Annotated in this window: 64 protein-coding genes and 1 other annotated feature (2 of these 65 cut by a window edge); of the genes, 14 read left to right on the top strand and 50 right to left on the bottom strand. The window is 41.1% G+C overall.

Translation table 11 applies throughout. From position 1 onward, the window contains the following. The 21 genes from BLV00_RS13840 to rpsU all read right to left on the bottom strand — a co-directional run. A protein-coding gene (locus tag BLV00_RS13840; RefSeq protein ID WP_093045566.1) for a hypothetical protein crosses the window boundary here: on the bottom strand, positions 1-38 show its 5' end (the start). The gene continues 499 nt to the left of window position 1, outside the view; 38 of the gene's 537 nt are visible here — the first part of the coding sequence; the start codon lies at positions 36-38; its stop codon lies off the left edge, out of view. A gap of 76 nt (positions 39-114) precedes the next feature. Next, positions 115-1,233 (bottom strand): RNA polymerase sigma factor RpoD, encoded by a 1,119-nt coding sequence (gene rpoD / locus BLV00_RS13835; protein WP_093045565.1) that lies wholly within the window; start codon positions 1,231-1,233, stop codon positions 115-117. Between the two features lie 33 nt (positions 1,234-1,266). Then, a complete protein-coding gene (dnaG, locus tag BLV00_RS13830) occupies positions 1,267-3,090 on the bottom strand; it encodes a DNA primase (RefSeq protein ID WP_093045564.1) in 1,824 nt (607 codons plus the stop codon). 35 nt (positions 3,091-3,125) lie between these two features. Next, a complete protein-coding gene (locus BLV00_RS13825; protein WP_245728975.1) occupies positions 3,126-3,590 on the bottom strand; it encodes a YaiI/YqxD family protein in 465 nt (154 codons plus the stop codon). A 241-nt stretch (positions 3,591-3,831) separates the two neighbouring features. Continuing rightward, complete coding sequence (locus BLV00_RS13820; protein WP_093045562.1) at positions 3,832-4,638, bottom strand: pyruvate, water dikinase regulatory protein; 807 nt, start codon at positions 4,636-4,638, stop codon at positions 3,832-3,834. Positions 4,639-4,670: 32 nt separating this feature from the next. Continuing rightward, a complete protein-coding gene (gene ccpN, locus BLV00_RS13815; RefSeq protein WP_028783245.1) occupies positions 4,671-5,300 on the bottom strand; it encodes a transcriptional regulator CcpN in 630 nt (209 codons plus the stop codon). A gap of 82 nt (positions 5,301-5,382) precedes the next feature. Further along, complete coding sequence (gene glyS, locus BLV00_RS13810; RefSeq protein WP_093045561.1) at positions 5,383-7,467, bottom strand: glycine--tRNA ligase subunit beta; 2,085 nt, start codon at positions 7,465-7,467, stop codon at positions 5,383-5,385. Beyond that, positions 7,460-8,350, bottom strand: a complete 891-nt coding sequence (glyQ, locus tag BLV00_RS13805) for a glycine--tRNA ligase subunit alpha (RefSeq protein ID WP_093045560.1) — start codon at positions 8,348-8,350, stop codon at positions 7,460-7,462. The genes glyS and glyQ overlap by 8 nt, the downstream gene beginning before the upstream one ends. A 74-nt stretch (positions 8,351-8,424) precedes the next feature. Continuing rightward, positions 8,425-8,595: a binding site (T-box leader), on the bottom strand. 41 nt (positions 8,596-8,636) lie between these two features. Continuing rightward, the gene (gene recO / locus BLV00_RS13800) at positions 8,637-9,389 is read right to left on the bottom strand and encodes a DNA repair protein RecO (protein WP_093045559.1); all 753 of its coding nucleotides are present in this window, start codon (positions 9,387-9,389) and stop codon (positions 8,637-8,639) included. Between the two features lie 20 nt (positions 9,390-9,409). Continuing rightward, complete coding sequence (locus tag BLV00_RS13795) at positions 9,410-9,553, bottom strand: YqzL family protein (RefSeq protein WP_093045558.1); 144 nt, start codon at positions 9,551-9,553, stop codon at positions 9,410-9,412. A 101-nt stretch (positions 9,554-9,654) separates the two neighbouring features. Beyond that, entirely contained in the window at positions 9,655-10,560 is a 906-nt protein-coding gene (gene era / locus BLV00_RS13790; RefSeq protein WP_093045557.1) for a GTPase Era, read from the bottom strand. Between the two features lie 138 nt (positions 10,561-10,698). Next, positions 10,699-11,076: a diacylglycerol kinase family protein gene (locus tag BLV00_RS13785; RefSeq protein ID WP_093045556.1), complete on the bottom strand. Its 378-nt coding sequence runs from the start codon at positions 11,074-11,076 to the stop codon at positions 10,699-10,701. Next, a complete protein-coding gene (gene ybeY, locus BLV00_RS13780) occupies positions 11,051-11,518 on the bottom strand; it encodes an rRNA maturation RNase YbeY (RefSeq protein WP_093045601.1) in 468 nt (155 codons plus the stop codon). Before ybeY ends, BLV00_RS13785 begins: the two co-directional genes overlap by 26 nt. Before the next feature lie 279 nt (positions 11,519-11,797). Beyond that, positions 11,798-12,769: a PhoH family protein gene (locus BLV00_RS13775; RefSeq protein ID WP_093045555.1), complete on the bottom strand. Its 972-nt coding sequence runs from the start codon at positions 12,767-12,769 to the stop codon at positions 11,798-11,800. Positions 12,770-12,771: 2 nt separating this feature from the next. Continuing rightward, complete coding sequence (gene yqfD / locus BLV00_RS13770; RefSeq protein ID WP_093045554.1) at positions 12,772-13,956, bottom strand: sporulation protein YqfD; 1,185 nt, start codon at positions 13,954-13,956, stop codon at positions 12,772-12,774. A gap of 26 nt (positions 13,957-13,982) precedes the next feature. Continuing rightward, on the bottom strand, positions 13,983-14,264 hold the full coding sequence (gene yqfC / locus BLV00_RS13765; RefSeq protein WP_093045553.1) for a sporulation protein YqfC: 282 nt from the start codon (positions 14,262-14,264) through the stop codon (positions 13,983-13,985). Between the two features lie 71 nt (positions 14,265-14,335). Then, positions 14,336-14,869: a hypothetical protein gene (locus tag BLV00_RS13760; protein ID WP_093045552.1), complete on the bottom strand. Its 534-nt coding sequence runs from the start codon at positions 14,867-14,869 to the stop codon at positions 14,336-14,338. Between the two features lie 30 nt (positions 14,870-14,899). Continuing rightward, positions 14,900-15,895 carry a flotillin-like protein FloA gene (gene floA, locus BLV00_RS13755; protein ID WP_093045551.1) on the bottom strand — a complete coding sequence of 332 codons (996 nt, stop codon included), beginning with the start codon at positions 15,893-15,895 and terminating at the stop codon, positions 14,900-14,902. A gap of 12 nt (positions 15,896-15,907) precedes the next feature. Further along, positions 15,908-17,248 (bottom strand): NfeD family protein, encoded by a 1,341-nt coding sequence (locus BLV00_RS13750; RefSeq protein WP_093045550.1) that lies wholly within the window; start codon positions 17,246-17,248, stop codon positions 15,908-15,910. 132 nt (positions 17,249-17,380) lie between these two features. Then, positions 17,381-17,827, bottom strand: coding sequence for a GatB/YqeY domain-containing protein (locus BLV00_RS13745; protein ID WP_093045549.1), 447 nt, complete (start codon positions 17,825-17,827; stop codon positions 17,381-17,383). An 18-nt stretch (positions 17,828-17,845) separates the two neighbouring features. Continuing rightward, complete coding sequence (gene rpsU, locus BLV00_RS13740; protein WP_028783259.1) at positions 17,846-18,022, bottom strand: 30S ribosomal protein S21; 177 nt, start codon at positions 18,020-18,022, stop codon at positions 17,846-17,848. Between the two features lie 211 nt (positions 18,023-18,233). Between rpsU and BLV00_RS13735 the strand changes: the two genes are divergently transcribed. Further along, entirely contained in the window at positions 18,234-19,160 is a 927-nt protein-coding gene (locus tag BLV00_RS13735; protein WP_176791553.1) for a Na/Pi symporter, read from the top strand. A gap of 41 nt (positions 19,161-19,201) precedes the next feature. Here BLV00_RS13735 and deoC read toward each other — a convergent pair whose 3' ends face one another. From deoC to gpr, 13 genes are all read right to left on the bottom strand, one after another. Then, positions 19,202-19,870: a deoxyribose-phosphate aldolase gene (gene deoC / locus BLV00_RS13730; protein ID WP_093045547.1), complete on the bottom strand. Its 669-nt coding sequence runs from the start codon at positions 19,868-19,870 to the stop codon at positions 19,202-19,204. A gap of 232 nt (positions 19,871-20,102) precedes the next feature. Then, positions 20,103-21,455, bottom strand: coding sequence for a tRNA (N(6)-L-threonylcarbamoyladenosine(37)-C(2))-methylthiotransferase MtaB (gene mtaB / locus BLV00_RS13725; protein ID WP_093045600.1), 1,353 nt, complete (start codon positions 21,453-21,455; stop codon positions 20,103-20,105). Positions 21,456-21,460: 5 nt separating this feature from the next. Further along, the gene (locus tag BLV00_RS13720; RefSeq protein ID WP_093045546.1) at positions 21,461-22,213 is read right to left on the bottom strand and encodes a 16S rRNA (uracil(1498)-N(3))-methyltransferase; all 753 of its coding nucleotides are present in this window, start codon (positions 22,211-22,213) and stop codon (positions 21,461-21,463) included. Between the two features lie 21 nt (positions 22,214-22,234). Further along, the gene (gene prmA, locus BLV00_RS13715) at positions 22,235-23,170 is read right to left on the bottom strand and encodes a 50S ribosomal protein L11 methyltransferase (protein WP_093045545.1); all 936 of its coding nucleotides are present in this window, start codon (positions 23,168-23,170) and stop codon (positions 22,235-22,237) included. A 102-nt stretch (positions 23,171-23,272) separates the two neighbouring features. Continuing rightward, positions 23,273-24,406 carry a molecular chaperone DnaJ gene (gene dnaJ / locus BLV00_RS13710; protein WP_093045544.1) on the bottom strand — a complete coding sequence of 378 codons (1,134 nt, stop codon included), beginning with the start codon at positions 24,404-24,406 and terminating at the stop codon, positions 23,273-23,275. A 146-nt stretch (positions 24,407-24,552) separates the two neighbouring features. Next, complete coding sequence (gene dnaK / locus BLV00_RS13705) at positions 24,553-26,385, bottom strand: molecular chaperone DnaK (protein WP_093045543.1); 1,833 nt, start codon at positions 26,383-26,385, stop codon at positions 24,553-24,555. Between the two features lie 95 nt (positions 26,386-26,480). Beyond that, a complete protein-coding gene (grpE, locus tag BLV00_RS13700; protein ID WP_093045542.1) occupies positions 26,481-27,035 on the bottom strand; it encodes a nucleotide exchange factor GrpE in 555 nt (184 codons plus the stop codon). A 127-nt stretch (positions 27,036-27,162) separates the two neighbouring features. Continuing rightward, positions 27,163-28,194 carry a heat-inducible transcriptional repressor HrcA gene (gene hrcA / locus BLV00_RS13695; RefSeq protein ID WP_093045541.1) on the bottom strand — a complete coding sequence of 344 codons (1,032 nt, stop codon included), beginning with the start codon at positions 28,192-28,194 and terminating at the stop codon, positions 27,163-27,165. 99 nt (positions 28,195-28,293) lie between these two features. Beyond that, entirely contained in the window at positions 28,294-29,442 is a 1,149-nt protein-coding gene (hemW, locus tag BLV00_RS13690) for a radical SAM family heme chaperone HemW (RefSeq protein ID WP_093045599.1), read from the bottom strand. 60 nt (positions 29,443-29,502) lie between these two features. Further along, positions 29,503-31,320, bottom strand: coding sequence for a translation elongation factor 4 (gene lepA / locus BLV00_RS13685; RefSeq protein ID WP_093045540.1), 1,818 nt, complete (start codon positions 31,318-31,320; stop codon positions 29,503-29,505). A 238-nt stretch (positions 31,321-31,558) separates the two neighbouring features. Further along, a complete protein-coding gene (locus BLV00_RS13680; protein ID WP_093045539.1) occupies positions 31,559-31,903 on the bottom strand; it encodes a DUF3679 domain-containing protein in 345 nt (114 codons plus the stop codon). 19 nt (positions 31,904-31,922) lie between these two features. Next, a complete protein-coding gene (spoIIP, locus tag BLV00_RS13675; RefSeq protein ID WP_093045538.1) occupies positions 31,923-33,080 on the bottom strand; it encodes a stage II sporulation protein P in 1,158 nt (385 codons plus the stop codon). A gap of 93 nt (positions 33,081-33,173) precedes the next feature. Then, positions 33,174-34,268: a GPR endopeptidase gene (gene gpr / locus BLV00_RS13670; RefSeq protein WP_093045537.1), complete on the bottom strand. Its 1,095-nt coding sequence runs from the start codon at positions 34,266-34,268 to the stop codon at positions 33,174-33,176. Between the two features lie 162 nt (positions 34,269-34,430). On the opposite strand from gpr, the gene rpsT reads away from it, so the two are divergent. Continuing rightward, on the top strand, positions 34,431-34,691 hold the full coding sequence (gene rpsT / locus BLV00_RS13665; RefSeq protein ID WP_093045536.1) for a 30S ribosomal protein S20: 261 nt from the start codon (positions 34,431-34,433) through the stop codon (positions 34,689-34,691). Between the two features lie 138 nt (positions 34,692-34,829). Here the strand turns inward: rpsT and holA are convergent, their stop codons facing one another. Beyond that, complete coding sequence (gene holA / locus BLV00_RS13660) at positions 34,830-35,858, bottom strand: DNA polymerase III subunit delta (protein WP_245728973.1); 1,029 nt, start codon at positions 35,856-35,858, stop codon at positions 34,830-34,832. Between the two features lie 373 nt (positions 35,859-36,231). Here holA and BLV00_RS13655 point away from each other — a divergent pair, with 373 nt between their 5' ends. Continuing rightward, complete coding sequence (locus BLV00_RS13655) at positions 36,232-36,366, top strand: YqzM family protein (RefSeq protein ID WP_028783276.1); 135 nt, start codon at positions 36,232-36,234, stop codon at positions 36,364-36,366. Between the two features lie 54 nt (positions 36,367-36,420). On the opposite strand, the gene BLV00_RS13650 is transcribed toward BLV00_RS13655, so the two are convergent. The 3 genes from BLV00_RS13650 to BLV00_RS13640 all read right to left on the bottom strand — a co-directional run bounded on the left by BLV00_RS13650 (position 36,421) and on the right by BLV00_RS13640 (position 39,873). Then, positions 36,421-38,715: a DNA internalization-related competence protein ComEC/Rec2 gene (locus tag BLV00_RS13650; protein ID WP_093045534.1), complete on the bottom strand. Its 2,295-nt coding sequence runs from the start codon at positions 38,713-38,715 to the stop codon at positions 36,421-36,423. A 2-nt stretch (positions 38,716-38,717) separates the two neighbouring features. Next, complete coding sequence (locus tag BLV00_RS13645; RefSeq protein WP_093045533.1) at positions 38,718-39,185, bottom strand: ComE operon protein 2; 468 nt, start codon at positions 39,183-39,185, stop codon at positions 38,718-38,720. A gap of 67 nt (positions 39,186-39,252) precedes the next feature. Continuing rightward, positions 39,253-39,873, bottom strand: a complete 621-nt coding sequence (locus BLV00_RS13640) for a ComEA family DNA-binding protein (RefSeq protein WP_093045532.1) — start codon at positions 39,871-39,873, stop codon at positions 39,253-39,255. Positions 39,874-39,910: 37 nt separating this feature from the next. Between BLV00_RS13640 and comER the strand changes: the two genes are divergently transcribed. Next, positions 39,911-40,723 carry a late competence protein ComER gene (gene comER / locus BLV00_RS13635; protein WP_093045531.1) on the top strand — a complete coding sequence of 271 codons (813 nt, stop codon included), beginning with the start codon at positions 39,911-39,913 and terminating at the stop codon, positions 40,721-40,723. A gap of 88 nt (positions 40,724-40,811) precedes the next feature. Here comER and BLV00_RS13630 read toward each other — a convergent pair whose 3' ends face one another. From BLV00_RS13630 to BLV00_RS13595, 8 genes are read right to left on the bottom strand one after another with little or no spacing between them, the layout of a single operon-like run. Next, positions 40,812-41,504, bottom strand: a complete 693-nt coding sequence (locus tag BLV00_RS13630) for a class I SAM-dependent DNA methyltransferase (RefSeq protein WP_281243041.1) — start codon at positions 41,502-41,504, stop codon at positions 40,812-40,814. Between the two features lie 45 nt (positions 41,505-41,549). After that, positions 41,550-41,897: a ribosome silencing factor gene (gene rsfS, locus BLV00_RS13625; protein ID WP_093045530.1), complete on the bottom strand. Its 348-nt coding sequence runs from the start codon at positions 41,895-41,897 to the stop codon at positions 41,550-41,552. A gap of 15 nt (positions 41,898-41,912) precedes the next feature. After that, entirely contained in the window at positions 41,913-42,491 is a 579-nt protein-coding gene (yqeK, locus tag BLV00_RS13620) for a bis(5'-nucleosyl)-tetraphosphatase (symmetrical) YqeK (protein ID WP_093045529.1), read from the bottom strand. Beyond that, a complete protein-coding gene (locus BLV00_RS13615) occupies positions 42,481-43,047 on the bottom strand; it encodes a nicotinate-nucleotide adenylyltransferase (RefSeq protein WP_093045528.1) in 567 nt (188 codons plus the stop codon). Before BLV00_RS13615 ends, yqeK begins: the two co-directional genes overlap by 11 nt. Positions 43,048-43,062: 15 nt before the next feature. Further along, complete coding sequence (gene yhbY, locus BLV00_RS13610; RefSeq protein ID WP_093045527.1) at positions 43,063-43,353, bottom strand: ribosome assembly RNA-binding protein YhbY; 291 nt, start codon at positions 43,351-43,353, stop codon at positions 43,063-43,065. Positions 43,354-43,357: 4 nt separating this feature from the next. After that, on the bottom strand, positions 43,358-44,191 hold the full coding sequence (gene aroE / locus BLV00_RS13605; protein ID WP_093045526.1) for a shikimate dehydrogenase: 834 nt from the start codon (positions 44,189-44,191) through the stop codon (positions 43,358-43,360). A gap of 16 nt (positions 44,192-44,207) precedes the next feature. Beyond that, positions 44,208-45,311, bottom strand: a complete 1,104-nt coding sequence (gene yqeH / locus BLV00_RS13600; protein WP_093045525.1) for a ribosome biogenesis GTPase YqeH — start codon at positions 45,309-45,311, stop codon at positions 44,208-44,210. A 3-nt stretch (positions 45,312-45,314) separates the two neighbouring features. Further along, positions 45,315-45,830: a YqeG family HAD IIIA-type phosphatase gene (locus BLV00_RS13595; protein ID WP_093045597.1), complete on the bottom strand. Its 516-nt coding sequence runs from the start codon at positions 45,828-45,830 to the stop codon at positions 45,315-45,317. 351 nt (positions 45,831-46,181) lie between these two features. Here BLV00_RS13595 and sda point away from each other — a divergent pair, with 351 nt between their 5' ends. From sda to BLV00_RS22025, 9 genes are all read left to right on the top strand, one after another. Further along, a complete protein-coding gene (gene sda / locus BLV00_RS13590; protein ID WP_093045524.1) occupies positions 46,182-46,322 on the top strand; it encodes a sporulation histidine kinase inhibitor Sda in 141 nt (46 codons plus the stop codon). A 241-nt stretch (positions 46,323-46,563) separates the two neighbouring features. After that, positions 46,564-48,900 carry a Na+/H+ antiporter subunit A gene (locus BLV00_RS13585; RefSeq protein WP_093045523.1) on the top strand — a complete coding sequence of 779 codons (2,337 nt, stop codon included), beginning with the start codon at positions 46,564-46,566 and terminating at the stop codon, positions 48,898-48,900. Next, positions 48,900-49,238, top strand: a complete 339-nt coding sequence (locus BLV00_RS13580; RefSeq protein WP_093045522.1) for a Na(+)/H(+) antiporter subunit C — start codon at positions 48,900-48,902, stop codon at positions 49,236-49,238. The genes BLV00_RS13585 and BLV00_RS13580 overlap by 1 nt, the downstream gene beginning before the upstream one ends. Beyond that, a complete protein-coding gene (locus tag BLV00_RS13575; protein WP_093045521.1) occupies positions 49,231-50,712 on the top strand; it encodes a Na+/H+ antiporter subunit D in 1,482 nt (493 codons plus the stop codon). The genes BLV00_RS13580 and BLV00_RS13575 overlap by 8 nt, the downstream gene beginning before the upstream one ends. Positions 50,713-50,718: 6 nt before the next feature. Continuing rightward, a complete protein-coding gene (locus tag BLV00_RS13570; protein WP_093045520.1) occupies positions 50,719-51,195 on the top strand; it encodes a Na+/H+ antiporter subunit E in 477 nt (158 codons plus the stop codon). Continuing rightward, a complete protein-coding gene (locus BLV00_RS13565) occupies positions 51,195-51,506 on the top strand; it encodes a Na(+)/H(+) antiporter subunit F1 (RefSeq protein WP_093045596.1) in 312 nt (103 codons plus the stop codon). The genes BLV00_RS13570 and BLV00_RS13565 overlap by 1 nt, the downstream gene beginning before the upstream one ends. Continuing rightward, positions 51,487-51,867, top strand: coding sequence for a monovalent cation/H(+) antiporter subunit G (gene mnhG / locus BLV00_RS13560; RefSeq protein WP_093045519.1), 381 nt, complete (start codon positions 51,487-51,489; stop codon positions 51,865-51,867). Before BLV00_RS13565 ends, mnhG begins: the two co-directional genes overlap by 20 nt. A gap of 152 nt (positions 51,868-52,019) precedes the next feature. Next, complete coding sequence (gene sigK, locus BLV00_RS13555; RefSeq protein ID WP_093045518.1) at positions 52,020-52,751, top strand: RNA polymerase sporulation sigma factor SigK; 732 nt, start codon at positions 52,020-52,022, stop codon at positions 52,749-52,751. Positions 52,752-52,799: 48 nt separating this feature from the next. Beyond that, on the top strand, positions 52,800-52,943 hold the full coding sequence (locus BLV00_RS22025; RefSeq protein ID WP_176791550.1) for a hypothetical protein: 144 nt from the start codon (positions 52,800-52,802) through the stop codon (positions 52,941-52,943). A gap of 326 nt (positions 52,944-53,269) precedes the next feature. Here BLV00_RS22025 and BLV00_RS13550 read toward each other — a convergent pair whose 3' ends face one another. From BLV00_RS13550 to BLV00_RS13540, 3 genes are all read right to left on the bottom strand, one after another. Beyond that, complete coding sequence (locus BLV00_RS13550) at positions 53,270-53,500, bottom strand: YrhC family protein (protein WP_093045517.1); 231 nt, start codon at positions 53,498-53,500, stop codon at positions 53,270-53,272. Positions 53,501-53,576: 76 nt separating this feature from the next. Next, positions 53,577-54,272, bottom strand: coding sequence for a 5'-methylthioadenosine/S-adenosylhomocysteine nucleosidase (gene mtnN, locus BLV00_RS13545; RefSeq protein ID WP_093045516.1), 696 nt, complete (start codon positions 54,270-54,272; stop codon positions 53,577-53,579). Between the two features lie 49 nt (positions 54,273-54,321). After that, positions 54,322-55,068, bottom strand: coding sequence for a YrrS family protein (locus BLV00_RS13540; RefSeq protein ID WP_093045515.1), 747 nt, complete (start codon positions 55,066-55,068; stop codon positions 54,322-54,324). Positions 55,069-55,250: 182 nt separating this feature from the next. Here BLV00_RS13540 and BLV00_RS13535 point away from each other — a divergent pair, with 182 nt between their 5' ends. Next, positions 55,251-55,502 carry a KTSC domain-containing protein gene (locus BLV00_RS13535; RefSeq protein WP_093045514.1) on the top strand — a complete coding sequence of 84 codons (252 nt, stop codon included), beginning with the start codon at positions 55,251-55,253 and terminating at the stop codon, positions 55,500-55,502. Positions 55,503-55,519: 17 nt separating this feature from the next. On the opposite strand, the gene BLV00_RS13530 is transcribed toward BLV00_RS13535, so the two are convergent. Further along, on the bottom strand, positions 55,520-56,852 hold the 3' portion of the coding sequence (locus BLV00_RS13530; RefSeq protein WP_342722763.1) for a peptidoglycan D,D-transpeptidase FtsI family protein. The gene runs 305 nt beyond the window's last position; only the last 1,333 of its 1,638 coding nucleotides appear in the window; its start codon lies beyond the right edge, outside the window; the stop codon is at positions 55,520-55,522.

The following is a 56,852-nucleotide window of genomic DNA, read 5'->3' as shown; positions in this document are numbered from 1 at the left end:
TCTTGAATGATGATTTCTGTGCGATTTTTGTTTATCATAACCACCCCAGCGTACCATTAACAGTAAAATAGACCAGGAACAAAATGGTTAGCTCCTGGTCATAAGAGTCACATTCTATTCTAAGAAATCTTTCAATCGTTTACTTCTACTAGGGTGACGCAGTTTTCTTAAAGCTTTAGCTTCAATCTGACGAATACGTTCGCGGGTGACGCCAAACACTTTCCCTACCTCTTCGAGGGTACGTGTACGTCCGTCATCTAAACCGAACCGGAGGCGAAGAACGTTTTCTTCCCGATCTGTCAACGTATCGAGTACATCTTCTAATTGTTCTTTCAATAGCTCATAAGCTGCATGATCAGAAGGAGAGGTTGCTTCCTGATCTTCAATGAAATCGCCAAGATGGGAATCATCCTCTTCCCCAATTGGTGTTTCTAATGAGACTGGCTCCTGCGCTATTTTCAATATCTCTCTTACTTTGTCAGGGGAGAGCTCCATTTCTTCTCCGATTTCTTCCGGAGTAGGTTCACGCCCAAAGTCTTGCAGCAGCTGACGCTGTACGCGTATCAATTTATTGATTGTTTCGACCATGTGTACGGGAATACGAATCGTACGAGCCTGGTCAGCAATCGCTCGTGTGATCGCCTGTCTGATCCACCATGTCGCATAGGTGCTGAATTTGTACCCTTTACGGTAATCAAATTTTTCAACGGCTTTGATTAGACCCATATTACCTTCCTGAATCAAGTCGAGGAACAACATACCTCTGCCGACATAACGTTTAGCGATACTTACCACTAGACGTAAGTTAGCTTCTGCCAGTTCACGTTTAGCCTCTTCGTCGCCTTCTTCAATACGTTGCGCAAGATCAATTTCATCTTTTGCTGCCAAAAGATTTACTCGCCCAATTTCTTTCAAATACATACGAACCGGGTCATTGATTTTGACACCAGGAGGTACGCTTAAATCGTTCAGGTCGAATTCTTCTTCTTTGTTTAACTGCTGCATGTTCGGATCCTCTTCGGAGTTCCCGATCACTTCAACACCCTGTTCATTCAGGTACTCATAAAATTCGTCCATTTGTTCAGACTCCAGTTCAAAACTGGATAGACGTTCTGCAACTTCTTCGTATGCTAAAACTCCACGCTTTTTCCCAATTTCGAGCAATTGTTCTTTTGCCTGGTCCAGCGTAAGTTCACTTTCAGCTTCTTTAGAACGTAATGGCTTATCTGCCATAAGTCCCCCTCCTTCCAACAAATCACAAATCTTTTACTGCGAACTTCTCAGCTGTCTTCTCATCTGTATTATTTTCATGGCAATTTCAGCTGCCTTGATCGGATCATTTTGCTGCTCTGCCTGTTTTTGTTCTTCTTCCAATGATTTGATATCCATTTTGTCACTTTGTTCCGCGCGTATCAAACGAATGTAATCATTGATTTCCCGTTCGGAAATTTCACTATGAACAGGCATCATCGCAAGCTTAATCACTAAATTTTTTAAATCGGGTTCAGATAATCTTTCAACAAAATGACTAACATCCGGTTCATTGCCTTCTTCAAAATATGCATAAAGATAGGTGACAATAACCTGATGTTCACTGATATTGAACCCACCCCCTAATTCAGCCTGTACTTTATCAGCGACCTGGGGGTTTTTTAACATATATGCAATCAGTGCCCTTTCTGCATTATGGAAAGCAGGCAACAGTCTGTTTTCCATGATGCGTTCAGAACGGACATTGGATTGTCTTGTTCTTTGTGCCTCTTTAGCAGGGATTCCGCTTCTTCTGCGGTGCTCTGATACTTCCTGTTTAAGCGTATCTAAGGACAATTCAAACTCATTGGCAAGTTCCTTCAGGTAGTGTTCCCTCTCAATTGCATGATCAAGCGTGGCAACTTCCTTAACTACTCTTTCTACATAAGCAATGCGATCCCCTTCTAAATTAAGATTATATTCTTTCCTGAGATGTCTCATGATAAAGGCTAAATAGGTATCGCTTGCTCCAAGAACTTCTCTTTGGAATTTTTCAGCCCCGTTAACTTTTATATAATCATCCGGATCCATTCCATCCGGAAGACGGGCAAGTTTAACGGTACAGCCGGCTTTTCTTAGTAATCGGGCAGCTTTCAGAGATGCCTCTATCCCCGGCCGATCACCATCGTAACAAATGATAGCTTGTTCCACATATCTTCGAATCAAGTTTGCCTGATGTTCAGTAATGGAAGTACCTAACGTACCCACCCCATTATGAACACCTGCCTGAAAAGCAGAGATAACGTCTACGTACCCTTCAAACAGTATGATGGCCCCTTGTTTGCGGATAGCGCTTCTTGCCAAGTCAAAGTTGTATAGCAGTCTTCCTTTATGAAAAAGCTCTGTTTCAGGGCTGTTAAGATACTTAGGTTCCTGGTCGTGAATAGCTCGACCGCCAAAAGCAACTGTCTTTCCTAAATGATTGCGTATTGGAAAAATAACACGACCTCTGAAACGATCACTGTAGTCACCTGATTCATTCGAACTTAATAAACCAGCTTTCACCATTAATTGAGGATGATACCCTTTTTTTTCAAGAAAACGAACGACAAAGTCTTTTGAATTCGGCGCATAACCCAAATGGAAATGATCAATCATCTCCTCTGTAAATCCTCTGTTCAGCAGGTACTCAAGTCCTTCTTTACCTTCTTTCGTATGTTTCAACAGGTGATGGTAAAGTTTACTCAACCATTGATGCGCTTCGAGAATTTTTTGAGCTTCCTCGTTTCTGGGTGAAGCCACTTCTTGATTAATTGTCACCTCGTCAGGAAGTTGATAACCAACCTTATCAGCGAGGTGTTTGACAGCTTGTAGAAATTCATAACCTTCAAGCTCCATCAAGAATGTGATAGCATTGCCGCCTTTCCCACATCCGAAACAGTGGAAAATTTGTTTATCTGGAGAAACAGAAAAAGATGGGGTGTTTTCCCCATGAAAGGGACATAGCCCAAAATAATTCCTTCCCTGCTTCTTCAGTTGTACATATTCACCAACGACATCAACGATATCATTGGATTTTCGTATTTCATCTATGGTTTCTTCTGGAATATGTCCAGCCATCACTATCACCGTATTTATGAATTATTCGATATTCATTAAAGAATACCTTCATGTTTCGACAAAAAATCATCCAGCTTATCCTGAAAGTTCAGGCGGTCCTGCTCAAGTAGAGGTGGTGGTCCTTTAATACGATTACCCCTCTTTTGAGTCTTCTGTCTTAAATGTTTCCGTAACATGATTTCATCTGCATCCGCCTCTTCAATCAGTTTACCTCGCGGGGTTATTGCATAAACACCTCTTGAGGTCAACAACACAGCAAATGACAAATCTTGAGTTATCACTATATCCCCTCTTTTCACCCTGTTAAGGATAAAAAGATCAACAGCCTGATCGGCGTCGTCGATGATCTTCCAGTCACCGTATTCCGAATTAGGACTATAATGGTTTATAGTAGCAACATATTGAGGAACGATAGCGTGTTTTAGGCAAACTCGATCTATCTCCTCTTTGACAGGACAGCTATCAGCATCAACATATAAAGCAGGTCTATTTTGCAACATTATCATAGATTCTACAGTGGCTCGCAAAATCCTCCCATTTCATCAATGTTTTATTTTTCAGAATTGTTTCTATAATAACGATAGTTTAGCTACCATACATTTTTACACAAAAACATATTATAATACATACTTTTGGTAATTGCTATAGTTTTTTTTCGTTTTTTTTACTTTTTTTATCTTTTCACGGAAAAATCGCGCCCTCTACATACTTGGCGCGATTATTCTTTGGTTATTACCACGATTACCGTTCATTCCTTAATTTGTTCATAATGACATTTGCAGTTTCTTCTACGGCTTTATGGGAAACATCAATCACATCACAGCCGATACGATCTACAACTTCATTAAAATGATTCAGCTCTTGTTTGATTCTTTCCATATTGGCATAACTCGCCTGGTCTCCTAACCCTAAAGCTTTCAAGCGTTCCTTGCGGATGTCGTTCAGTTTTTCAGGACTGATCTTCAATCCGATACACTTTTTCTTGTCTACGTGAAACAACTCTTCAGGAGGCTCGACTTCCGGAACAATCGGCACATTCGCCACCTTCAGCCTTTTATGAGCCAGATACTGTGACAATGGAGTTTTCGATGTGCGTGATACTCCAATGAGAACGATGTCCGCACGGGAAATGCCTCTTGGATCTCTGCCATCATCATACCGAACAGCAAATTCGATTGCTTCCACTCTTTTGAAATAATCCTCGTCAAGCTTATGAACCAGTCCGGGCTCCATCCGTGGTTTTGTTTTGAAGAAACGTTGCATGCTGTCCATCATCGGCCCCATGATATCGATACATTCTAATTCGTATTCTTTAGCTTTTTTCAAAAGGTGCTCTCTTAGTTCAGGAATCACCAGCGTAAAACCTATCATCGCATTCTTTCCTTTTGCTTGCAGTACCGCTTCATTTATTGTTCCTTCATCTTCAACATAAGGAATCCGCTGAATTTCATAAGGACCGTCATCAAACTGACTTAGTGCTGCTTTTACAACCAATTCTGCTGTTTCACCCACAGAATCAGAAATTACAAATATCAATGGCTTCTCCATCCCAATCCCTCCTATTAGTCAGAGCGGAATGCTTATAAATGTTCGTCACGCCCTAGTTCAACTAATGCTTTCGTCATATTTGTTTTTGTAATTCGTCCTGTCACTTCCAATCCTTCGTCAACATCTTTAACTATCGGCAATCCATCAATCTGCTTATCAATCAGCTTTTGTGCAGCGTCTAGTAATAAGTCATCTTTTCTGCACACCGTTATATTCGGCATCCGCGTCATGATGATATGGACAGGAATAGAGTTCAAATCCTGGTTTCCTATACTTGCTCGCAATAAATCTTTTCGAGATAAAACTCCTAATAGCAAGGATTTATTATCGACGACAAACAACGTGCCGACATCCTCAAGGAACATGGTACAGATAGCATCATAAACAGATACATCTTCTTCTACAACAATCGGAATGGACTGGTATTCCTGCACCTTAAATTTTTTCAGCTTCTCCGTCAATAATTCTGAACCGGTTTTTCCTGTGAAAAAATAACCTACTCTTGGACGTGCATCCAAAAATCCGGCCATTGTTAAAATAGCGAGATCCGGTCTTAGTGTAGCTCTCGTTAATTGCAATTGATCTGCTATATTTTCACCTGTTATCGGTCCATTCTCTTTCACGATTTCGATAATCTGTTCTTGTCTGCTGGAAAGTTCCATACTTTCACCACCCTGATCACTAACTGTGACATACTATTTAATTATTATAGCTCATTTTTATAATCGGGTAAAAGAAGGAGGCTTAATACTGCTGTTTCCATTGGACCGCATTCAAATCTGCAAAGGCATATACTTCTTTCGCTATCAGGTTCAATAAACCTAAGCGGTTTTCTTTCAATCGTTCATCCTCCACCATGACCATGGTATGGTCAAAAAAGGCGTGGATTGGCTCTGCAAGTGTACCCAACGTTTCCAAGGCCTTGACAGTATCGTGTTTACTCAACGCATCCTCATAAACTGGAGTAATTCTTTGGTACTTATCAAATAAGACTTGTTCCGTTTCATTTTCAAAGAGATTCTTGTCTACTTCTTCTGCATTTGTCTTTTTTGCCAAATTCAAGACACGACCTAAGGCTTCGTGAGTTGATTTGAAGTTTTCGTCATTACGTTTTGATGCCAACAGCTTTGCTTTTTCCTTTGTGAATGGCACATGCTGAATTCCGTTCGCCAACACCGCTTCGACTATATCAGGTGCTACGCCTTCTTCCCACAATAGATAACTTGTTCTAATATGGAAGAATTCTCTTAGATCCTCGGCCACTTCTTCTTCTGACCGGTTCGGCAAACCGAGACTGACATACATGCTAAGCGCTGTGTTTACTAAAGTTTCCAGACGGATATTCCACGCTTGTTTGTCGAGCATCTGAAGAATGCCGATTGCCGATCTTCTTAGTCCATAGGGATCTTGTGAGCCAGATGGAATGATCCCGATAGAAAAACAACCAACAATTGTATCCAGCTTATCTGCTATACTTACGATTGTCCCAGCAACTGTTTCAGGCAGGGTTCCGTTAGCTTGACGTGGCATATAATGTTCATTAATAGCCTGGGCGACAGCATCATCTTCTCCGAAGATCCTGGCATACTTCTCGCCCATGATTCCCTGGAGTTCTGGAAACTCATCCACCATATGGGTGACCAAATCAAATTTACATATTTCTGCTGTACGGGTTACTTGCTGCTTTGAAGCTTTATCCAGTTGTAAATGATCACTGACAGCATCTGCCAGTTTCACTGTACGCTTCACCTTATCTGCAATTGTACCTAAGTCTTCCTGGAAGACCATTCGCGATAACTTTTCCAGACTCTGCTCGATGGAAGTCTTCTGATCCTCGTCATAAAAGAAACGAGCATCGGCCAGCCTAGCATTCAATACCTTTTCATTACCTCGGGCAACATTATCCAAATGGTTTTCGTCCCCGTTTCTGACTGCTACAAAATAAGGAAGCAGCTCCCCTTCCTGGGAGCGGACAGGGAAATAACGCTGGTGTTCTTTCATGGAAGTGATTAATGCCTCTTCCGGAACAACGAGAAAGTCCTCACTGTAAGCCCCGTAAAAAACGGTCGGATATTCTACAAGGTGTGTAACCTCGTTCAATAACTCTTCATCCACAAGGATTTTCCATTCTTTATCTTGAGCTAACTTTTCAATTTGGGCCTCAATCATTTCTTTACGAAGTATGACGTCGGCTATGACATACTGATCTTTCATAATTTTTTCATAGTTCTCTGCATCATCAATGGCAACCTGCTTTCCTAAAAAGCGATGTCCGAACGTAGTATTGCCTGTTCGTAAACCTTCAATGGAAAACGGTATTATTTCGTCACCATAAAGGGCAACGAGCCAACGAATCGGGCGGGCATATCGAAGCTGCTTGTCTCCCCACCGCATGTTTTTAGGAAAGTTCAGGGACAGGATGACATCTTTGAATTGATCAATCAGATTTTTTGTCGCTTCCCCTTCAATGAACTTGTTGATATGAACATATTCCGTTCCCTTGATATCTTTGAAATAAATGTCTTCGACGTTTTTACCTTGCCCTTTTGTAAACCCGATAGCAGCCTTCGTCCAATTCCCCTCTTCGTCCAGGGCGATTTTTTTTGCTGGACCTTTTGCTACTTCTTCGATATCTGGCTGTTTTTCTTCCAGACCTTCAATTTTAACGGTCAAGCGGCGTGGTGTAGCCATTGTAGCAATGGTTTCGTAAGGAAGACGCAAATCATCCAGCCATTGTTTCGTTTTATCTTCTAACTGTACAAGGGCATCATCGATAAATCGTGCTGGAAGTTCTTCTAATCCGATTTCAAATAAAACTGTTTTACTCATTGGACGCTTCCTCCTTATCTTTCAGCATTGGGAACCCTAAACTTTCCCGTTCTTCTACGTAGGTTTTTGCAATTTTTCGGGCTAAATTTCTGACTCGGGATATATAGCCAGTCCGTTCTGTTACTGAAATTACACCCTTGGCATCAAGTAAATTGAAGGTGTGAGAACATTTCAATACATAATCATACGCAGGAAATACAAGTCCAAGCTCCATCGCACGGCCAGCTTCTTTTTCATAGATACTGAATAAATCAAACAGCATATCGGTGTCAGAGGATTCAAATGTATATTTAGAATGCTCATATTCAGGCTGAGAGAAGATATCTCCTACCGTGACACCATCGGTCCATTCCAGTTCAAAAACATTTTCTTTATCCTGGATATAAGAGGCTAAACGCTCCAGCCCGTAAGTGATTTCTGCAGACACCGGCTTCGCTTCAAGCCCACCAATCTGCTGGAAGTATGTGAATTGGGTAATCTCCATCCCGTCGAGCCATACTTCCCAGCCTAATCCCGCGGCACCCAGAGTAGGGTTCTCCCAGTTATCTTCCACAAACCGGATATCATGCTTCAATGGATCAATCCCTAATGCTTTCAATGATTCTAAGTATAATTCCTGAATATTGTCAGGCGACGGCTTCATAATCACCTGGAATTGATGGTGCTGATAGAGACGGTTAGGGTTTTCCCCATATCTTCCGTCTGCCGGCCTTCTTGAAGGTTCCACATAAGCTACATTCCAAGGCTCCGGTCCAAGACTGCGGAGCAACGTCATAGGTGACATGGTTCCGGCACCCTTCTCTACATCATAAGCTTGCATCAATAAACAGCCTTGATCCGACCAATGTTTTTGTAGTGTCAGTATCATATTTTGAATATTCATGTTATCTTCCCTCCACGATTGAAAGTATTGAATTTATTCCATAAAAAAACCTCGTCCCTATGCCACTTTCATGACATAGGGACGAGGTTTTCCCGCGGTTCCACCCTATTTGCTTTCTATTAAGAAAGCCGCTTTAAAAAAGCTGCTCCGGAATGCCTTCCCTATTTCTTCAACACCTGTCTCCCACTATCACAGGTTCGCTTCAGTCGAGGGGAATAGGTACTACTTTCCTTCTACGCACAAGTTTAATTGGTATTAGCATCATACTTGAAAGTTTGATGATTTGTCAATCTTCCGGTCTGAAAAGGTCCAGCTGTTTTAGAAACTTTTTTGATTTAATGAAATATCCACCGTAATAGTCATAGTAAGCGTCCATCAACTGCCTTAATTTCTTTTTGTTTTCTTCTTTTATTGATATATTTCCAAGGCGAGCGGCATCCATATGGAGAAATAACCGAAGCAACTTAGCCATATTTTCAGACAAACCATAAGCATCTGGATCCAAATGATTGCAACGGAAACATAAAAAGCCCCCTTCTTTTATAGAAAAGGAGAAGGGGCCATTTTCATTGCCGCAATTCACACAGGCATCCAGTTGAGGAGCGAACCCTGCTTTCTTATATAACTTCAGTTCATACATCAATGTTAGAATTTCCGGATCTTTGTCTTCGGTTAGCCAAATCAATGTTTGAAGGAATTGTTGAAATAAAAATGGATCTGGCTGTTTTTCTTCCAACATTTTATCTGTCATTTCTGCTACATAAGCAGCATAAGCTGTTTTGATAATATCTTCACGAACTCCTCTTAGCGAGGAAATTACTTCTCCCTGGCTAAGAGAACCAAGGTTTCGCCCTGTTTGTACCAAATAATGGCCGTGAATAAACGGTTGGGTGATGGAACTCATCCGGCTTTTTGGCTTTTTTGCGCCTTTGGCCATGACAGCGAATTTTCCTTTTTCCCGTGAAAAGATTGTTACAATTTTATGTGTTTCGCCATAGTCTTTTGTTCGGAGCACAATTCCTTCAATTTTTTCAAGCAAAGCTTTCACCTTTTCTGGTTCTACAAATTGGTCTCATGTCCAGAAACCGTCTCTTGTTCCTGTGATTCCTCTTCCTGAGGTGCTTGTTTTTCCATCTCTTTCATGAGTAAGTAGGTTTCTATGTTTCCTGTTTGACTGAAAACTTTCCATGGTAAGTCAAGCACAAGAAACACCGCCTTTCAAGTTAGTTATTCAAACAAAATAACATGACATTCTTAGGATGTTACAAGCAGCTGAAAGCATGAATATTAAAATTTACCATGAATTAATATTCATCGTCCCGATAGCCATACTCATTCAACTGAAGCTGACGATTTCGCCAATCTTTTTGAACCTTCACCCACAAATCAAGAAAAACTTTCGTGCCTAACAATGCCTCGATATCCTCTCTGGCGCGCTGCCCGATTTCTTTGAGCATCTTGCCTTGTTTACCAATTATGATTCCTTTTTGAGAGGGGCGTTCAATGATAATAGTAGCTTGGATATATACGGTTGCTGATTGCTCCCGATGTTCGATTCCATCAATGACTACCGCAATAGAATGAGGGATTTCTTCTCTCGTCAAATGTAGTGCTTTTTCCCGTATCATTTCACTGATGATGAATCTCTCAGGGTGGTCAGTGATTTGATCTTCCGGATAATATTGTGGTCCTTCTGGAAGCTGGGCTTTGAACACTTCTAATAAGTGGCTGACGTTATTCCCTTCTAAAGCTGAAATAGGGATAATTTCTTCAAAATCATACATTCCCCTATACTGGTCGATCAATGGAAGCAAATCATCAGGGTGGACCTTATCAATTTTATTGATGATGAGAAACACAGGTTTATCTACTTTTTCAAGTCGATCAATAATGAATTGATCACCGCGGCCGTAACCTTCTTCCGCATTGATCATAAACATGATAGCGTCCACTTCATTTAAGGATTGCTCGGCAACTTTCACCATGAAATCCCCTAGTTTATGTTTCGGCTTATGAATTCCAGGTGTATCAATAAACACAATTTGAGCGTCATCTTCTGTCCAGACACCTTGAATTTTATTTCTTGTCGTTTGAGGTTTATCGCTCATGATAGCAATCTTCTGTCCTATTACCCGGTTCATAAAAGTCGATTTCCCTACATTAGGGCGACCTATGATTGCAATAAACCCTGATTTGAATGTATTGTCCATGTGGTATCCTCCGTTTGTGAATGAGGTCTGTGTGTATTTACTATTCTACTATAGAAAAATTGCAATTTCATGTACTCGACAAAAGCTTTCAATCTTTTTACCCTGCTTTGAAGCAGTTCTAATAAAATGGCAACCTGTCTATAAAAAAGCCATCATTTTTGGAAGGAAAATAATCAAGCCAATAATGACAGATATAAATGCAGCCACCAGAACTGCACCAGCTGCGATGTCTTTAACGGCACCTACAGCTGGATGGACGTCAGGGGCTAAATGATCCATTGCTTTTTCGATACTTGTATTTACCATCTCCAGCGTCAAAACTAACGCTATAGTCAGCAATATAACTGTCCATTCTACTGGTGAAAGATGCAATAGCCATGATAATATCAACACAATTACGGCTGCTGTTATGTGGAACTTAATATTTCTTTCTGTCTTTGCAACTATCATTAACCCACGCCATGCATACCGAAACCCGATTCCTCGTTTTTTATTTCCGTTCCAATCCGAAGTCATTTAAAATATCCTCTTGTCTTTGGAACATTTTTTTCTCATCTACTTCCTCCAAATGATCATATCCTAATAAATGAAGAAAACCATGAAGAGCTAAAAAGCCTAATTCCCGTTCTAGTGAGTGCTGATATTCTTCCGCCTGCTCTTTTGCTCTATCAACAGAAATCACGATGTCCCCAAGTACTACCGGTATTTCTTCCCCGATAACCCGGACCTCTCCTTCGCCTTCTTCTTGCATAGCAAACGAAATGACATCAGTAGGTGTATCCTTCTGCCGGTAATTCCGGTTCAAAATTTGTATTTCTTTATCATCTACAAAATTGACAGATATTTCCGCTTCATTTTGTACCTCTTCTTTTTCAGCAGCAAACTTCAATAACCGCTGAATCATGTCGATATAACCTTCATCTACCGTATTTGTCTCGTCATGGAAATCGATTTGTATCACTGGGCCAGCCTCCTTGATGAGCTTTTTCATCTCTTACCGCATAGTTTGTCCGATTGATTTGTTCTTATCGGTTTGTTCCTTAATATGTTCCGCTTTGGTATGTGGATTAAACCTCTCTTGAAATGTTTGTAAGATGGAAACCATTCCCGTCTACCCTTGGTAAAAACACTTAAACATCGTCATTTCCCTAACCTGTTTTCTTTTAAAGGAATGCAGCCCAATAAAAGCGCTGGGATCTAGCCAATCATTTAAAAATAAGACCCTTTGAACCGGGTCTTATTTTTCTTCGCTTTTATCTTTTTCATATGCGTCTATTATCCGTTGCACTAATGGATGACGAATGACATCCGTTTGATCAAGATGGATGAACGACGAACCCTTAATATCCTTTAAGCGCAGCTCGGCCTCACGCAGACCGGATCTGACACCCTTCGGCAAGTCCACTTGAGTGATATCACCAGTAATGACCATTTTGGAGCCAAAACCAAGTCGGGTCAAGAACATTTTCATTTGCTCAGGAGTTGTATTTTGGGCTTCATCCAATATGGCAAAAGCATCATCCAATGTTCTTCCCCGCATATACGCGAGAGGAGCAATTTCGATGGTGCCCCGTTCGATCAGACGCGCGGTATGTTCGGCTCCTAACACATCATGAAGAGAATCATAAAGTGGACGAAGGTATGGATCAACCTTCTCTTTTAAATCACCTGGTAAAAAGCCAAGACTTTCTCCAGCTTCCACAGCAGGGCGAGTCAGGATGATCCGTTTCACTTGCCCGTTTTTCAAAGCATTTACGGCCATGACAACCGCCAAATAAGTTTTACCGGTACCTGCCGGGCCAATGCCAAACACTAAGTCATTATTACGGATAGCTGACACATATCCGCGTTGTCCCAAAGTTTTGACACGGATGGACTTACCTTTAGCGTTCCGGGTGATTTCATCTTCAAATAAAGCCTCGAACTGATTGATCTTACCTTTTTTGGCTAATTCGACAGCATATACGACATCTCGTTCTGTTATTGTCAGGCCTTTACGAATTAAAGCCAGCAAAGAAAGCAGTATTTCTTCTACAAGCCTGGCCTTATCTCCTTGACCAGAAGCGCTGACATGCTCTCCACGGGATATGATGGAAACTTGCAGCTGCTCTTCGATTTGTTTCAGGTTTCTATCTTCCGTACCAAATAAAGCTAATGCTTCAGATGGATTATCAAGTTGTATATCAATCGTTTTTAAGTCTTCCTGCATACTCAATCTCCTTGATTCACATTCTTTATCTCAGCAATATCTTCATGTACTTTCACAAATAGAATTAATTTTACTTTACCATTGTCAACACTTTGGTGCAAAATATTTTCTTCCAAAATTTTTGAACCCTCTGGTATTTTTTTTAATAGGTCCCTTTTCCCTTGCTCTATTGCTATCGCTGCAGCTTCTGCTTCTGAGCGCTTATGCTGTAATTGATTCAATTCAAAGAAGGTGGTTTTTTTCCAATAGAACGGAAGTGACTTCGAAAAAAGGCTTAGTTGGTGATAATCTTCTTCTTTCTTCTTGACCTTATAGTCTATTTTACCCCATCCCCATACAGGGAATTCAAAACCAGCTATGTTGATATGGTATTTGTTTTCAAAATCCCCTGTAGCAGTTTGTATCTTTTCTGTTTGACTCGCCGATACTTCGACTCGATACCAGGTTTCTGCGATTACTTCACCTTCCGCACGGATAAGCTTCTCATCGTTTTCATCCAGCTGGGCAGAAGCTAATAATTCACCTTTTTCCACGAAATCATTAACTTCTACCATCGGTTTTCCTTTAGCGATATATATATAATGGATCATCCCTTTCTTTGCGGCTACTAGATGAGCAGGCTGCATCGCATTTTCTTTTTCTACTAATGTTTTTTCGACACCCTGAAAGATATAGGCTGTCCCCTTCTTTTCCACACCGATCCATAACAACTCGGGAACATCATTCAGCAGTTTTTGCTGTATCGTACCATTATCTTCTAATCGAAACGATATCGCCCCAGGTTGGACACCATAATCCTGCAATTGTTTTTCAACTTTCTTCTCTAATTCTTTAGGCAGCCCTTCAATATGCACAGACCAAACCAAATTGGATACAAACACAAGCAGGAGCGCTGTCAATATCACAGCAAACCATAATGGTTTTTGAGCAAGAAAGCTTTGACATATATACGGGAGTCCTTGTCCACGTTTCAAGCGTACTTTATACCTTGTCCGCTTTCTGATTCGTTTGACCTCGGGTAAGTCAGCAAGGTAGATATTAGCTTGAAGCTGGTGGTCAGATAGCTTTTTTGCATTCCAAATGACCACCCCTTCCTTTGCACATAGATTTATGAATTGCTCAGGATATGTACCTTGGATAATCAATGTGACGTATCCTTTTATGAATTTTCCTTGTAAGGGCTTCATAAGAGGTCCTCCTTCGAACGGGCTGGTTACTGATCCATAAAGAGGATCGAATGCATTTTACCTTCGACTAGAATCTCTTCCGACAACATCATCTTTAATACAAACCCCTCACCAACCAGACGTATATAACCTTTTCTTGACTTTAGCCTGATTTCCTTCTCTGAAAAATGTACTAAACCCTGGTGGTTTTCAATATATACATGAAAGTCTCCTATTGTAGTGACCCTTGGCAAATCCAACATAACATCAGAAGGAAGTTCCAAGTAGTTGGCCATCCAGCCACGGATCTGTTGTTGCCACTTTTTCATGTAACGACCTCCCCCTCCTCTATATATACGAAAAACGCACGGATTGTATCACTACAATCCGTGCGTTCTTGTTAATAATTATTTCGTCTTGAGAATGTCCGGTGTGGCTTGTGAGCCCGAGGCGGGCCTAAAATCTCCGCCATCATCACACTTTCAGCAATTTTCTTTCGATTCAAGTTACTCTTTATAGAAAGGGAAGGAGCAGTTTCGTTCTTACCATACTGTCTTGGCTTAGTTCTTTCCATTTGATCGGGTAATGCATCATGTATGTTCTGATTTGGTGTTTCATACGTGAAGGAACCTGTTCCTTGCTTATCACCAATATTCCGATCTGAGATATCCTTGATATGCTTTTGTTTCTCTTGATAATATCGTTCCATCTTGCTTTCAACAGCAGCCTTACCTGGTCTTTGCTCGTCTCGTTCTACTTGCTCGGTTTTTGGCCGTACTGGCCCTGAAGGAGTACGGTTAGGCGGGGAGGGCTGCCGTTTAGGACGCTCCTCCTCTTGTTCTCCGTTCATGCGATTTAACCAGCTGATAATACCTCCAATAAAAACAGCTACAAGGAAGATATTATTCAGTATGAAATCAATGAAGTTTCCCATGGACTCATCCTCCTTATACCACGAAGATGATTATTTCTCTTCGTCTTCTCCATGGTCTTCTTTAGAAAGTTTGCCTAACGTATCACGCATGTCTGTATCCGCATTGATGTTACGGTAATTCATGTAGTCCATGACACCCATCTTCCCGGATCGCAATGCCTCAGCAAGCGCCTGAGGTACTTCAGCTTCTGCCTCAACAACTTTAGCCTGCATTTCTTGTACTCTGGCACGCATTTCCTGTTCTTGCGCAATAGCCATGGCGCGACGCTCTTCCGCTTTCGCCTGTGCGATATTCTTATCTGCTTCCGCCTGGTCTGTCTGAAGGATCGCTCCGATGTTTTTACCAATATCGATGTCAGCAATATCAATGGATAATATTTCAAATGCAGTACCGGCATCCAGACCTTTTGATAGCACATTTTGAGAAATACGATCCGGGTTTTCCAGGACTTTGTTATGATTTTCGGAGCTACCGATCGTTGATACGATTCCTTCGCCTACACGTGCGATGACCGTATCTTCACCGGCACCACCGACCAAACGGTCAATGTTGGCCCGGACGGTAATACGGGCCTTGGCTTTTACTTCGATACCATCCATTGCCACACCAGCAATGAATGGCGTTTCAATTACTTTCGGATTGACGCTCATTTGTACAGCTTCTAATACATCACGGCCTGCTAAATCAATAGCGGCACATCGTTCAAAGCTCAGTTCAATGTTAGCACGTTGTGCGGCAATCAAGGCATTGACCACACGGTCTACGTTTCCCCCAGCTAAATAGTGACTCTCTAATTGGTTTGTGTCTACATTCACACCTGCTTTATGAGCCTTGATCAATGGGTTAATTACACGAGATGGAATGACCCTTCTTAAACGCATTCCTACAAGTGTGAAAATGCTGATTCGAACGCCCGCCGCCAATGCACTGATCCAGAGCATAACTGGAATGAAAGTGAATAAGATAGCAAGCACAATGATGATGAGACCAATAATTATGATTGGCATTAATTCATTTAATGTCATCTTTTTTCCTCCTTAGTTATCCTTATTTAATTCACGCACCACAATGCGGGAACCTTCTGTTTTAATAATCTTTACTGGCTGCCCTGCCTGTAAAAACCTCCCTTCCGAAACGACATCCAACCTTTCATCGTCAAACACTGCAGTGCCGGAAGGACGAAGCGGTGTCAACGTTTCTCCTTCTAAACCGATTAATTCTAACCGGCTGACAGAGGAAACAAATCCTTTGTCCGAGGTCGTAGCTTCCTGAAGTATGATGTGCCGGAAAAAACCCCTCTCCAATCCAAGGTATTTGAATAGGATCACCGATGCGATTATCGCTACCAGGATTGCAATGCCGATACTCATAGCCATATGGCCTGTATCCGCCCCAGACAACATCAGTGAGGACACGATAGCTACTGCTCCTGCTATACCTGCTATACCTCCAGGTAAAAAGAATTCAGCAACCACTAGTATGATTCCCAGTACAAGCAGGATGATCGCCTCATATCCTGCAAGCCCGGCGATGATATGCCCATAGAAAAATAATACCAGAGAGAGCAGGCCCATTGTACCAGGTATTCCAAATCCAGGAGAGTATAATTCAACAATCAATCCCAGACTTGCAACCGAGAGGAGAATCGGAACAACCACCGGATTGGTCAAGAAGCTGGCGATGTTTTCGGCTAAAGAAGGTTCCGTTTCCACTATTTCCGCCTTTGAGACCCCTAGTTCGCTAAGCAGTTCTGTACGGTGGCTGACTACATCTTCCGCATAGCCTACCTCTACGGCTGCACGTGGTCCCAATGTAAGAAATTCCCCTTCTGGAGCGTTATACTCTGGGAGGTCTACTGATGGGTTCGCCATTGCTTCTGCGTAAATCGGGTCCCTGCCATTGGACTCGGCTGCTGCAGTCATTGCAGCAATCCAGGCAGATTGAGCTTTTTTATCCGCTGCCTTCCCATCTGAGGTAATCACTCCCGAAGCCCCCATCGTTGCGGAGGGCTTCATGTATATCTGATCCGAATTAAGGGCTATGTAGGAGCCAGCTGACAGGGCCTGAGTGGTAACGAAAGCAGTATTGGGGATTTTTAAATCCTGGAATAACTCTCCGATGGCATTAGCTGAATCAACCCTGCCGCCAGGAGTAGCGATTTCAAAGATAACATGGTCTGCTCCAGCTTCCTTAGCTTCAGTAATGGCTCGCTTTAAAAATGCTTCCATCCCTCTTTCAACCGTATTCTCAACAGGAATGATATAGACAAGCTTCCCTTTTCCGTCTTCTGCATTTATCTCATGTCCCGTCTTACCAATAACCGTCAATAGGGCCACCAGCAGTACCATCAAAATTAAATAGCGAGCAATTCGTATCATTTAGGTACTCCTTTCCTGACACAGTCATAGTATATATACGTTTTACCTCGAATTTAAGTTTCATTCAAATAAAAAAAATATATAAAAAAATCTCCCTGTTTAAAGGGAGATTTTTTTATCATGCACGTACGATCATGACAAATGTTTAAGTACGAGCTTGTTCACCTGTGAACCATCCGCCTTACCTTTAACTTTAGGCATGATAGCACTCATAACTTTCCCCATATCTTGTTTAGAGGAAGCTCCTACTTCAGTAATCGTATCTTGAACAACTTGTTCAAGTTCTTCATCTGAAAGCTGTTTCGGCATATATGCTTGTAAAATCTCTATTTCACGATTAAGTTTTTCTACAAGGTCTTCGCGTCCAGCTTCTTTAAATTCATGGAGGGAATCTTTCCTTTGTTTTACCTCTCGGGATAAAACAGTAAGTTCTTCTTCTTCAGATAATTCGCCTCTTCCAAGCTTGATGGCTTCATTTTGTAAGGAAGCCTTCACCATACGGATGACAGTCAATTTTTCTTTGTCCTTATTCCGCATTGCTTGTTTCATGTCTTCATTGAGACGTTCAACTAATGACATAGCTCTCTACACCCTCTTTTACCACTTACGCTTTCTAGCGGCCTCAGACTTTTTCTTACGGCGTACGCTAGGCTTTTCGTAATGTTCACGTTTACGATATTCAGATAGCGTTCCAGATTTGGATACACTCTTTTTGAAGCGACGAAGAGCATCTTCAAGAGACTCGTTTTTACGAACGCGAGTTGTTTTTGACATGCTATTTCCCTCCCTCCGAAGCATAAAGCAAGTATCTTCTCTGCATGCAACTCTACCTTGCATGCCTTTGATAATTATATTATAACCCCTAAGTTGGGTCAACTTATTTCGTTGAATTTATTCCATTCTTACCATTTTAAGCGATTAGGGCATTGGATTTTTGCACATTATTCTTTGTCCTTGTCCATATAGTGTTATGAGGTGTGGTCAAATGCTGATGGAATTGATTTCAAAACTAACCGTGTTATTATTAATGTTTTTATTTGGGCTTCAATGCTTGAAAATCGGCCTATTTCAACTTTCCTATCATCGGACCAAGCAATGGATTCAACAATTTTCAAGTAACCCTTTTACTGCCATTTTAACAGGATTTGCAGCAACAGGGCTGCTTCAAAGCAGTTCGGTAGTCATCGTGTTAGCAATGGGGCTTGTTACCACTAAGTATATGAAAGTGACACAGGCTATTGGTATCATGCTCGGGGCGAATCTCGGTACGACGATTACCGGAGAGATTCTCAGTTTATCCCTCCACCTTCCCTATGCTACCTTACTTATAGCCGGTGTTTTAATGATCATCATTCAGCACCAGAAGACATTCGCATGGGGTACTATTCTTTTTGGACTAGCAGTCATCTTTCTTGCATTGGAAAACTTGGGTGGCTCTATTTCTGATATGATGGTACTTCCTGGAGCGGAAGATTGGGTTTCTTCACTTAATGATTCTGCAATATCAGCACTTTTTTTTGGAATTATCGGATCAGGATTAATTCAATCGTCTTCTGCAATGTTCGGTGTAACACTTTCCTTACTTGATCAGGGTGCTATTTCTATGTCTTCTGCTATCGCTGTCATCCTTGGGACAAATATCGGCACATGCATTACTGCCTCGATTGCCGGCGTAGCTTTAGATAAACAGGCCAGAGTAGTAGCATCCAGTCACATTTGGTACAATCTGATCAGTGTCATGCTTTTTCTGCCGTTTCTCAGCTTTTTAGATACAGTGTCGCAATGGTTAACACCAGACCCGGGCAGACAATTAGCTCATTTGGCCGTTCTATTCAATACCTTGACCATTTTCTTTTTCTATCCATTTTTGAAACCGTTTGAGAAGTGGCTTACTCGTTTGCACAATAAATAAACCAGCCTGCTTTATGCATGGCTGGTTTAATTGTTTCAATTTTAGTAATCAGAAGTTCCTTGCTCGCCTTTGATAATTTGAATCCCAGAGCTCGCTCCAATACGTGTTGCACCAGCATCAATCATTGCTTTTGTAGATTCGAAATCACGTACTCCCCCAGAGGCTTTTACGCCAAGTTCCGGTCCTACAGTGGCACGCATTAATTTAATGTCTTCTACAGAAGCACCTCCCCCGGAAAAACCGGTAGAAGTCTTTACATAGTCAGCTCCAGCTTTAACAGCCAGCTCACAAGCTTGGACTTTTTCTTCTTTAGTAAGTAAAGAAGTTTCAATAATCACTTTCACTAGAGCTTTATCTTCTGCTTCTCTTACAACAGCTTCGATATCAGCTTTTACTGTGTCATAGTCTTTTGATTTTAGGGCACCGACATTGATGACCATATCCACTTCCGTAGCACCATTCTCGATAGCTTGCTTTGTTTCGAAAGCTTTTATTTCTTTTGTGTTTGCTCCGAGAGGGAAACCTATTACCGTACATACCTTGACAGAAGTTTCTTTTAACTGTTCATAACAGTAATTGACCCAGTATGGATTGACACAAACAGAAGCAAACTCATATTCTTTAGCTTCCTGACATACTTGGTTTATCTTCTCTTTTGATGTTTCAGGCTTTAATTGGGTATGATCAATATATTTGGATAAGTTTTCCATGACGTTCTCCCTTTCTTCGTTTCGATTAGTTGTCCGTACATCTTCATCATAGCACGAAGCAAATGTAAATTCTATGCTAGTCTTTTCCTGTTAAAAAAATTCAGCTTGTCGCCAAGTGCTTATGGCAAAAGCCTTAGTATTTTCTTATACTTTAATCCTTTAACAAAGTTAAACTTCCTTAAAGTATAAAAAAAAGCCATACGAATTTCTCGCATGGCTGCCTTCTTCCTATTTAAATCGCAGTGACATGACTATTCAAATCAGGTTCATCCATCACACGTACAAACTGTCCTTCATTATAAGGATAACCTGCTTTTGTGATTTTAACTTTCACTATTTCACCGATTAAATCTTTAGAACCTTCGAATTTTACTTTCAGGTAGTTATCGGTGTATCCGATTAATACACCTTTCTCACCTTCTTTGTCTTCCTCTTCCGGGATAATCTCCAACACTTCATTTTCGAACCGAGACGCATACTCCTTCGCCTGTTGGTTAGATAACTCGATAAGCCGGTGAACACGGTCGTTTTTCACTTCCTCATCGACTTGGTCGGTCATACGGGCAGCTGGAGTCCCTGTCCGTTTTGAAAAAGGAAAGACATGCAGTTCGGAGTAACCAATATCCTGAATGGCCTGGTAGGTTTCCATGAACTCTTCTTCGGTTTCCCCTGGAAAACCGACAATGACATCTGAAGTGATTGCCAAGTTAGGCAGCGCTTCTTTGATACGGTCGATACGCTCCTTATAAAATTCCATTGTATATTTCCTTCTCATCCGTTTTAGTACTGTATCCGAGCCGGATTGTAAGGGAATGTGTAGGTGTCGTACAATCTTATCGGAGTCATTCAACACTTCGATAACATCATCAGTGATTTGACTTGCTTCAATGGAGGAAATACGAATGCGTTTCAACCCTTTCACCTGCTCATCCAGTTCTCTAAGGAGCATAGCGAGGTTGTAATCTTTCATATCTTCCCCATAACCGCCTGTATGAATCCCTGTCAACACAATTTCCTTGTAGCCCGCATCGACAAGCTGCTGTGCTTGTTTAATGACATCCTCAGGCTTTCTTGATCGCATCAATCCACGAGCCCAGGGAATGATGCAGAAGGTACAAAAGTTGTTACAGCCCTCCTGGATTTTCAAAGAAGCGCGTGTACGGTCTGTAAAGTACGGTACGTCCAATTCTTCATAAACACGGTTCTTCATAATATTTGTTACGCCATTGATTGGCTGTCGTTCTTTTTTATATTGTTCAATATAATCAAGCATTTTCACCCGGTTCTGTGTCCCTACTACAATATCCACTCCAGGTATGTCCATGATTTCACCTGGAGAAGTCTGGGCATAACAGCCTGTAACACAGATGACCCCGTCCGGATTTTTTCTGATTGCCCTGCGGATGACCTGCCGGCTTTTCTTATCACCGGTATTCGTAACCGTACACGTATTAATGACATAGACATCAGATTCACGATCGAAATCGACACGATCATAGCCCTGGTCTTTAAACAATTGCCAGACTGCTTCTGTCTCATAATGATTTACTTTACACCCTAATGTATGAAATGCCACTGTAGGCATTTTCATCACCTCAATTCTTCAAGATGATACGAAATACTCGCTAGCAAATAAAGCGGCGCCGTTTCCATCCGCAAAATCCTCGGACCTAATCGTACCGAATGAAATCCGGCTTCAGAAAGCTTCAGCACTTCTGATGCGGAAAAACCACCTTCCGGACCAATGACCGCCAAAAGACTTTCACCAGGCTCCATCCTTCCGACCAGATTCGACAGTGACTTATATTCATCCCGCTTTGCTTCATCCTCATGAGCAAACAGTTTCCACGTGTACTGTTTACTGGTCTGAAGCAGTTTGTCCAAACCATGCAGGGCTTCAATTTCCGGCACCTTGTTACGGTGGCATTGTTCGCTAGCTTCTTTCGCAATTTTTTCCAGGCGTGAAATCTTTTTATCCGCCTTTTTTTTATCCCATTTTACTACAGATCGTTCTGCTTGATAAGGGATGAATCGGGAAGCACCTAATTCTGTCCCTTTTTGGACAACGGTTTCTAACTTATCTCCCTTGCCAAGTGATTGGACTAAGGTGATTTCAATAGGAAGTTCAACATTTTCTTCCAGCCATTCTACCACCCTGCAGTGTACAGCCTCTTTCTCCACACTGACAATTTGACAGCGTGCAGCATTGCCACTCGGATGATTGCAGATAATTTCATCATTCGGGAGCATACGCATAACCCGTCCGATATGATGAACATCTTCCCCCTGGATGAATACCTTATCGCCCTGCCAATTATCTGCTTCTACAAAATATCGCTGCATATCAAGCACCTGCTTTACCCGCTATTTCTTTGCGATTATAGAAATCCAATCTTCCATTTGGTTCACTTCGATTATTTCAAATCCAGCCTGATTCAAATTCTGCTTTACGTCTTCTTTCTTGCCTTGAATAATTCCCGAGGTAATAAAATATCCGCCTTTTTTCAATAGATGATGGGCATCTTCTGTGAAGCTGACAATAATCTCAGCGAGAATATTAGAGACAATCAAATCTGCAGTTTCATCGACTCCTCTTAATAAATCATTCTGGCGTGAGGTTATGCGATCGTCCACCCGATTCAACTTGGCGTTATTCTCTGTGCTTTTAACAGCGATGTCATCCAGGTCAAACGCAGACACGCTCGATGCGCCAAGCAATACCGAGGCTACACTTAGAATACCTGAACCCGCGCCAACATCCAATACATGATCACCCTTCTTAATAAAACGTTCGATTGCCTGGATACTTAGTACGGTCGTTGGATGTGTACCTGTACCAAACGCCATACCGGGATCCATTTCAATAATGACTTCGTCACTGGATACCGGTTGATAATCTTCCCAAGTAGGAATAATCGTAACTTTATCTGAAATTTTCACAGGCTTATAATATTTTTTCCATTCATTCGCCCAATCTTCTTCATCTACTTCAGAAAGCGTAACTTCATTATTACCTAGCTGGATATCGTAAGCAGCCAAATTATTGACGGACTGTTTAATTTCATCAATCGTTTCACTTAGAAAACTGTTAACGGGAAGATAAGCTTTTACATATACACCTTCGGTCGGATAATCCTCAGGGTCTAAATCATACAGCTCGCCAAACCCCGTACGGCGTTCTTTCTCCATATCCTGTGGATCTTCGATGACTACCCCGCTGGCTCCTGCCTCATGGAGAATATTGGACACTGGTTCCACCGCTTCATTTGTAGTATGGATACAGATTTCTGACCATTTCATACCAATCAACTCTTTTCCAGTCGTTTTAAATATATGGTACTTCAACACATATGTAGAGGCTGAATCAAAATAGATGTCTCTGATTTTGACCAGCCTCTCCTCTTACTCGCCCTTGAACGCTCGCTTCATTTTTTGAAAAAAGTTGCCATGTTGTTCTTCTGTTGCTTCATTACCGCTTATATCATTAAACTCCCTGAGCAGCTCTTTCTGTCTCTCGGTCAGCTTCTGCGGAGTCACAACACGGATTTTGACATGCTGATCTCCATGACCGTGTCCTCTAACATTAGGAGTACCTTTCCCTTTCAGGCGGAATGTCTTGCCTGTCTGTGTGCCTGCTGGTACTTTCAGTTTTACTTTACCATGCACAGTCGGCACTTCCAGTTCGTCCCCAAGAGCAGCTTGTGCGAAGGTAACAGGCATTTCACAGAATATATGGTCGCCATCACGTTCGAAAAACTCATGTGACTGGACACGTACAACAACAAAAAGGTCACCTGCAGGTCCTCCGTTGGCACCTGCTTCTCCTTGTCCTGCAATCCGGATTTGCATGCCTTCGTCAATGCCCGCTGGAATGCTGACATGGATTTTCTTACGTTTTGTCACTTTACCGGATCCGCCACAAGTATTACATTTATCTTTGACAATCTGGCCGCTCCCCTGGCAATAATGACATACCCGGCGGTTGACCACTCGACCGAATGGTGTATTCTGCTCTTCATTCAGCTGACCGCTTCCCTGACAATGAGGACAAGTCTCAGGCGTAGTCCCTGGCTTGGCTCCTGAACCATCACAGGTTTCACATTCTTCCTCTTTCGGGATTTCAATATCTGTTTCTTTACCGAAGATGGCTTCTTCAAATCCAAGCGTCATCGTATATTGTAGATCGGCACCTTTACGCGGCGCATTTGGATCACGTCTTCTGCCGCCTCCACCGCCGAAGAACATATCGAAAATATCGCCGAATCCACCGAAGTCTTCAGCGCCTCCACCGAAACCGCCAAAGCCTCCTTGACCTTGAGCACCGGCATGACCAAATTGGTCGTATTGTGCACGTTTTTGCTGATCACTTAATACCTCATAAGCTTCTTTTACTTCTTTGAACTTATCCGCAGCATCCGGTTCCTCACTTACGTCAGGATGGTACTTGCGGGCAAGTTTTCTGTAACTTTTCTTGATTTCGTCCTTGGTAGCCCCTTTGTCGACTCCAAGCACGTCATAGTAGTCTCGTTTACTCACTTGACGATCACTCTCCCGGCACTATTGCATAAAGTTAATAATAACATTGGTACAAAGCTATTTTCAAATCTTCTTACTTAACTTTCGTTTACGTGAAAAAAGTCAAAGCCAAGGGATTCCTGACTTTGACTTTTAACTTGACTTACTTACTTTTTGTCGTCTTCTTCATTGACTTCTTCATAGTCAGCATCGACTACATCGTCTTCGCTGCCTTCCCCTTGTGCTTCCTGCTGAGCTTGAGCTTGTTGTGCTGCTTGCTCATATACTTTTGCTGAAAGGTTTTGAACGTGTTCTTGAAGTGCTTCTTTCTTTTCTTTGATTTTATCAAGATCTTCGCCTTCGAGCGCTTCTTTCAATTCATCTTTAGCAGTTTCTGCTTGTTGTTTTTCATCTTCAGAAACTTGTTCGCCTAAATCTTTCAAGGTCTTTTCAGTAGTGAAGATCATCTGATCCGCTTCATTGCGAAGCTCTACTTCTTCACGGCGTTTCTTATCTGCTTCCGCATTTTCTTCTGCTTCCTGGACCATTTTTTCTACTTCTTCGTCAGAAAGGCCAGAAGAAGATTTAATAGTAATGGATTGCTCTTTATTGGTACCCATATCTTTCGCACGTACGTTAACGATACCATTAGCATCAATATCGAAAGATACTTCGATTTGAGGGACGCCACGTGGTGCTGGCGGAATGTCCGTCAATTGGAAACGGCCAAGCGTTTTGTTGTCCTGTGCCATTTCACGCTCCCCTTGCAGTACATGGATATCAACGGCAGTCTGGTTGTCTGCTGCTGTTGAGAATACTTGGGAGTGGCTTGTCGGAATAGTAGTGTTGCGTTCGATAAGTTTAGTAGTTACGCCACCCATTGTTTCGATACCCAGGGATAGTGGGGTAACGTCTAGAAGGACGACATCTTTAACGTCTCCTTGCAAGACTCCACCTTGAATCGCAGCACCAAGTGCTACTACTTCATCAGGGTTAACGCCTTTAGATGGTTCTTTCCCTACTTCTTTTTTCAACGCTTCTTGTACAGCTGGAATACGAGTTGATCCACCGACCAGGATAACTTTATCAATTTCACTGGAAGAAAGGCCAGCATCTTTTAGTGCTTGACGAGTCGGTTTCATAGAACGCTCGATAAGATCAGAAGAAAGTTCTTCGAATTTAGCACGAGTCAATGTCATTTCCAAATGCAATGGACCAGCTTCACCTGCTGTGATAAACGGCAGGGAAATTTGAGTTTGAGCAACACCAGAAAGGTCCTTCTTCGCTTTTTCAGCTGCATCTTTCAAGCGTTGTTTTGCCATTTTATCCTGGGATAGATCGATACCATTTTCTTTCTTGAATTCAGCAACCATATGATCGATGATCACCTGGTCGAAATCGTCACCACCAAGGCGGTTATCACCTGCAGTAGATACAACTTCAAATGTACCCTCGCCAATATCAAGGATAGAAACGTCGAAAGTACCGCCGCCAAGGTCATATACAAGGATTGTCTGATCTTGATCTTCTTTATCGATACCATATGCAAGTGCTGCAGCAGTCGGCTCGTTGATAATACGTTCTACTTCGATACCCGCGATCTTACCAGCATCTTTAGTAGCTTGACGTTCCGCATCGTTGAAATAAGCAGGTACAGTAATGACTGCTTTATCTACAGTTTCACCAAGGTAGTCTTCCGCATACCCCTTGATGTATTGCAGAATGATTGCAGAGATTTCTTGTGGCGTATATTCTTTCCCTTCCACTTCAACTTTATGGTCAGTACCCATATAACGTTTAATGGAAAGAATGGTGTTCGGGTTAGTAATCGCCTGACGCTTAGCGACTTCACCCACTTGGCGCTCACCATTTTTAAAAGCGACAGCAGAAGGTGTTGTACGGTTACCTTCTGGATTTGGAATTACTTTTGATTCGCCGCCTTCCATTACAGCGACACAAGAGTTTGTTGTACCTAAGTCAATACCGATGATTTTACCCATTGCAAAATTCCTCCTTATAGCTCTACTGTGTTGATATATTATTAGAACTCCCTGGTATCCGGAGTCTGTTTATACTGCTTTTCAAATCACCCCGGCTATTGATTCACTTTGACCATCGCCGGACGGATGACGCGATCTTTCAACTTGTAACCCTTTTGCATTTCTTCAATAACTACATTGGAATCATAGTTTTCATCATTATCTTGCATCACTGCTTGATGGAGGTGAGGATCAAACGCTTCACCCTCAGCTTTTATTTCTTCTACTCCCTCTTTTTCCAGTGCTGCTTTGAATTGCTGGTAAACCATTTTCATACCATCTATGAAACCTTTTGCAGCATCACCTTCGACGTCCACTTTCAATGCCCGATCAAAGTTATCCAGCACCGGTACCAGTTCGGTGACCAAGTCCTGGGACTTATATTTACGATCCGCTTCCCGTTCTTTCATAGTCCGTCTGCGGAAATTATCATAATCTGCTTGTAACCGAAGCAAACGATTATTTAGTTCGTCATATTCTTGCTTTAGCTTTTCCAGCTCATTATCTTCGGACTGTTCTTCCTCGAGAACTTCCTGTTCCAACTCTTCTTCTGTCCCTGTTTCTTCAGCATTTGTAAAAATTTCTTGTTCTTGCTGGTTGTCTTTTGACATTCCGACACCCCCTCTAGTTCTATTCACCGTTAAGACTATAACACTTTTATAGCCTGGACAAAAGTAAAAGGACAAAAATAAGGGATGGGAAGAGAAGCTGCCCATCTTCATCCATTCTTACCCTTATTTATTCACCTTGATACCAGGACTTGAAGGTATCTGTCATTTCAGATGACAACACATTCATCAGCTTGATGACACGGTTATACTCCATCCTGGTGGGACCCAGTAAAGCAATGGTCCCAATTTGATCATCACCCAAGGCATAACTTGCTGTAATTAAACTGCAGTCCTGCATGGCGTCTACCTCATTCTCATGGCCTATTTTCACGTGTATACCCGGATGCTCGCTGCGAAGCAAGTGGACAATCTCACTTTCCTTCTCCATCATGGCATACAAAGATCTTACTTTTTCTAAATCTTTGAACTCTGGCTGCATGAGAATGTTGGTCTTTCCGCCAACATATAATTTCGCAGGCTGTTCATTAAGCAAAGCCGCTTGCAGGTACTGGAATGCCTGTTCATAATTCCTCGTGTGGGTTTTCAGCAAGTCTCCCACTTCATTAAAAATCTTTTCATGCAGCTGTACTAACGGCACTCCGTACAAACGGTCATTTAATATATTCACCATCTTTTCCAGGTCATTTGCTTCAATTTCCTGAGGAATATTGAATGCCCGGTGCTCGACATGGCCAGTATTCGTCACTAGGATCGCTACGGCTGTCTGAGGAGTCAATGGTACTATCTGAAGCTGTTTCAACTTCGTTTCGAATACCTCAGGTCCGAGGATGATTGATGTGTAATTCGTCAAATCGGAAAGGATCCCCGCCGACTTTTGAACCACTCTCTCAAACTCAAGCATCTGATCCCGAAAAGTTTCCTGAATAGAATGTATTTCTTTATTTGAAAGACGGAAAGGAGACAACAGATGATCCACATAGAAGCGATACCCTTTTTCAGAAGGAACCCTACCTGAAGAAGAGTGCGTCTTTTCAATCAGTCCCATCTCTTCAAGATCTGCCATTTCGTTCCGGATTGTTGCGGAACTGAATGTAACTTCGCCTTTCTTAGAAATGGAACGGGAACCCACGGGTTGTGCCGTTTGGATGAATTCATCAATAATCACTTGCAGTACCAGTAATTGCCTCTCTGTCAACATGATGATCACCTCTGTTAGCACTCTTGTCTGTTGAGTGCTAAATCTAATATTAAATTATCAAATGCGTTTTCCAATGTCAACGACTTTAGCTTGATTTTTTCATGAATCTTTACCTTCTAATAAAAACTCCTGGAATACCTCATTACCAAGGATACGGCCTTTTTCCGTCAAAGCGATTTTATCGGTTTTTTTTGTGATCAAATCCCGTTCTTCTAGATTAGGGATGGCATCACCGAATATCTGCTCGATTTTTTTTCCAAATTTCGATTCGAACCTGTGCATGTCCACTCCCTCTGTTTTCCTAAGTCCCAGAAACATTTCTTCTTCCATTCGTTCTTTTATGCCGATAGGCTCCTCATGAAGCACAGGCCTGCCATTCTCTGTCGCTTGCCTGATGTAAGCTGGAAGAGGGCGAAGGTTCACAATCCGCCTTCCAGGCAGATATCCATGAGCACCGGCACCGAATCCATAATAAAATTCATTATTCCAATAAGTAAGGTTGTGCCTGCTCTCATATCCCGGTTCAGCAAAGTTGCTAATTTCGTACTGATGCTTGCCGCGAGCGGTCATTTTATCTTGCAGCAACTCATACATCATCGCTTCCGTTTCCTCTGGAGGCTTGCTTAATTTGCCCTTTTTATAGCGTTGATAAAACACGGTCTTCGGCTCAATTTGTAATGAATAGGAAGAATAATGCGGAAGGTCAAACTCCAGTGCCTCATCGACGGTCTGTTCAAATTGTTTAACCGTTTGTCCCGGAAGTGCGTAAATCAAATCGATGCTGATATTAGTCAGTCCTACGCTCAAAAGTCGTTCCATATTAGTATAGACATCTTTCACTTTATGAAGACGGCCAATCTTTTCAAGCATGTCATCATCAAATACCTGCACACCTAAAGAAATCCTGTTGACACCGAAGGCTTTCAACATTTTGACTTTTTCTTCGTCAAGATCACCTGGATTCGCCTCAAATGTGTATTCTCTGCACGATTCTATATCATGATAGCGATCGATGATGAGAAGAAGCTTTTTCAACTGTGCCCGCGAGAGAGCTGTCGGCGTGCCGCCTCCAACAAAAATAGTATCTGGTGTAATTTTTTCTTTCAAAACATAATGTTGCATTTCCTTCTCTAAAGCATTCAGATAATCATCTGCCAGCTTTTCATTATAGAAAAACTTTGTGAAGTCACAGTAATGGCAGATTTGCTGACAAAATGGAATATGAATATATACAGAGGGTATCTGCATCGGTTTACCGCCTTTCATAACGAAAACCGCAAGAAAAGCTTCCTGCGGTTTTTCGGCTTATTAATTATCGTCGTCGTCCATTTCAAGCACGGACATGAAGGCTTCCTGCGGCACTTCTACAGAACCGACCATCTTCATCCGTTTCTTACCTTCTTTTTGCTTTTCTAACAGCTTACGTTTACGGGATATATCTCCCCCATAACATTTCGATAATACGTTCTTTCTCATCGCTTTGATGGTAGAGCGAGCCACTACTTTGTTGCCGATCGTCGCCTGGACAGGGACCTCGAATTGCTGTCTTGGAATGAGATTCTTCAGTTTTTCAACGATTTGCTTTCCTCGCTCGTATGCAAAATCCTTATGGACAATGAAAGACAGTGCATCAATGGTATCTCCATTCAATAGGATATCCATTTTTACAAGGTTGGATTCCTTGTACCCGATTAACTCATAATCAAAGGAAGCATACCCTTTTGTTTTGGACTTAAGCGCATCGAAGAAATCATAAACGATTTCTGATAAAGGAATTTCATAGACGACATTGACCCGATTTTCATCCAGGTATTGCATGTCTTTGAAGTCCCCGCGCTTTTTCTGACAAATCTCCATAACCGGACCGACATATTCATTCGGCACCATAATTGTCGCTTTAACGAACGGTTCCCGCACTTCCTGAATTTTTTGATTGTCAGGCATCATAGATGGGTTATCGACTTGTATCTCACTTCCATCTGTCAATGCTACCTGGTAAATAACACTTGGAGCAGTGGTAATCAGGTCAATGCCGAATTCCCGTTCGATTCGCTCCTGGATAATTTCCATATGAAGCATACCAAGGAACCCAGTCCGGAACCCGAACCCTAGTGCTTGTGATGTTTCCGCTTCATATTGTAAAGAGGAATCATTCAACTCCAGACGCTCCAGAGCTTCACGAAGATCATTGTATCGATTGGCATCGACGGGATACATCCCACAGAAAACCATTGGATTGAGGCGCTTATAACCAGGCAGTGGTTGAGCAGCCTGCTTGTTGGCAAGCGTGATCGTATCACCTACTTGGCTATCCCCGACATTTTTAATCGAAGCGGTCAAATAACCGACATCACCGACTGTCAATTCATCTAATGGAGCTGGTTTCGGCTTGAAGACACCTACTTCATTCACTTCAAACTCTTTTCCTGTAGCCATCATTTTGATTTTATCCCCGACTTTGACAGACCCTTCCTTTATACATACATAGGCGATGACACCACGGTAAGGGTCATATAAGGAATCGAATATCAGTGCTTTTAGCGGCTCTTCGACATTGCCTTCGGGAGCTGGAATATCACTCACGATTCTTTCTAAAATCTCATCAATACCTTTTCCATCCTTAGCAGACGCAAGGATAGCATCAGAGGCATCAATACCAATCACATCTTCGATTTCCTGTTTTACCCGTTCAGGATCTGCACTAGGCAAATCGATTTTGTTAATAACAGGAATGATTTCGAGGTCATTCTCCAATGCTAAATAAACATTTGCCAACGTCTGGGCTTCTATGCCCTGCGCAGCATCCACGACGAGTATGGCACCTTCACAGGCTGCGAGACTACGGGAGACTTCATAAGTGAAGTCGACGTGCCCTGGGGTGTCTATTAAATGAAAGATATAGTCTTCATCATCTTGTTTATAATTCAGTTGTACAGCATTTAATTTGATTGTAATTCCTCGTTCCCGCTCCAAATCCATGGCATCAAGGAATTGCTCTTTCATTTCACGCTGCGTCAACGCTTTTGTTTTTTCTAATATCCGATCAGCTAAAGTCGATTTTCCATGATCAATGTGAGCAATGATCGAAAAATTCCTCACACGCTGTTGTCTTTGATTACTTGCCAATTACAATCCACTCCTACTATTTTTACGAACGATAACTAGCATAGATTATAGCAATAGCCAAGCGAATATTCAATCATCAAAAGCGGAAGTCCGGTAAGTGGCATAGTAACTGGACTAGCCAAGACGAGATATTGGAAACATGAAAAGCATAGCGAATTTTCAATCCCAATCCGTTGAATTATCTATAAGTTTTCAAACAATAAAGCAGCCCATCGAATGGACTGCTTTGTGTATATGTTCAGAATAATGGCTCCACAATATTGGCTGCTGCAGTGATTACCACATCGTATATCCTGGAAACGCCGCCACCCAACAATTCAGCCAGTTGGACGCTGGAATGGGCAGCGTGATCTTGATAGAGGTTAATTTTTGTTTCGACATTTTGCTGTTCAACTGGTATTCCCATTACAGTTACATCATATTTATCCTGGCCTGTCTGTTCCACGGACAACGCTTCTTTCAGGTGGTCCGTCGTATACCCCCTTGTCTGGATGACGCCTTCACTAGCCTGATTGATGCCAAACAGAGCACCGCCTAAAAACAGTACAATCATCATACAAATGAAAAGAAGATACTTTAACATTACGACCACCTCCTGTTATTTAGTCCCCTGAAACTTTTTCTGCATTCCAGTAATAATCACTAAATATTTCAGCTACTGCATCCGCAGCCCGATAAACTTCTTCCAGGCTATTTTCGTGTCCGCCAAATTCAACGAGTATGGCATTTTCAGAAAGATCCTGATTGTATTTACCATCCACTCCGTTCCCTTTCTTTTTGATGACTCCACGACTTAGCCCAGGATATTTTTCTTGAAGCATGTCATGCAGATCAGCTGCCAGCCTTGCATTTTTTTCAAAGGAGGGATGTTCAGCCCCAATAACAAAAATTGTTTTCGCATATGTTTCACCATTGATATCCGTAGTGGTAATATCTCTTGGTACTGCATCACGATGAAGGTCGAATATATACTGAACGTCTTGATTTGAGCCCATAACCTCCGAAACAAGTGATCTTGAGGCATCGTAGGGTGCCATGTCTTTATCCCTGGCATATTGAGTGACATCTTGTGTAAGTACCTCAGCACCAATTCCATTGGCTTCCAAAGACTTTGCCAGTCGGTCACTTACTTTCGTGATATTTACTTCATCATGGTATGCGTGCTCTGTTCCTTTTGCTAAATGAGGAAGAAAGGATTCCCGGTTATGGGTATTATAAATAAGTACAACATCTCGTCCGCCAGTTGATGGGGCATCTCCTTCTCTTGAGGGATTTTCCACTGGTTCTTCATCTTCCGTATCGACTGCTTCTCTATCTTCAAGAACGACATCAAGTGGTGGATGCGACTCTACCGGTAAATTGGTATAGTCTGTACCTTCACCGGCCACAAGAATTTCTCCATGATAGGTATCAAGCCCGGGCAATTCCCTTCCCAACAGACTTCTCGGGTCGTTCGGTGTCAAACTTGTCGCCAGTTGAAAACTCATGGTCGACAAATTTGGGGGAGTTATATTTTCAGGATATGCTGCTTCGAATAATCTGTTTTCCATGCTGAATAAGTAGAGAAAAGATGGTCCTTCTATTTGGCTGGTCCAACCTTGGATTGTCTCAGAATAAATGCGATAAGTAGGCTTCACACTGGTCAATGCCCCGATAATCAACAATAACGCAAGCATTGCTCCTACCAGGGATCCAGCCCGTTTTGATAGCCTATTGAATTTATAATACTGGAATGGCGGCCGTCGTCTTATCTTTTTCATCGTCCCAATCCCTTCATGACCTTAAGGCTGATTACTAAAGTCTATGAAGAGACAACCAAAATAGAACATTACTCTATCAACTTTCTATCAACACTACCTCGTAAAGGATTGTGCTTCATCTCCTTTAACCCTTTCATGAAGGGCAGCATTAATTCCCGAGGCTATCACATGTGCCATATCTTTCATGAATCCATCTACTTCCTTAGGGGTCACCATCAGATTGTGACCGATCGGAGATAAAACTTCCTCTATCAATTGACGTTTCTCATGCGTTTCCAGGCCGCCTACCATACCAAGAATCGCTTTCCGTTGATCCAAGTCAGGCAAATCCTCTTCACGTAATGTCTTCTCGCCAAAAGTCATTTTTGCCGGCGTGAGAGATTTAGAAGGATCATCTTTCTCGCGCCACTCCCTGCCCATATGCTTCAACAGGTAATCAATGGTATCATTCGTAATCGTAACAGCATCCACGACGGTCGGAACCCCAACTGCTATCACCGGGATGTTCAACGTAGATTTACTCAATTCTTTTCTTTTATTCCCTACCCCTGATCCTGGATGGATACCTGTATCTGATAATTGGATGGTAGCATTGATACGGTCAATGGATCTTGAGGCCAGCGCATCGATTGCAATAACAAAGTCTGGTTTTGTCTTTTCCAGTACCCCCAAAATGATATCGCTCGTCTCGACTCCTGTAACCCCCATTACCCCTGGAGTGATGGCTGCCACAGGTCGATAGCCTTCCGCAACAGTTTCCGGGTGTAATTTAAATAAATGGGTGGTTACCATAACTTTCTCCATAGCCATTGGCCCTAACGCATCAGGAGTGACATTATGGTTCCCGAGTCCGACCACCATACACGTCTGCCCTTCTTTTATATCATTCAGTTTAAACAATTCACCTAGCTGCTCTGCCAGGACGACCGAGAGCCGCTTCTGCATATCCGTATCCTGGTTTCGGATGGCCTTGGATTCCAGGGTAATGTAGTTTCCCGCTTTTTTACCAAGTCTTTCTTCCGCTGCTTCATCGATGGTGACATATGTAACCTTAATGTCATCAACAGTTTTTTCTTCTACCTCTACACCTTGAGGAGATTGCTCTTGCTGCTCATCCTCGACATACATATCTCTGGCTTCGATTGCAAGATCCGTACGTACCGTGAATTTGATATTGTTCTCACCCATAAACCTGCCTCCTTTTTGCTATCTAGCTTGAAGCAGGTTCAAGAATTTTATACCTTTTCTTTTACTACAGGGATAAACCTATTGAAAACTAGTGATGGCTTTGGTAAAATGACTCTTGTTCGATATGAATGAGTCTTATGTTTTTACCTAGGAGGTGAAATCATGCCAAACATTAAATCCGCAGTTAAACGTGTTCGTACAACTAATGACCGTCGCGCTCAAAACCTTGTTTACAAAGGGGACATGCGTACAGCAGTCAAGCGTGTGGAAAAATTAGTAGCAAACAATGATGCAGAAGGTGCGAAGAGCGCTCTACAAACTGCAACGAAAAACATTGATAAAGCCGTTCAAAAAGGAATTGTCCAGCAAAATAACGGTAACCGTCAAAAATCTCGCCTAGCTAAAAAAGTAAACAGCCTGTAGGCTTGCTTTTTTTATGACCAACAAGCGACTCTTGCCAGGGTCGTTTTTCATTTTGCAAGAAATAATGGCTTAGCTCTAAAAAAGAGCTGCATGAAACGATATGATTATCGTCCCATGCAGCTCTTTTTTGTTTGCACTTCATCCTATTTTGTTATCCATCCGTTTAATATGGATCATTCGATAAAGCAGCAATTCAAATGCCAGGCTTTTCTCTACTTTTCCTTGTTTTATCTGCTGGTCTGTTTCGGTAAGCTGATCCATGATCTGTTCAAGTTCATGCAAGCTGAAATATTGTTCTCTTTTCATTGCCATCTTGATTACATAAGGGTGAGCTTGTATGTATTGCCTCATTTGGTTTTGAGCATAGCCTTTTTGTTTTAAAATCTTTGCTTGAAAAATAATCCGGAATTGCGAAGCAAGCAAAGCGGTCAAAGCTATCGGATCTTCATTCATGCGAATCAGATCTTTATATAAATGAATGGCTTTGGAAAGATTCCTTTCCATTACCGCATCAACCAATTTCAACCCGGAAGCTTCAGCACTATGAGAAAGCAAAGATTCTGCCATTTCCCTCGTTACCGTTCCATCTTCTTCAGCATTCAGCGCCAATTTTTCCATTTCACTTCTAAGTACCATCAAGTTCGTTCCGATTTCCTGTATAAATAATTCGTGAAGCTCTTTAGGAACCTGAATGCCCATTTCTTTTGCGATTGATTGAATCCATTCATCCATATTCCATTCCCTTACCGGCTGGCAGGGTACCACTTCTCCATATTTTTTAAATTGTTTGAAAGTTTTTTTGCGTTCATCCAACTTTTCATACGGGGCTGTAATAACCAATATAGAATAATCCACGGGATTTTCCAGGTAAGCTTGAAACGCTTCTGTATCATGTTCGAATGGCAGCTTGTCCGGTTTTGCTTTCATAAATACGGGATTATCTGCAATGATGACTTTCCGCTCACCAAAAAAAGGATAGGTCTCTGCATCAGTAACCACGTCTTCAATCGGCACTTCTTCTAAATCATAATAAGATACATTTACATCCTGGTCTGCCTCTGAAAGTGCATGCTTAAGTATTTTTTGTTTAATATCCTGGATTAAGTATGATTCTGTTCCATATAATAAATATATCGAAGAAAATTGTTTTTTGTTAATTTTTTTCATTGTATCCATATAGTTCATTGTTACACCCCAGCTTACTTGATAAATGTGACAGGCACCTCGTCCATCCCTACCCATAAATGGAACTCAATGTTCTTATTTTATGCCGGTTAGGAAGCCTTGTCAAAAATCTTTAAGAACGAGGTGCCTGAACAATCTATATGAACGCCGTCCGATCAATACCCGGGAGAAAGACCGGGCGGCGATGTTGTCCCTTGGTTTTAGATTGACCAAAAGAACGCAAACTATAGATGACAACTCTTGCTAACGGAGGCAAACAAAAAAATGGATAGATTTTTTATTTAATTGGTATTGAATCTGGATTTTTACCTGTGTATCACTTATACTAAAACACAGGTATATAGGAGGGGTAAAAGTGAACGAATTCAAAAAAAATATTCAATCAAAAAATAATGACGTCATTGACTCAGGCAAAGGGTTCATTTTCTCGTTCTTGTTCTTTTTCATTATATTCTTCGTCGGTGTCGTCGTGAGTGTAATCGGATCATAATTTCCATTACGTAAGTAGGCTGCTGGTAAAGCGGCCTTTTTTATTTTTTTGAGCTTATTGACTCTGTTCCTCCCGGTCGTACGGGTAATAGGTATAAAATGTGCCATCATCCCCCGTGTATTTGTATTGGATGGCTCCTTGCAGGTCTGTTCTTAATATGCGTATCTCCTGCTTTCCCAACGTCTCTATTATTGTCTGATGGGGATGACCGTAGCGATTATTTCTTCCGGATGATATAAGTGCCACCTTCACATGAAGACTTTCCAAAAACCTTTGTGACGACGAAGTATTGCTACCATGGTGGGCAACTTTCAACACATCGATCTGAAGACCGGGAAAAACATCGAGAAGTTCGTCTTCCACCTCAACTGAGATATCCCCCGTAAACAGCCACGTATCGGCTCCAAATGAAGCTTGCATCACTAAAGAATTATCATTTTTATCTGCAAAGTCTTTAACAGGGTTTAAAACAGCGAAACTTTGGCCGCTTAGAGTGAGTTTCTCCCCGCCTTTCACTTGTACGACGGGCAACTCTGCTTCTGAAATTTTTGCTTGTAAATCCTCAGAGAACTGAAAATATATACTGGTTACAAGCTTCTTTACATGAAATTGTTCAATTACATATGGGGCGCTTCCAATATGATCGGTATCTTCATGGCTTAAAAAAATGGCATCTATATCACTGATCCCTTTGGACTTAAGAAAAGGACCGATAATATTGTCAGCAATTCTCTTTTGATTTTTGGAAAAATGAGAGGGACCGGCTGCATCAATCAGAAACACACCTTTACGATAAGGCAGTTCAACGACAATACTGTCCCCTTGTCCTATGTCCAGCATGGTTATGGTACCTTCTTTACTCAAATAGGGTTTCAACGAAAATAATATCAGCACGGATACAGCCAGAATAGCTGCATAAAAAGCTTTTCTTTCCTCTCCCTTTTCCAGCCTTGCCAGCATAAGACCTAATGAAATATAGTAACCGATACCAAACAATGGTGTTATTTTACCAATAATCCAAGGATAATATAAATAAGCATCAACCTGACGCAGGACTTCCATGGAAAAGCCATGAATACCTAGAAAAATTTCGGCTCCTACGAAAGCTAAACCTGGAACAAAAAGTGTAAAGAGGCTTAAGAAAACCATAAATGGAATGACAAAGAAGGAAAAATAAGGTACGTAAACTAAATTGATGAAGACAGAAAGAGGATTAAATTGGTAGAAATTGAAAAGTTGCAAAGGCAAAATGATCAATTGACTCAAGAGGCTGACCTGTAACAATAAAAACAATTTTGAATGTGTTCGCTTAAACCAGGTATTAGAAAGAACGATAGCGAATGTTACAAGAAAAGAAAATTGAAAGCCAAGGTGATAAAAATAAACAGGGTTTATAATCAAAAAACTTATCAGCAATAAGCTTAGAATATCCGAAATACGGATCTGGAGCTTTAGTTTTAGGACTAGCATACCTAGCAATGCCATTGTTACAGCCCTCAACACAGAAGGAGCTCCACCTGCAAAGAGAGCATATAATGGCAGAAAGAAAAAGAGGACCCAGAAGCTTTTTTCCACTGTTATTATCCCTGAACGATAAAAAATATACAGAAACAATCCAATCATCAATCCGATATGCAAACCCGAAATGGCAAGTAAATGTGAAAGATTCCACCTTCGGAATAACTCAATAATCGTAATATCTAAATCATCCGTATCTCCAAACACTAATCCCTTCAACCAGGCAAAAGCCTCACCTGGAAGATTCTCACCATATTCCGTGAGCAGCTTCTTTCTTTGTTCGTACAACAAGGCTAGCCATGAGCTGCCACTACAAGTCATTTGTGTCGCTTCATTAATGATAATTTGCGAGGTTATTCCTTTGTGTTTCAAATAGTCACGATAATCAAATTCACCGGGATTAGTTGCTAACGGAGGGAGTGAAACAGTGGACTGGGCCTGGCATACAGCACCATGTTGCCAGTTATCAGTAATAGAAGTGATAGGAGTGGAGGGATTTTCAAGGAAGGCAGTCAATAAAATTTTTTTTTCTGAATCTGCCACTTTCATTACAACTTCAATCGAATTATCTCTTTCTTTTGGTATCGTCACCAATTTTCCTGTTATGACAGCACCAGTATTTTCAGGTAAAGGAGGATCTTTGGCAACAATCAAACCGCCAAGCAGGTAGAAGCTGCCTATTATTATGATTAAGTACTTAGGTGGTTTTATCTTAAAAAGCGATACCATTAACAGCATTATATAAATAATCGCGGTGCCTTCCTGCCAGGAAGAAAAAGTAAGGCCTCCCAACACGAAAGCAACCGCAAATATGTGCCAATATCCCCGCATTTTTAAACCTCTTTTTTATCTGACAACGGATCAAGTGGCCATTCTTTCAATTCAACTTTCTCCGTTTTCATGCCTGCATCACGGAATAACTCAATTGCATAGGGATGGTTACGATAATCAGCATGATAATAGACAGCTGTAATACCCGCCTGGATGATGGCCTTGCAGCAATGCAGACAAGGAAAGTGTGTCACATATATCTCAGCACCTTCTGTAGCTACCCCGAATTTAGCACATTGTAACAGTGCGTTCATTTCAGCATGGATAGTCCGGACACAATGCCCATCAATGACATAACACCCTTCATCAATACAGTGCACGCCACCTGATACGCTTCCATTATAACCGCCTGCAATCATCCGCTTATCTCTTATAATTGTAGCGCCGACAGCTAAACGTTCACACGTGCTCCTCATTTTCAGCAAATGACTTTGAGCCATAAAATATTGGTCCCATGATATACGCTCCATTATGTATAGATCCCCTTTTCTAGGTTTTAAAATAAGTTTACATTGGTGGATTTTTTTCGTCAATAAACTACGGAATCTGAATCGAATCCCCGATATTCTCCAAAGTCTTTTCTCCAATCCCACTAACATCCAACAAATCATCCATCGTTTGGAACATGCCATTTTCTTCACGGTGCTGTACAATGGCTTTTGCTTTTGACTCTCCTATTCCATCCAATTGTTGAATCTCATTTACATCTGCATAATTGATTCTGATTTTGTCATTCTTAACGCTTTCGCTTCCTCCTTGTTCCGTATTTCCGTAACTATTTACGATGATCATCATTTCATCAATCAATCGCTGAGCAAGGTTGACCGATGTTGGATCGGCCTCTTTTCTCATTCCTCCAGCCAACTGTATCGCATCCGCGACACGGCTCCCTGCTGAAAGTTCATAAACCCCAGGTTTTATAACTGCTCCCTTGACATCAACTACGATATTCTCCTGTTCTGCAAGGATTTTACTCTCTGGTGTTTGTGGAGAAGCTTCTTCAAGTGAATAGGAGACAGCGAAATCATCTTCCTTTTTCTCTTCCTCTCCCACCAACATCCAGATAGCGACTGCAAAAGCAATAGCCATCCAGGCATATTTTTTAATCCAATACATATAATCAAACACATCCTTTCCTATAATCCGAGCTAAGTTCATATAGATGAAATAATAAATAATTCAAAGGAGGTATAACATGATTTGGGGAGTTATTGGGACCGGAAACATGGGAACGATTGTCATTGAATCTTTGATTGAAAGCGGATCACTGGAAGCAAACGAAATGATCGTGACAAACCGCTCATTAGAGAAAGCTTATCAACTCAAACAAAGACATCCTCGTCTTGGAATAAAAAAAGAATTACGTGACTTAATCGTTGAATCGGATATCATCATGCTTTGTGTAAAGCCACATGATATGAAAGAATTATTTGCAGAAATAAAGCCTTACTTTCGAAATAGTCAGTGTGTAATTTCTATTACCAGTCCCGTTGGGGTAGATGAATTAGAGAAAGCACTGCCGTGCCAGGTAGCCAGAATTGTCCCTTCCATAACAAATCGAGCTTTCTCCGGAACGACGTTGATGAGTTTTGGAGAGTCTGTGCAGCCTGAAATGAAAGCATTATTAAAGCAAACCTTTAAATTCATTTCACGGCCTATTGAAATTGAGGAACCCTACATCAGAGTTTGTTCAGATATCGTTTCATGCGGGCCTGCTTTTATAAGCTTTTTGATGGAACGGTGGATTAAAGCTGCCAGGGAGGTAGCTGGATTACCTGAGGATATAGCGACAGAATTAACTACAGAAATGCTGATTGGGTATGGAAGTTTACTTGCAAAAAATCATTATACATTGGAAACATTAAGGAAAAAGGTAAGTGTTAAGGGTGGAGTTACCGGGGAAGGCTTGGTCGCATTAGAACAAAATATCGGCAATTTATTTGAGGAAATGTTCCAGGCTACTCAAAAGAAGCATAAAGCTGATAAATTAATGTTGAAGCAGGATTGAAATCTATATATATTATATTAACTCATGCTTTACTAAATGCATAGTGGGAATTTAAAAACCACAGGAGATAGCTGCCATCTCCTGTGGTTCATTTTCTTTTACATATAAAAAACAAACGGTCTCCCTCTGCATCATTATGTACCGGTTCTCGCTTTAGATCAGCATAAACTGCCGTGATAACAAAACCTGCAGAATACAACTCTTTTTTCAAAAGCTCCATCCTGTAACCACGCTGGGTATGATATTCATCAAAACGATTATAAGAACCATCAGGTTCTTGTACAAAAAAGGTCAAGTCATGAACAAAGGTTTCCGCTTGTTCCCCAGGTTCACAAAACCAAATATAGGTGGTTTCATCGTAAACCTCTGCAAAAGTTTCTCCAGCCATATTGTCTTGTAAATGAACGAGCGAGTGCACATCAAAAATAAAAGCGCCACCAGGTTTTAGAACATCAAAGGTTTGCTTGAAGACGGCCTTTAAATCATCCAGGGATGTGATGTAGTTAAGGACGTCAAAATAACTGATAACCGTATCAAAGTTTTTTAAACCGGCTAAATTTCGGATATCTTGTTGAAGCCAGTGAATACTTACATGAGAAGGTGTCTTGTCATTAGCTATTGCAAGCATATCCTCTGAAAGATCGACACCAGTCATTTGATACCCCTTTTCAGCGAGGCGAATAGTTATTTCTCCTGTACCGCATCCCATGTCTAAAATATTTTTTCCTGAGGAGTGGTCGTCTGTAAAGGAAACCCACTCCTCATATGGCACGTCCTGCATCAAAAGATCATAAACGAATGCCATCTCACCATAAGACACAGGCATTCAGACACTTTCAACCGCTACGGTCGGAGCGTCTCCCCATAACCGTTCCAGATTATAGTAATTTCGTTCGTCTTTATGGAAAATATGGCAGATAACCCCATTTAAGTCGACAAGGATCCAACGTGCTTGTTCAAAACCTTCAATCCTTGTAACCGATAACCCTGCTTCTTCCGCCTTTTCTTTTACTTCACGCGCGATAGCTTGAACTTGGCGTTCATTGGATCCTTCACAAATCAAAAAATAATCGGCGATAAGAGATACCTCTGCCATATCCAATACGACAATATCTTCCGCTCGTTTATCATCACATGCTTGTGCAGCAAGTTTCATCAATTCTTTACTATCCATTCAAACCCCTCCATTTCATTTATGGGTGATTATATTTATTAAATGATTATAGTTGTGCAGTGTATCCGGATAAACTTTTTGCCCTTTGGACATTAAGAAGAAAATCGTATTATGAGCAGCCTGAAGACACGCTTTATCCAGATCTTCTTTTGCAGTGCCACGTACTTCATCAATACCTGGAAACTTTCTTCCCGGCTCAATATAATCTGCAAGAAAGATAACTTTATCTAATACGTTCATATTTGCTTTACCAGTTGTATGACAAGCTATGGCACCAGCGACTTCTGCATCATCAAGACCTGCTTCTTTTTCGAGTATCACTGCCCCCACGGGTCCATGCCACAATTCATGATGGTAGTGTAATAAATCCTTCGGCAGACGAGGATCAGATTTGATCCACCGCTTCATTTCTTCTCTATTTCGATACTTCGCATAGTCATGTAAAATTGCAGCCCGCTCGGCTTTCTCCACATCAGCACCATACATTTCAGCAAGTTTCACTGCTGTATCCGTCACCCGGATCGTATGCTCAAAACGTTCTTTTTTTAGTTTGGCTTTTACAAGTTCTAGTGCCATATCACGGTCAAGCTTCATATAATCGATGCTCCTTTATATATTCAATCACAGCATCGGGCGCTAAATACTTGATTTCCTGCCCCTGTCCTAAACGTTCCCTGATCATGGTTGAAGATATTTCGATTACTGGTATCTCTACTTCCTTAATGGAATAAGAGCTATTTAATGGATATCCACTACGCTTTACTCCCACAAACTGAACAAGTTCCACCAGTTTATCGATAGCATTCCACTTTGGCAAATATTCTACCATGTCTCCTCCGATAATAAAATAAAATGAGATATCCGGGTACCTTTGTTTCAGTTGGCTAATGGTCTCATAGGTATAGGATTTACCATTTCTACGTAATTCAATATCATGAATAGAAAAGTGGTCATTTCCAGCCACGGCGGCTTTTACCATCTCCAGGCGATCTTGATTGTCTGCATTGGCATTAGCTTTATGTGGCGGCTGATTCGAAGGGATGAACCAGACCTCATCCAGCTTCATTTTTTGATAAACTTCTTCGGCAATGATCAAGTGACCGAGATGAGGAGGATCAAAAGTTCCGCCTAGAATTCCAACACGCTTCATATAACTCTCCCCTTATTAAGGAAGCTCAATTTGTTTGTTTTCTTCTGATTCCTTATATAAAACAATCGTATTACCGATGACTTGCACAAGCTCCGAACCAGTGCCTTTTACTAATTCTTCTGCCACTTCATTTTTATCCTCCATACAATTTTGAAGGACGCTGACTTTAAGCAGTTCTCTTTTTTCGAGAGCGTCGTCAATTTGAGCAATCATATTTTCATTGACACCGGTTTTTCCGACTTGAAAAATCGGGTTCATGTGATGTGCTTGAGCGCGTAAATACCGTTTTTGTTTCCCTGTAAGCATAGGTTTATGCTCCTTTCAATTGTGCTTCAAGTGCTTCTAGTAATCCATGTTCATCCAGAGAAGTCCCTGTCCATATTTCAAAGGCATACACCGCTTGATAAAGAAGCATTTCATGGCCTTGATGTATTCTTGCCCCGCTTTCAGCTGCTTCCTTCAAAAAGGCTGTCATTAATGGCTGATATACAATGTCACTGACAACTGTACCTTCTCGGATATTATCAAGGGAAATAATTTGCTGTTCTTCGTGAGGTTTCATCCCTACAGTTGTGGTTTGAATGATTAAATCATAATCAGCAACCCGCTGTTCAGCATCTGCAAGCGTAATAATTCCAGCTCCATCAGATGTATCATTACTTTTCGTCATTTCCTTTACGCGATCTGTTGTACGATTCGCAATGTCAATATTTTCGAAACCAGCATGTACCAAGGTGTGAAAAATACCTTTTGCGGCACCACCTGCACCAAGGATTAATACCTTTCTGTCAGCGTTGCATATATCCGGATATTTGACACGTAAAGAATTCAGAAACCCTTTTCCATCGGTATTAAATCCTTTCCATTGCCCATTCTCGATTTTGACTGTGTTTACTGCCCCAATCAATTTTGCCTGTTCATCAACGGCATCCAGCTCCATCATGATCTTCTGCTTGAATGGCACCGTAACATTGAACCCTGCCAGTCCTTCTTTCTTCAAGAGTTCCATTTGTGCGGCAAAACTGCCAGGTTCTAACTCATACAAATTATACTCCCCTGGAATATTTGCTTGTTTCAATAATTGATTATGGATCCAGGGAGATAATGAGTGCTTGATAGGGTTTCCGATCAAACCTAGTTTCATTATTCCACATCCCTTATTATATTAAAGATTCTCTCAAGGATACTTTTACTCCTTGAGGAGCATGTATCGTCACTGATACGGAACCCTCCGGAACAGTAATCCATCCCAGCCCTGAAATTACGATATCTGTTTTATGATTCTCTATTCTAAATGAAGTAGTCTTCCATTCAGGTAATCGCTCGAGGGTTGTTTCATCAGGAGGTGACAAAAGTTCTCCTATGTGATTATTGTATAGATTATCCGCGTTTTCCAACTTAGTTCGGTGGATAGACAAGTCATTAGACACATAACAAATGAAAGAGCTCCGTTCTCCTTCTTCAAAGTCCATTCGGACCAGCCCACCTAAGAAAAGTGTTTGTTTATCATTAAGCTGAAAGACCATGGGCTTGATTTCTTTTTTAGGTGTAATCCGTTTCAAGTCGTTATCAGAAACATAATGAGCGATTTGATGCCGGTGAATTACTCCTGGGGTATCGAATAGTGATGATTCCTCATCAAGGGGAATATCAATAAAACCCAGTGTTGTTCCAGGGAAATAAGAAGTAGTAATTGCATCTTCTACACCATGCGTACGACTGATCAAACGATTGATAAAGGTAGACTTTCCTACATTAGTTGTGCCTACGATATAGACATCCCTTCCTTTTCTCATTCGATCGATGGCTGCTGACAGCTCTTCTATCCCCTGGCCTTTGGCAGCTGAAATCAATTGGACATCTTCTACTTTCATTCCCAATTCTTTACAAGATCGGCGGAGCCATTGTCTCACTTTATTATGATTGACTGACTTTGGAAGCACGTCCATTTTATTACCAACCAATAAAATAGGGTTGTTCCCCGTTAAACGTGCCAACCCAGGTATGAAACTTCCGTTGAAATCAAAAATATCAATTAAATTGACAATAAGGCTGTCAGTTTCAGATATTTGATGCAACATCTGTAAGAAATCGTCATCCTGATAAGGTACATCCTGTACCTCGTTATAATTTTTCAATCGAAAACACCGCTTGCAAATCACTTCTTCCCTTTCTAAAGCGGAAGCGGGAGCATAACCTGGCTGATCAGGGTACTCCGTCTGGATTTTCACGCCGCATCCCTGGCATACGATAGCATTAGTCAATCTTTATTCCTCCCAAGTCAGTTTACCTTTTTTTCTCATCCATTTCAGAATCCTGCGCTCAATTTTTCGATTAAAACGTGTAAAGAAGCCATCCGTTTCTACAATTGGAACAACTAAGATGGTATGAAAGCCGGCAAAGTTTCCTCCCAGAACATCAGTCAGCAACTGGTCACCAATGACCACAATCTCTTCTTTGTTCAATTCCATCTGCTTTTGTGCTTTTTTAAATGCATAAGATAAGGGCTTTCTCGCACTGTAAATGAAACTTGTGTCCAATGGCTGTGAAAAAACACGGACACGGTCCTGCTTATTATTAGAAGTAATCGTTACCTTGATTCCATGTTCATCCATTATTTTGAACCACTGAAGGATCTCTGGGGTAGCTTCGGGAACGTCCCAGGCTACCAAAGTGTTATCCAAATCTGTAATGATGCCTTTAATCCCCCGTTCTTTCAAATCCTCAGGTCTGATTTCAAATATACTATCTACATGTTCATTCGGTAAGAATTTATTGAACAACCCATTCACCTCATTCACTATTTACCCGTACCTTTTTTACTCCTTACCCATCATATACAAATTCAACGCATGTTTCAAAGTAAATAGTATAATTCCAAAAATCGTTCGACAAATTACGGCAAAATCTCACCTGTGGATAAGTTTATACACATTTTCCACATATCTTTGACAAGATTCCTATGAATAAATTCACAATTATACACAAGTTATCTACATATTTATGTAGATAACTACTCTGTTGTATGGGTGCAACTTTCGTGGTAAAGTTGGGTTACAAACGAAGTTAGGTTACGTTTTGGAAATTGATAACACCTGATTGGAGGTGAACGTCACGCCATTTTGTGACGCTATATGGAGCATTTGACTGATAAGTTGTTAATTGAATCCTATCACAAAGCATTAGAACTTAACTTAAGTAAAGATTTTATAGAATTGATTGAGGAAGAATTACATAGACGAGCCATACACCCTTCAATTAAAAAAACAAGCTGATAAAGGAAAAATTCCCCAATAACGCACTTTTGGCAATCAAAAGTGCGTTATTTTTATTTTAAAATTTATTCCATGTTTCTTCTTATTTAATAAGACTATGGGACACACTAAAAGAAGCTTATGATTTAGTTACATTTAGTTGAATAATCGTGTAATTTTTGATTACAATTGAGTGACTATGTTTCTATAACAAGTCCGTGTAAGACTTTTCTTATACATTATTCAGAGGAGGATCAGCTTGATGTTGTTTGCCGTTTTATTACCCTTCATAGCATCCATCTTCATCCCTTTTTTAGCTAGGATGAAGAATAGGATACATACTGGTATATTTGTTACCCTTATACCTCTAATCGTCTTTCTTTACTTTATCCAATTCATAGGGACAGGATTCCAGCCTGTCACAAGGAGTTATACTTGGATCCCATCCTTGAATATGAATATGAACTTCTATTTGGATGGTTTAAGTTTATTATTCGTATTATTGATTAGTGGAATAGGTACACTAGTCGCTTTTTATTCCATCTACTATCTGCATAAATCAGAGCAGCTCGGCAACTTTTATGTATATTTTTTAATATTCATGGGGTCTATGCTCGGGGTAGTACTATCGGATAATGTTTTTGTTCTATACAGCTTTTGGGAATTCACCTCCTTATCTTCCTTCTTGTTGATCGGTTATTGGAACCATCGCAGGGGCTCGCGGTATGGATCGTTGAAATCGCTGCTTATCACTGTGTTTGGGGGACTGAGTATGTTAGGTTCCCTTGTCTTCATGTCTGTCATAACTAACACAACCAGCATTCAACAGATGATTGCTCAAAAGAGTATCATTTTGAATCATGAATTCTTTCCACTAATATTGGGACTCCTGTTATTAGGAGCATTTACAAAATCAGCTCAGTTTCCATTCCACATCTGGCTCCCAGATGCAATGGAAGCTCCTACGCCAGTCAGTGCCTATCTCCATTCAGCTACCATGGTAAAGGCAGGTATCTATTTAGTAGCCCGTTATATCCCTATATTCGCTGAGTCCGAATGGTTCTTCGTCGTAGTCAGTGGTTTTGGAATTATAACGTTAATGTGGGCTTCTTACATGGCTGTTCGTCAAACAGACCTGAAAGGAATCCTTGCATTCTCTACAATCAGTCAGCTTGGTATGATCATGGCCATGCTCGGGTTTGGTACAAAAGCCGCTATCTTTGGAGCGGTATTCCATATTTTGAACCACGCAACCTTTAAAGGAAGTCTATTTATGGTTGCAGGTATCGTCGATCATGAAACAGGGTCCCGTGATATCCGTAAGCTTGGTGGATTGATGACCTTCATGCCGATCACAGCCACACTGGCTGTCCTGGCTACTTTCTCAATGGCAGGCTTTCCACTGCCGTTTTTAAATGGGTTCTATAGTAAGGAGATGTTCTTTGGCGCTACTCTGGAATTCGAGGCGACAAGCAATGCCCTGGCAGCCTATTTGCAGCAAGTATTACCATACCTTGCTGTGTTCGGCAGCATATTCACGTTTGTCTATTCCATGTACTTTTTCTTTGGGACTTTCCGGGGCAAAGCAAATGTTTCAGAATTACCGAAAAAGCCGCACGAAGCTCCTATCGGAATGCTTATATCACCGGCAATCCTTGTGCTTGGGGTAATTGTAATTGGATTATTTCCAGAATTAATCAATAAACCCTTCATTAGTCATGCTGCCGCTTCTATTTACGGTGGAGATGTCGATAAACATATCTATTTCTGGCACGGAATCAACCTGCCTTTAATCATGTCAATGGCTGTTCTTGCTTTCGGTACTATCCTTGTGCTTACTCGAACAAAATGGGAGCCTATTTACCGTTTCATACCTGGGCCATTAAGTATGAATAAAGTGTATGATGGATTGGTTAAACGTGCGGAAACCTATTCCGAAAAAATCACAAAAGGGTATATGAATGGGTCACTAGGCAGATATTTTCGCTTAATCTTATCTGCAATTCTGATTGTTACCTTCGGCTTTATGATTTCCACTGGAGGCTTCACTTTCAGTATGGAAAATACAGCTGAGTTTACCGCCATAGAATTGTTGGTTGCTATCATGATGGTTGTCGCAGCAGCAGGTACGATTGTTGCTAATAACCGCGTGGCAGCTATCATTATTTTAGGTGTGGTCGGTTATGGACTTTCCATTCTATTTGTCATTTACCGTGCACCTGACCTTGCCTTGACACAGTTGATTGTAGAAACTGTCACTGTCGCCTTATTCCTGATGACATTCAATCATTTACCTAAATTGGAAGTCAGACAACAACCTTGGAGTACAAAAGCGCTGAACTTAATTATTTCCTTAGGTTTTGGAACATTGATGACACTTGTAGCTATCTCTTCTCATAGCAGTAAATGGTTTGAATCCATCTCCACCTACTTTATCGAAAATTCATATAAGCTCGGTGGCGGAGATAATATTGTCAACGTGATCCTGGTTGACATGCGTGGATTGGATACTTTATTTGAAATCACAGTGCTCGGAATTGCCGCGTTAGGCATTTTCGGAATGATTAAACTACGTAAAAATAAGAAGGGGGATGTATAATGGAGATCATCATGTCTATCGTCGCAGGTTTGTTGTTTACAACAGGTGTGTATAACCTTCTTCAAAAACAACTGCTGCGTATTGCGATCGGAACAGCTCTTATCTCCCATGGTGCCCATTTGTTTATTTTGACAATGGGAGGTCTAAAAGGCGGTGCTCCTCCTATTTTAGTGGAAGGGATCGAGCACTATACAGATCCCCTGCCACAAGCGTTGATTTTAACATCCATCGTTATCAGCTTTGGAGTAACCAGCTTTCTCCTGGTATTAGCTTATAGAGCCTCCGAAGCAAACGGGACGGATAATATTGAACAATTAAGGGGCAACGATTATGAGTAACTTAGCTATACTACCTATCATCATACCTTTATTAGCAGGAATACTTTTAGCTTTCTTTCCAAAGAAACTTCGACTAGTCAGATTATTGGCTAAGCTGATTACGATCCTGAATCTGGCAGTGGTGACATACATTTTTTCTTATGTCAGACAAAACGGGTCATTGGTATTAGAAACAGGGGCATGGGAAGCCCCTTTCGGCATTATCATTGTTGCTGATCTGCTTGCTGTAACACTGGTACTCACTACTAACATCATTGCTGTAGCAGCGGCTTTTTATGCACCAAAATCCTTGTCTGATCAACAGGAAGCTTTCTATTTCTACGCCTTCTTTTTCTTGTTGATTTCGGGGGTGAGTGGTGCTTTTCTTACGGGAGACTTGTTCAATCTCTTCGTTTTCTTTGAAGTATTACTAATGGCGTCCTATGCACTGATTGTCTTAGGTGGTGGCAAAGCACAACTGAGAGAATCGATTAAATACTTATTATTGAACTTATTTTCTTCCATGTTGTTTGTCACAGCAATTTCTTTCGTGTATTCGGTGGTAGGCACAGTCAACATGGCCCAGATCGCTGAACGGGTGAAAGATGTTGACCAACAGGGCATCCTGACCACTGTCGCCGTCTTACTTTTTTTCGTATTTGCAACTAAAGCGGCAGTATTTCCTTTGTATTATTGGCTCCCGAACTCTTATTCTGTACCTAACCCAGTCGTATCAGCATTATTTGGGGCTTTGCTTACCAAGGTAGGTATCTACTCGATTTTGCGGGTATTCACGTTAATATTCACGCATGACCAGGGTATGACTCATAACCTCTTCCTTTGGCTGGCAGGTTTGACTATGATCTTCGGTGTCATCGGTGCGCTATCGACAAATAATGTAAAACTTATTATTGCTTATAACATCATACCTGCAGTTGGTTTTATGTTAATGGGAATTGGTATTTTTACGGAGACTGCTTTAAGCGGAACCGTCTATTACCTTGTTCACGACATGGTAATCAAAGGAGCATTATTCTTATTGATAGGTGCTCTGGTATACTTGGCAGGAACTTCCGACTTACGAAAAATGGGAGGGTTGATTCATCACTATCCTTTACTCGGATGGCTATTTTTCCTTGCCTCTCTAGTTCTGGCAGGTATTCCCCCTTTCAGTGGATTCATTGGGAAGCTGCTGCTCCTTCAAGGCAGTTTAGCAGAAGAGGAAATTACCATTGTAATTGTCGCTTTATTGAGCAGTCTGTTGATCTTGTTTTCCATGATCCGTATTTTTATCGGAGCATTTTGGGGAGAAAAGGATGAAAGCTTCCCGGTAGATAAACGAGCGGCTAAAGCATTTACAGGACCAATAGCTGGCTTACTGGCCTTATCAGTTATACTAGGAGTTGGAGCAGAATGGTTCTATCCTGCAATTCAATCCATTGCTGAGTACCTGATGGCGCCAGAACTCTATATTGATTCTGTGCTGAAGGAGTAGTGATTTATGAATTTACAAATAGTCATTAATATTGTTATTGCGCTGATGTGGATGTTTTTAAGTGAAAGCTACACTTTCTCCACCTTTTTAGTCGGTTACTTACTCGGTATTTTACTACTCTTTGTGTTACAGCGTTTCATACCAGATTCCTTCTATATGGATCGTGTAATCAAAGTGATCAAGCTGATTGTTCTATTCATAAAAGAACTGACCCTCTCCAATATTGAAATAGTCAAATTGGTTTATAAGCCTAAGTTAGATATTGAACCCGGAATTTTCGCTTTACCGACCGAGTTAAAAAGCAACTGGGAAATCACATTATTAGCAAACTTGATTTCCTTGACTCCTGGCACATTATCTATCGCTGTAAGTGAAGATAATTCCAAAATCTATATCCATGCTATAGATATCCCTGATGTTGTGGAGTCCATCAATGATATTAAAGAAACATTCGAAAAGGCGATCATGGAGGTGACTAGATGATGGAACAAGCCTTAGAATATACGCAATCAATGATTTCAATCGTTGCATTGATTTGTATTGTCGTTATTGCCATCTCTGTCATCATGCTCCTGTACCGGGCAATCGTCGGCCCTACCAATCCAGATCGTGCTGTTGCATTGGATAATATCGGAGTGAATTTGATGGCTTTAGCAGGTCTGATGGCTATTGTATTGGTAACCACCCAATTGAACGATGTCGTTCTCTTGATCGGTATCTTGCTGTTCATCGGTACAATTGCTGTAGCCAAATTTTTAGAAAAGGGTGTTATTATTGAGCGGGACTTGGATTAATTTACTGATCGATATAATCATCAGCCTTTCTCTGTTAATCGGCACCTTCTTTATATTTTCTGCTTCCATCGGGATGTTGCGTTTTCCTGATCTCTTTACCAGGCTGCATGCTGTTACAAAAGGTTCTACGCTTGGAATAGCAGGTATAATGATAGGAGCGTTTTTATTCCTATATGTAGAACATGGGATCGTGAGTGGGAAACTGATCTTAGGGATGATTTTTGTCATGATGACTGCTCCAGTCTCTGGACATATGATCTCTCGAGCTGGATATCATAATGGGGTAAAACTCTGGGATAAAAGTGTCAGAGATGATTATGCAGAGGCTGTTAACGAAAAAAGGAAATCAATCGACAATTAAATACAGAGCAAGTTACCTGTCATAACGTTGGTATGACAGGTTTTTTCTTTTTTTCTCTATTATTTCTTCAGATGGACAGACACGATAACCGTTCTTGCCACATAAGGTAATTTATAGGTTAAAAGCCCACTACCTGGAGGAGGTCTGTTATCGTGTCTAGCATCCTGGGGTCTCTTATCTATTTGGTCAAGGAAACTTTCCTCTTCGTCTCTTATGTGAAAAACCAGGCATTTCCTAATCCTCTTTCTCCAGAAGAAGAAGCCAAACAACTGAAGCTGCTGCAAGAAGGTGATCCAGAAGCCAGGGATTTATTAATTGAACATAACTTGAGACTGGTCGCTCATATTGTCAAAAAATTCGAAAATACCAAGGAAGATACAGAAGACTTAATCTCTATCGGAACGATTGGTTTGATCAAAGGAATTGAAAGCTACTCTCCAAACAAGGGTACAAAACTGGCTACTTATGCAGCACGCTGTATCGAAAATGAAATACTTATGCACCTTAGAGCTTTGAAAAAAACGAAAAAAGACGTTTCCCTCCACGATCCTATCGGTCAAGATAAAGAAGGCAATGAAATAAGCCTCATCGATATTTTGAAAGCGGAACATGTTGATGTAGTCGAACAAATACAATTAGGGATGGAACTGGAAAAAATAAAAGAATTCATTACTATTCTGGATGAACGGGAGAAGGAAGTGTTGATTGCCCGTTATGGTTTGAATGCTGAAGAAGAAAAAACACAAAGAGAGATTGCTAAAGAGTTGGGGATATCACGAAGCTATGTTTCACGTATCGAAAAAAGAGCATTGATGAAGATTTTCCATGAATTCTATAAACATGAACGTGCAAAAATGGGTATTTCTCCTATATCAAACGACTGACCCAAGCATAGGATAGGGTAAGCACCTAATTCAGGAGGCGATTGACCAATGTATGGCTCTTATGGTCCTTACCCGCCTTATCCTTATGGCAACTATTACACTCCAGGTGGACAATGGTATTCAGTTGTCATTGTCCTCTTATTATTATTGCTCATCATTGGCGGCGGTTATTGGCTTTATTTCCATCGTTGAAAGTAAAAGATAAGAGAACAAAAGCGCAAGCGCCTTGCTCACCCCCGACAAGCTTAAGTCCAGCCTCGCCGTGACGTTTTTTGTACTTTAATACAGACTAAATTTAATAAAGGATCAAAGTATAAGAAAAACTAAGGCTTTCGCCATTAGGATGCGGCGATAAGCCAAGTTTTTCAAATCACAGAAAGGATTGACATAAGACCTCGAGGGGGTAGGCGCTGGAGCTGGATGTGTCCCATTGCAAAATGTTATCCCCAACCATCATTTTTTATAATTTCCTAGACAAGACAAAAAAGCAGGTGAAACGTGGATGACGTCACCTGCTTTTACTCTTCTTCCGTTAATTTTTGTTGGAACTCAGTCAACTTCAGTATAAAGTAGAATGCTGTAGCCAGACCCATAAGTGTCAATGTCACCATAAGGCCTTCTAACTGATTATGATAAACATACATACTGATGATTGTCCCTATAAAGAAATAGCTGCTCACTATGATTAACGTAATAATAAATCGTTTATAATCTTCAATTTTATTTTCTAATTGTTTCATAGAATTCATCTAAAACCACCCCCGATGACTTCCATTTTATCATGGAATCCATTCCTGTTCGGTGGTAATTGTTGTTAGATTGGTATTATTGTGGCATGTCTTCTAGCATATTCATAATGATATTAGCCGCATTTGCTGCTGCTGTTTCGAGGAAATTATCAAATGAGATATTAGATTCTTTGCCAGCAATATCAGATAATGCCCGAATAATTACAAAAGGCGTACCATATTTAAAGCATACTTGAGCGATTGCTGCCGCTTCCATTTCTGCCGCAATCATTTCCGGGAACTTTCCCCGGACAAAATCTACTCGTTCGGCCTCCTGCATGAAGGCATCCCCGGTAGCGATAATTCCCTTAGCTGATGAAACTTTCAGCTGCTCAACTGCACGTTCAGCTTTTTCAATTAAATCTTCATCAGCCGGATACATTGCAGGCATACCTGGTACTTGACCATATTCGTATTGGAAAGCAGTCACATCCACATCATGATGTGTTACTAACGAAGAAATGACAATATCCCCTACTTCCAACTGTTTCGCGAAACCTCCGGCAGATCCTGTGTTGATCACATAGTCAGGCTGGTAACGCTCCTGAAGAATCGTTGCAGCCATTGCGGAATTAACTTTCCCAATACCTGATTTCAGTACGGTAACTTTTTGACCGCGCAGCTTACCTTTCACAAAATGGACACCTGCCACCTCTTCTTCTTGTATGTCTTCCATACTATTCTTTAATAATTCAACTTCTTCGTCCATTGCTCCGATGATACCTATAGTCATTGACAATTCCCCCTATGGCTTAAGCTTCCTGAAACGCAGCGACTTATCCTCAACGCTTCTGATCGTTTTTATGCAGCACTTCTACTTTGGTAGGCTTATAGCCCGCGCCGTCTACCCATGATACATAAACACGATAGTTTTCTGTCTGAGCTTTATTAGTTACTGTTGCAATGACGCTATTCGGACCGTTTCCATCTGCCCACCAAAGAATCATATCACTTTTTGATAAACCGGCTCCCTTTGCGACTGCACTGGTCATTTCTTCCCAATCTTGGGTACCTTCTTCAAAAGTCACCCTCGTGTGATTTTCCTGCTCTGTAGGGACAGGAGACCAATTCTTTGTAATGACTTTATCAACATTCGGTTTATCACTTTCTTGTACATTTGCTTCTTCTTCTTTATCTTTTTCCTTGTCTTCTTTTTCTGTTTTCTCTTTTTCTTTCTCTTTCTCACTTACAGTGTCTTCTTCAGAGCCTTCTTGATCACTCTTGTCGGACTCATCAGCGTTATTCTCACTATCTTTATCCTGCTCTTCTTCTGCAGTTTCGTCTGTTTGCTCGCTGGAATCTTGAGCCTCTTCCTTATCATCCTTTTTATACTGTTCTTTTAAGGTGATGGAATTATCTTCTTCCACTGAGGCCTGGTCATCCCCTAGATTGACCATAACCGTAAAAAATACGATTAATAATAAAATCATTGTACCCGCTACCCCGACTAGCCAGGTGATCATTCGGTTACCTTTCTTCTTATTTTGACGCCTTGTGGAACGTGTATATTTATCATTATTATTTGCCATGAATATAGCCCTCCTTTATCCTTGTTATATTATACAAGATTCCAATAAAGGAACCAATTAATACGACACTCTAAAATTCTGGCTATTTTTGTCGATTTGAAACTATTTTTGGAATAAAGGAAGGAAGTTGCTCATAGGTATCTAATAGAATTAAGTACTAGAGAAAATAACGAGGTGATGATATGAAATACACAGATTTCGACCCCAATATCTGGGGAAACCAAAGCTTCGTAAAAATAGGTTATGACAAAAATGCTAAACAACTTTGTATATTCTTTCATAATCAAAAGGTTGTATACTTTGATCAGGTTGAAGAAAAGACGGTCTTTCAATTTATCATATCAACAGATAAAGAAGCTTTCCTGAAGGATATCTTTTGGCCGGAATACGAACATAGGTGGCTGACTTCGTCTTTATTGGCACAAACCACTTAGTTATTATATAAAAAAATTCAATCTTCCACCTTATGTCCTAATACTTCCTGTGCCAAGTAAGCATACAGCGTGTAGATTTGCTGCTGGTCTATCCTTTGATTCAACTCCACAACCGCCATTGCATATTTCGGCTCTTCCCGTGGAAAATAACCCGCAAACCAATAATGATTGACCCCTTCTTTCCCTGTTTCTGCAGTGCCCGATTTACCGGCAATGGGTAACGCGCTTAACTGTCTGCCCGTGCCTCCATCTACAACTTTTTCCAGTAATTCCTGGAGCTTCAATGCAGTTACCCCAGATAATGCCTGACTACTACCTGATTCAAATGAATGGAGCTCCGTGTTATTTTCATAGGTAATACGTTGAACTGCCCTTACTTGTTTTATTACGCCGTCATCTGCGATGGTTGCCATCATATTTGCCATAGCTAATGGTGTAACCTTTACGTTTTTTTGTCCAATTGCAGTTTGACTTATCGCTCTTGGGACAGTTTTGTCACTATCAGATCCCCAGACGTTACCGTGCTCTTCTTCTGGAAGTTGTCTGAAACCTTTATAATGAAAAATTTGCCCTTCCCAGCCTACTACATCGATCAAACCAAGCTTTTTCGCATAAGTTTCAATAATTTCATTATCCATTTCTATCAGCCTACGCGCTGCTTCAGCAAACGTATAATTACAGCTTTGCGCAAAGCTGTCTTCAAAAGAGAGCAATCCTAACTTTCTAGCACCTTCACCCGTACCATACAAACTTTTATTGCAGTTAAAGTTTGTTTTTATTAGAGCAGGATAATTTTCTATGGCTGCAGTGGCTATTACTGTTTTAAATATGGAGCCTGGGGGATAGCTGGTAAGCATCCTGTTTTTTATACTTTGTTTCTCTTCATATAGTTCATTCAGTGATATGTCAGGTCTAGAAATCATGGCTAATACTTCCCTGGATTCCACATCCAACAACACTAATCCACCTTCTATAATGCCCATATCCTGTATAATAGCGTGTAATTTCTGTTGTAATTCCACATCCATTGTAGTTTGAACAGATAAAGGATAAAAGGGATTGCCTAGGTCGGTAAGTCGCATACCTAAACCTAGTAAAGGATTTCCCAACGCATCTATATGGTATTGAGCCGTTTGTGTTTCTTCACTAGCTAAAAAACGATCGAACGCTGCCTCTATACCAGATATTCCATGGGTTTCTGTTTCATTGGAGGGAAGATACGATTCATCCCCTTCACCGGTCATTCCAATTAAGTGCGGGAGACTTTCTCGATCAGGTAATGACTCTTTTTTTACCACCATTACCCCGGGTAAACTTGCCTTATCTATTCTGTCAAACTGTTCATCTGTT

Origin of the sequence: Thalassobacillus cyri (genome assembly GCF_900107755.1) — a bacterium.
In the GTDB taxonomy this organism is placed as follows: Bacteria; Bacillota; Bacilli; order Bacillales; family Halobacillaceae; genus Thalassobacillus; species Thalassobacillus cyri.
This window is presented reverse-complemented; position numbering and strand designations above follow the sequence as displayed.

What these genes read in the sequence shown, in the direction of transcription:
- rpoD (WP_093045565.1), bottom strand. Translation starts at nt 1,233, where the DNA reads ATGGCAGATAAGCCATTACGTTCTAAAGAAGCTGAAAGTGAACTTACG.
- dnaG (WP_093045564.1), bottom strand. Translation starts at nt 3,090, where the DNA reads ATGGCTGGACATATTCCAGAAGAAACCATAGATGAAATACGAAAATCC.
- BLV00_RS13825 (WP_245728975.1), bottom strand. Translation starts at nt 3,590, where the DNA reads ATGTTGCAAAATAGACCTGCTTTATATGTTGATGCTGATAGCTGTCCT.
- BLV00_RS13820 (WP_093045562.1), bottom strand. Translation starts at nt 4,638, where the DNA reads ATGGAGAAGCCATTGATATTTGTAATTTCTGATTCTGTGGGTGAAACA.
- ccpN (WP_028783245.1), bottom strand. Translation starts at nt 5,300, where the DNA reads ATGGAACTTTCCAGCAGACAAGAACAGATTATCGAAATCGTGAAAGAG.
- glyS (WP_093045561.1), bottom strand. Translation starts at nt 7,467, where the DNA reads ATGAGTAAAACAGTTTTATTTGAAATCGGATTAGAAGAACTTCCAGCA.
- glyQ (WP_093045560.1), bottom strand. Translation starts at nt 8,350, where the DNA reads ATGAATATTCAAAATATGATACTGACACTACAAAAACATTGGTCGGAT.
- era (WP_093045557.1), bottom strand. Translation starts at nt 10,560, where the DNA reads ATGGACAATACATTCAAATCAGGGTTTATTGCAATCATAGGTCGCCCT.
- BLV00_RS13785 (WP_093045556.1), bottom strand. Translation starts at nt 11,076, where the DNA reads ATGACTTCGGATTGGAACGGAAATAAAAAACGAGGAATCGGGTTTCGG.
- BLV00_RS13775 (WP_093045555.1), bottom strand. Translation starts at nt 12,769, where the DNA reads ATGCAGGAAGACTTAAAAACGATTGATATACAACTTGATAATCCATCT.
- yqfD (WP_093045554.1), bottom strand. Translation starts at nt 13,956, where the DNA reads ATGAAGCCCTTACAAGGAAAATTCATAAAAGGATACGTCACATTGATT.
- yqfC (WP_093045553.1), bottom strand. Translation starts at nt 14,264, where the DNA reads ATGAAAAAGTGGCAACAACAGATCCGTGGCTGGATGGCCAACTACTTG.
- BLV00_RS13760 (WP_093045552.1), bottom strand. Translation starts at nt 14,869, where the DNA reads ATGGGAAACTTCATTGATTTCATACTGAATAATATCTTCCTTGTAGCT.
- floA (WP_093045551.1), bottom strand. Translation starts at nt 15,895, where the DNA reads ATGACATTAAATGAATTAATGCCAATCATAATTATTGGTCTCATCATC.
- BLV00_RS13750 (WP_093045550.1), bottom strand. Translation starts at nt 17,248, where the DNA reads ATGATACGAATTGCTCGCTATTTAATTTTGATGGTACTGCTGGTGGCC.
- BLV00_RS13745 (WP_093045549.1), bottom strand. Translation starts at nt 17,827, where the DNA reads ATGTCATTAGTTGAACGTCTCAATGAAGACATGAAACAAGCAATGCGG.
- rpsU (WP_028783259.1), bottom strand. Translation starts at nt 18,022, where the DNA reads ATGTCAAAAACAACTCGCGTTCGTAAAAACGAGTCTCTTGAAGATGCT.
- BLV00_RS13735 (WP_176791553.1), top strand. Translation starts at nt 18,234, where the DNA reads ATGCTGATGGAATTGATTTCAAAACTAACCGTGTTATTATTAATGTTT.
- deoC (WP_093045547.1), bottom strand. Translation starts at nt 19,870, where the DNA reads ATGGAAAACTTATCCAAATATATTGATCATACCCAATTAAAGCCTGAA.
- mtaB (WP_093045600.1), bottom strand. Translation starts at nt 21,455, where the DNA reads ATGCCTACAGTGGCATTTCATACATTAGGGTGTAAAGTAAATCATTAT.
- BLV00_RS13720 (WP_093045546.1), bottom strand. Translation starts at nt 22,213, where the DNA reads ATGCAGCGATATTTTGTAGAAGCAGATAATTGGCAGGGCGATAAGGTA.
- prmA (WP_093045545.1), bottom strand. Translation starts at nt 23,170, where the DNA reads ATGAAATGGTCAGAAATCTGTATCCATACTACAAATGAAGCGGTGGAA.
- dnaK (WP_093045543.1), bottom strand. Translation starts at nt 26,385, where the DNA reads ATGGGTAAAATCATCGGTATTGACTTAGGTACAACAAACTCTTGTGTC.
- grpE (WP_093045542.1), bottom strand. Translation starts at nt 27,035, where the DNA reads ATGTCAAAAGACAACCAGCAAGAACAAGAAATTTTTACAAATGCTGAA.
- hrcA (WP_093045541.1), bottom strand. Translation starts at nt 28,194, where the DNA reads ATGTTGACAGAGAGGCAATTACTGGTACTGCAAGTGATTATTGATGAA.
- hemW (WP_093045599.1), bottom strand. Translation starts at nt 29,442, where the DNA reads ATGCAGATACCCTCTGTATATATTCATATTCCATTTTGTCAGCAAATC.
- BLV00_RS13680 (WP_093045539.1), bottom strand. Translation starts at nt 31,903, where the DNA reads ATGTTAAAGTATCTTCTTTTCATTTGTATGATGATTGTACTGTTTTTA.
- spoIIP (WP_093045538.1), bottom strand. Translation starts at nt 33,080, where the DNA reads ATGAAAAAGATAAGACGACGGCCGCCATTCCAGTATTATAAATTCAAT.
- gpr (WP_093045537.1), bottom strand. Translation starts at nt 34,268, where the DNA reads ATGGGTGAGAACAATATCAAATTCACGGTACGTACGGATCTTGCAATC.
- rpsT (WP_093045536.1), top strand. Translation starts at nt 34,431, where the DNA reads ATGCCAAACATTAAATCCGCAGTTAAACGTGTTCGTACAACTAATGAC.
- holA (WP_245728973.1), bottom strand. Translation starts at nt 35,858, where the DNA reads ATGAAAAAAATTAACAAAAAACAATTTTCTTCGATATATTTATTATAT.
- BLV00_RS13650 (WP_093045534.1), bottom strand. Translation starts at nt 38,715, where the DNA reads ATGCGGGGATATTGGCACATATTTGCGGTTGCTTTCGTGTTGGGAGGC.
- BLV00_RS13645 (WP_093045533.1), bottom strand. Translation starts at nt 39,185, where the DNA reads ATGGAGCGTATATCATGGGACCAATATTTTATGGCTCAAAGTCATTTG.
- BLV00_RS13640 (WP_093045532.1), bottom strand. Translation starts at nt 39,873, where the DNA reads ATGAACTTAGCTCGGATTATAGGAAAGGATGTGTTTGATTATATGTAT.
- comER (WP_093045531.1), top strand. Translation starts at nt 39,911, where the DNA reads ATGATTTGGGGAGTTATTGGGACCGGAAACATGGGAACGATTGTCATT.
- BLV00_RS13630 (WP_281243041.1), bottom strand. Translation starts at nt 41,504, where the DNA reads ATGCAGGACGTGCCATATGAGGAGTGGGTTTCCTTTACAGACGACCAC.
- rsfS (WP_093045530.1), bottom strand. Translation starts at nt 41,897, where the DNA reads ATGGATAGTAAAGAATTGATGAAACTTGCTGCACAAGCATGTGATGAT.
- yqeK (WP_093045529.1), bottom strand. Translation starts at nt 42,491, where the DNA reads ATGAAGCTTGACCGTGATATGGCACTAGAACTTGTAAAAGCCAAACTA.
- BLV00_RS13615 (WP_093045528.1), bottom strand. Translation starts at nt 43,047, where the DNA reads ATGAAGCGTGTTGGAATTCTAGGCGGAACTTTTGATCCTCCTCATCTC.
- yhbY (WP_093045527.1), bottom strand. Translation starts at nt 43,353, where the DNA reads ATGCTTACAGGGAAACAAAAACGGTATTTACGCGCTCAAGCACATCAC.
- aroE (WP_093045526.1), bottom strand. Translation starts at nt 44,191, where the DNA reads ATGAAACTAGGTTTGATCGGAAACCCTATCAAGCACTCATTATCTCCC.
- sda (WP_093045524.1), top strand. Translation starts at nt 46,182, where the DNA reads ATGGAGCATTTGACTGATAAGTTGTTAATTGAATCCTATCACAAAGCA.
- BLV00_RS13585 (WP_093045523.1), top strand. Translation starts at nt 46,564, where the DNA reads ATGTTGTTTGCCGTTTTATTACCCTTCATAGCATCCATCTTCATCCCT.
- BLV00_RS13580 (WP_093045522.1), top strand. Translation starts at nt 48,900, where the DNA reads ATGGAGATCATCATGTCTATCGTCGCAGGTTTGTTGTTTACAACAGGT.
- BLV00_RS13575 (WP_093045521.1), top strand. Translation starts at nt 49,231, where the DNA reads ATGAGTAACTTAGCTATACTACCTATCATCATACCTTTATTAGCAGGA.
- BLV00_RS13570 (WP_093045520.1), top strand. Translation starts at nt 50,719, where the DNA reads ATGAATTTACAAATAGTCATTAATATTGTTATTGCGCTGATGTGGATG.
- BLV00_RS13565 (WP_093045596.1), top strand. Translation starts at nt 51,195, where the DNA reads ATGGAACAAGCCTTAGAATATACGCAATCAATGATTTCAATCGTTGCA.
- BLV00_RS22025 (WP_176791550.1), top strand. Translation starts at nt 52,800, where the DNA reads ATGTATGGCTCTTATGGTCCTTACCCGCCTTATCCTTATGGCAACTAT.
- BLV00_RS13550 (WP_093045517.1), bottom strand. Translation starts at nt 53,500, where the DNA reads ATGAATTCTATGAAACAATTAGAAAATAAAATTGAAGATTATAAACGA.
- mtnN (WP_093045516.1), bottom strand. Translation starts at nt 54,272, where the DNA reads ATGACTATAGGTATCATCGGAGCAATGGACGAAGAAGTTGAATTATTA.
- BLV00_RS13540 (WP_093045515.1), bottom strand. Translation starts at nt 55,068, where the DNA reads ATGGCAAATAATAATGATAAATATACACGTTCCACAAGGCGTCAAAAT.
- BLV00_RS13535 (WP_093045514.1), top strand. Translation starts at nt 55,251, where the DNA reads ATGAAATACACAGATTTCGACCCCAATATCTGGGGAAACCAAAGCTTC.